The following is a 57,671-nucleotide window of genomic DNA, read 5'->3' as shown; positions in this document are numbered from 1 at the left end:
TACCGCCAGTCGCCCCGGTGAGCTACCACTAAGACTTCTTTGGAATCAGGATTATTAAATTCACGAATAATAGCCTGAGCTGGACGGTGTTGGGCCTGAGCTATAAAAGTTAGACAAATGCTGAAAAGAAAAACAGAGAGACGAAACATAATATTAAGTATTGAATTGAAGTAAAAGCGGTGATAGAGAAGCCTCTATCACCGCAGAAAAGGGGTTAATACCCTTCGTTTTGTTTAATGGCAGGATCAGTATCTACCTGACTCTGCGGAATAGGCATGAGCAGGTTATTACTGGTAAGGGTCGTGAGAATGTTGTTGGCTTTAAACCATTGATTCATCACCGTCAGAGCAGTACCCGTGCGGATCAAATCAAACCAGCGGTGGCCTTCTCCCACGAGTTCCAACTGGCGTTCGAGAGCAATAGCTTCGCGTAATTCCGTCTGAGTGCTGGCCGAAGTAGCAGCCAAACCAGCCCGGGTTCTGATTTGATTCAGATAGGTAAGGGCCGTCGAAATATTACCTAGTTCGTTTTCGATCTCCGATAGCATCAAAATGACATCGGCGTAACGCAGGACGACTATATCACTACCGCCGTCGGTGATAACTGTAGTAGGGGCCGAGAGTTTCTTGCACCAGGGAATACCAGAAGTGGTTATTCCTACGTATACACCTTTGCGTTTGTCGGACGACGAGTAAAGAGCGTAGAGACTTTTTGTAGGCAGATTGTGTCCTTTGGCCCCGGAAACGGTTCCTGACGGAGCGTATTGCTGATACATGGTGCTGCCCTCCGTATTGCCGTTTACACCCGAAGCAAACTGTACGGCAAAAATGATTTCCCGGTTGTTCTCATTACTCAGACTAAACACATCCGCCGGATTTGTTAATAGCTGATGTTGTCCATCATTCACTACCGACTCCAATAAAGTCTTTGCTTCAGTATACCTTTTGGCGGTAAGATATACTTTGGCAAGTAACGTTTGTGCGGCTGATTTCCGCACCCGTCCGGCCTGGGTATTGACTGCTGGCAAAGTAGCAATCGCTTCCGTTAAATCCTTACGAATCTGTTCATAAATCTGAGCAGAAGCCGTACGGCCCTGACCAAAGTATTCATTTGGATTTTCTGTTTCCTTAGTGACTAAAGGAACATCTCCGTAGAGGCGAATCAGGTTGAAGTACATCAGGGCCCGAAGGAATTTCATCTCTCCCGTCCGGGATTGACGCGTGGCTTCGGTAGCATACGGAATCTGCCCAATGCGATTGAGCACAACGTTAGCTCTTTGAATGGTGCGGTAAGATTGCCTCCATACTTCAGTCACAATGGTATTACCCGCAATGGCAGTAAACTGGTCGAGCTGACCATACATCCCGTTATCATTGGCCGGAACTTCATCGTAAGTATTATCCGAAGGAATTTCTATCAAAGCGGGTAAGTAAAGACCGTATAAACCGTCGGACTGAAGGTTGGCGTAAGTGGCGTTTACGTATTCTTCCGTTTCGATTTCGTTCTGAAGGAAATTACCTAATTCTTTGGAAGTAGCCGGATTTTGAAATAATTGCTTCTCGCAGCTACTCATGACCAATAAGCTGGCTAGTACACTGGAAAGGATGACTATCTTTTTCATGAAAACTTAGAACGTAATAGTTAAACCAAAGATGTAGGAACGAGCAACGGGATAATTAGCCTGGGAAAAGCCATTGGTTAATACATCCGTAGTCGAAGTAGCATCTGGATTGAATCCCCGGAACTGGGTGAATGTGAAGAGGTTATTGGCGGTTGCGTACAAACGAACACCCTGAATTTTGGCTTTCTTCACCCAGCTCATGGGCAAGGTATAAGCAATCTGGACGTTACGCAGACGCAGGTAATCGGCATTTTTAAAGAAGTAATTGGAGGAACGCGTCAGGCGGCGGGCACTGGAGAAATTACCCATATTGGGCTGAGCCAGAAAACCATTTGGATTATGAACAGGATGGTAACGGTTGTTGAAATAATAGGTATTCGGGACGCCAAAACCTTCTCCTGATTCTTCCTGATTGGCTAACTGCTGGTCCCAGATTTTGCGTCCGACAATCCCATTCAGTGAGAAGCTGAATTCCAGATTTTTATAGGCAAAGTTGCTGGAAAATCCGTAGGTAAATTTGGGGTTATAGGTACCAAACGTTTTACGGTCGTTGGAGTCAACCACCCCATCGCCGTTTAAGTCAGCGACTTTATAATCCCCCTGAAGCGTTCCGGCCAGGTGAGGGGTTCCGTCAATCTCGGCCTGCGTTTTATACACGCCTATGACTTCATACCCATAGAGTTCGGCAATGGAACCGCCCACTCGCGTAAGAAAATTGCTTTGAGAACCCGACACAATTTGCTGCTGTCCGGGAGCCAGAGCTAATACTTTATTAGAATTAGTAGCAGCATTGGCGTTGAAAGACCAGTTCAATGCTCCCAAGGGCAGGGCATTACCGCTGAATTCCAGCTCCAAACCTTTGTTTTCGATCTTGCCAATGTTCTGGATGGAGGAACTATACCCCGATTGCTCAGGCACCGGAACGTTGAGTAACAAGTCTTTCGTGATGGATCGGTAGTAATCCAGTGCCATCGTGAAAGGCTTGCCAATACCCAGATTAAGGCCCAAATTAACCGCCGTCTTATTTTCCCAGGATAAGTTAGGGTTGGCAGTCGTAGTGGCCGCAAATCCCGAAGCCAGCGTATTTCCAAATACGTAATTGGCAGCGTTCACCAGCGATTTTGAACTATAAGAACCAATCTGGTTATTCCCGGATTTACCCCAGCTACCTCTAATTTTAGCAAAGGTTATAGGACTTGATTTCGGGAAAAAGGATTCATTACTGATGATCCAGCCTCCCGTTAAAGAAGGGAAAACGCCCCATTCCGGTCATCACCGAATCGGGAAGAACCGTCCCGACGCAGGGTTGCTGAAAATAGATACTTGTTATTATACGCATATTGAGCCCGGGCAAGGTACGACAGTTGAGTCCATACGTAACGGTTGGTGCTCGCTACGAAAGCACTGGCTCCAGAAAGGTTAGGCAGGTTATTATCGGCAATATTAGAACCCGTAACGCTGGTTGCTGAGCCGTTTTCCTTTTGAAAGGAATACCCCGCCAGTAAATCAAGGCTATGCTGACCGAATTGATTGGCGTAGGTTAACGTATTTTCCGTGAGGTAATTATAGACAAATTCGCGGTTTTCAATGGCTACCGCGGGCTTGGGAGCTGGCGTGCGGTAACCTCCTACGTCAGACGGGTTATAAAAGTCAAAGAAGTTACTTTGAATATCTCCACCCAGCAGCGTTTTGAAGGTTAACCCTTTCAACAGATCATAAGTAAGATAGACATTGCCAAAATTGCGGAAGAAGTCACGCTTATTTTTGATCTTATAGGCGAGAGCTACCGCATTTTCTCCCAAAGCCCCATCTTCTGGCGTATTGGCCGCAATCTGTTTACTGATCGTTAAACTTCCGTCCGCGTTATAAGGACTGAACATCGGATACATGATGTATAAGTTCGCAATCGGATCATTCGACTGATTCCCGTTGTTATTAAAATAATTTTGGGTATTATAAGATGGAGTCATGCTCACACCCAACGTTGCTTTTTCCGACAAACGACTGTCCAGTTTGAAGGCCGCACTGTAGCGTTTAAGTCCGTTATTAATGACGATTCCGTCCTGATTAAAGAAATTGGTAGAAACGTAATAATTGGTTTTGCCGGAACTCCCCGAAAACGAGAGGTTATAACTACTCATGCGACCTTTTCGAAATACTTCGTCCGTCCATTGGGTATTGGTAAGCCCCGCCTGATGATCCAAATAAGGCTGGATGTAATTCAGGCGAAGTTCGCGAAGGCTGGCCCCTTTACTCAGGCGGGTGGCCCGATCATCGCTTTCGCTGCGGTTGGATGGATTCTTCGATATATAGCCCCAGTCCCGGGCTTCGGTAAAAAATTGAGCCGCCTGATAGGCATCTACGTACGCTACGCGATCAGATCGTTGCTGAAAACCTGTGTAAACATCCAGCAAAACCTGCAAACGATCGGATTTGCCCTTCTTGGTTGTAATTAAAATAACCCCATTGGCCGCTCTGGAGCCATAAATAGCGGCAGAGGAGGGGTCTTTTAATACATCAATCGTTTCAATATCCTGGGGATTAATTGAGTTAAGGGAAGACCCTTCCGACAAAGGATAACCATCCACTACGATCAGGGGATTGCGACCGGCGGTAAGCGTACCGATTCCCCGAATCACAATCTGAGGATCAGAACCCGGTTGAGCGGACGCATCATTAATGACAATTCCAGCGGCTTTTCCGGCTAATTGCTGAGCAAAGTTACTTGCACTATAACGGCTTAATTCCTGTCCTTTAACCTGAGAAATAACGCCTGTTACTTTCGCCTTCGACTGGGCCCCGTACCCAATGACTACCAGATCATTCAGGGACTGGGTTTGGGGCTTCATCCGTACAAGCAGACTATTATTGTCGCCTGCATTAACCAGAAAATGCGGAATGGTGTGTTTTTCAAAGCCAACGTAACTAAACACGAAGGTGTACCGGGCCCCTGCACGTAGGTTCGTAAACGTGAAGATACCCTTGACATCCGTAGTACTAAAGAGGGGTTCGGTTTTACCAATCAGTGTGGTTTGCACCGTTACACCCATGAGCGGTGCTCCGGTATCGTCCAGTACACTTCCCTTGACCAGAGCTGGCGTCTGGGCTGCTGTGTAAAGGGAGCAGCATAAGCCTAGTAAGCTTAAGTTAAACCGCCGTTTTAAAGCAGATAAAATACGTCTCATAAAAGGGGAGTAATGATTTAATTAGGCAAAAAGAAACCTGTCCTTCTGATTTTCAGAAGTGTAGGTATTGAAAATAAGAGATTGATTACTGAGCGATTAGGGTGATTTTCGAATGATCACCTGTTTCGAATCCTTTTGAAATGACAAATTGTTAAGGATGCATAAAGCCGTTAAAATGTTGGACAAAGAATCCGTCGTTGCAATGGTTCCGGTAAAAGATAAACCCGCTAAATCTGCCGGATTGTAATCCATTTTTACCAGATACTTTTTACTCAACGCGTTAAATACATTGGCCAGAGGCTCTTTGTTAAAGATTAGATCTGAGGTAGGCTTGGTGGGCTGAAGGACACCTGCTGGAGTCGTTTTGGGTTTTTCAGGGAATTCGACTACCTGCGTCTGTTTACGGCTTATGTCAACGCTCCATTGCTGACCCGGAATGAGGTATTGATCTTTAATGGGCATGCCGCCTGAGCGGTGATTGATAACTACCTTCCCTTCCAATAACTTCACCCGGATGCGTTGGGCTTGCGTTGCCTGAATGTGGAATTGAGTACCTAGGGCCGTCGTCGTATACCCATTAGCCATGACAATGAAAGGATGAAGCGAATCTTTGGCAACCGTAAACAGAGCTTCTCCAGAAAGGCTGATGTCGCGGGAGGTACTGCCAAAGGGTTCGTAATACTGAACCGAACTACCGGGATGTAACTGAATCTGAGAACCATCGTTCAGTGAAACGTTCATGACCGTTTGGGTAACATTGGTTTTAAGAATCAGTTGCCACGCCGGTTTTGCGGGTTGCTGGCTTGACAACTCCGATTTTTTAGTGGAATGCGGAAGAACCAGTAAGCCCGCAACCAGCAGCAACAGAGCCGCCACGCTACCCGAAAGCCAGCCCATCCAGTTAACTCTCTTAAGCGTACCACTGGGCTTGCTTTGAAGCTGACTATGCAATTGGGCTAACACACGGTCCGACTGCTCCGGCTGCAATAGCGGTTCAGGCTCGCTCAGGCTTTTTTCAAAAGCATCCTGTCTAGCCTGGGTCCATTGCTTCAGGTCTACTTGTCTGGCCAACCACTGGATCTCGGTCTGGCTGGCTTTACCCGCCCAAAATTTTTCGAGTATGTCGTCGATTTCATCCTTCATCATACACTATAAATACTCGGACATCGGAAAAGGGGGATGCCTTCCGATATTATCAAATTGTTAAGCAGAAAAAGAGAGTAGAAAAGGGCTTCCGGGTCTTAGAATTGATCCAGCATCATGATGAGTATAGAAGCCGAAGAAGCATGCATAAGCTTACCCCTTTCCTGAATATGCGTTCTGACCTGCCGGGTGGCCTGCTTGAGGTAGTCCCGGACCGATTGCACGGAAATGCCCAGATTTTCAGCGACTTCTTCCGTGGTTTTACCTTCAAAGCGAAGTTGATGAAAGACCTCTCTTTTGCGATTAGGAAGCTGGTCAACGGCTTCTTTAATCATCGAAAGCTGGAGTGAATACTCTTCTTCGTCAAGGGTTTCTTCGGGGGAGGCCTGCTCGGTAAATTCTTCCGAAGATGACACTACTAAGGCTTCCTTTAGTTTCTTTTTCAGAAAAGATAACGCCTTATTATGGCTGACGACAAATAACCAGCCAGCAACGGGGCGGTCCAGTTGCAGGGAGTGTCGATTCTCCCACAGGGTAATGAAAACCTCCTGAAGGAGATCTTCCGCTAAATCTTCCTGTTTGACGATTTTGAAGATGTTCCCGTAAACAGGCTGCTTATAGAGGTGATAGAGAAAATCAAAGGCTTCTACCTTATCCTGAGAAAGAGCAACCAGCGATTCTAATTCAGTATAAGAAGACTGCATAATGATTGTTTATTTAGCCAAACGAATACTTTTCACCCGTTTTGTTTACAGAACCCAAATTTTCGCAAAAATACTTCATGCTATGATTTCAGTCTAGTTTACTAAATTATGAAATTGTAAAGAATGAAAACGTAGGCTAGTAAACCCCTGATTCACTGGTTATCAGGCAGGTATTATTAGGTAGGTTCATATATTATTCTATCTAACTCTACTGCTGATTCATCTTTTTTATAGATAGAATGGGATCATTTGGAATAGTGCTATTTACAGAAAGCAAGACCTTTTTCGAAAATATAAGTTGAAAAACTGGGACTTGATTGCATCAACAACTGAAGCTTTATAGTTAAATTTGCTGCCGATAACTACTCAATCACAAATATGCGGTATCTCAATGACGCATTAAATGTTCTTCTGGTGGAAGAAGATAGGTATGTTGAATTTTCAACGATAGCTAAGTTGCTTATTCTTCCTTGCGTGTTTTTGATAATGGCCATTCCCTTTTTTCTACTTTAGAATATCCCTCAAAACAAGAAGCAGACTTTTCAAAAGTCTGCTTCTTGTTTTTTATACCGCTTATAAAATCTTTGACCCTATTGGATGTGGTGGCTGGTTAGATCTTGAACTGAGCCCGAAACTCCTGGGGTGTGCAACCATGAATTTGTTTAAACTGACGGGACACGTTTTTAGTATCCGTAAAGCCCAGATCGAGAGCAATTTCAAGAATAGACTGATCCGTTTCCTGTAACTTTTTGGAAAATTTATTCATCCGCAAATTCTGAATGTACTTGTAAATGGGAAAGCCAAGTGTTTCCCGAAAACGAAACTCCAGGGAGCGGCGGGAGAGCGGAACCTGGGCTACGACGTCTTCTACCTGAAGGTTTTTATCGATATTCTGATGAATGAATTTTAAAGCCGTGGTAATGAAATCATCCTGAGTAGCATAAATGTCCGTGGATTGTCGGGTAATAATCTGCGTGGGACGAACCACAATGTCGTAGCATTTGCTCGTTCCTTTTTTATCATTGACTCCAGTAACCGAGCCGCTTCATATCCGCCTTTTTCGGCATCCTGAGCGATACTGGATAGGGGAGGGTCAGAAATTTCACAGAACATTTCGTCGTTGTCCACGCCCAGCACAGCCACGTCTTCAGGAATCCGAATGCCCGAATGGCGGCAGGTCTCGGTAATGTGTAAGCCCAGACGATCATCACAGGCCATGATGGCGATGGGTTTGGGTAATGAGGTTAACCACTGACTTAAGGCACTGGGCTTGTAGTACCATAATTCCTCACTACTTTCTTCCTGATTATCAAAGTAATGAACGGAGTAACCCGCTTTCTGTACCCGTTCCTCAAACCCCTGAGAACGTTCACGCGACCAGACAATATGCTCGAAACCGTAAAAAGCAAAATGACGAAATCCCTTGCGAAGAAAGTAATCGGCCCCCATCGCTCCGGCCTCGCGATGAGCTCCGGTAATGTTAGGAATTTCGGTAAAACGTTCTTTAAAATCCTGGGCAATTGTGGGAATACCAGACTTTACAAGTTGGCTGATGTTGGTATCATTATAAAGCTGACCGATGATGCCATTGGCTTCCCACTCTTTAGCCCAATTAAGAATACCCTCAATCCCCAACGTTTCCCGATTATAAAGGGGCATGCGGCAAAAAATCCAAGGACCTTTCTCCCGGGAATAACGCGTAATGCCTTTGAGTAAGCCTTTGCTGTATTCTTCGGAAAAATCAATCAGCAAAATAATTTTATACATGGCGGTGTTTACCCGAATTAGCTAAAACGAGGAACGGAAAGTGTACCTAACGCGGCGGCTCCAATTACTCCACTGTTCTCATTTTCAGTAGGAAGTATCCGAATGCGGCGAAGGGTTTCCCGATACGAAAAATCGGATAGCTGTGCCCGCATCGAAGGTTCGAAAAAGGAAAATGCCTTGGAAATGGAGCCGCCCATAACAATAATTTCAGGATCATAGGCGTACAGAATCACTTTAATAGCCTCAGCCAGATGTCGGCCAAAGGCTGCCCAGAGAGCCAACGCTTGCCGATCTCCGAGGGTAGCAAGCTCAAACGTTTCTAAAGCCGTTGTTGCGTGGCGACCGGTGAAAAAGTCACCTGAACAATAATACTCCAGCGTTTGATCGAGGTAACTCAGCATTCCAATTTCTCCAGCCCCGCAGTTAGTTCCTGTATATAACGTACCGTTTAGAATCAACCCACAGCCCAAACCCGTTCCAATGCAAAGCCCGAGAGCAGAAGTAGTGTTTTGGGCGAGGCCGTGCTGATGTTCTCCGAGTATGAAACAGTTCACATCATTATTAATCCAGATGGGCAGATTTAGCTCTTTTTCCAGAATATCTTTTAAAGGCACTTCCTCCCACGACGGAATATTAGCGACCTGATAAACCACACCGTTTTGCACATCTACCACCGAAGGCACCCCGATTCCAATACCCTCTACCGGATATTGACATAAAGGACGAATCAGGTCGATGAGTTGAGCTAATGTATCCGTAAGGGAGTCTTTTCGTTTCAGGATGTGACGCCGAAGGGTATGTACCTCGCCCGCCTGCACCACACCTGCCCGAATATTCGTTCCTCCCAAATCAACCCCTATCGTCATGCATACCAGCGATTACTTGTTCTTTTTAAGCTCGGCCTCTTTACGGGCTTTATATTCCTGAAAACGATTGCGATACGCTTCTTTTTGCTGAGGTGTATTTCGTTTCTGATACTCCGCCGGAAGTTCCAGTCGCTCAGCGGGTAATTCAGGATCGTGATCTACCAGCCTGTTTTTTCCTTTGGCATTTTTGATCAATTCGAAAGCATCGTATTTCTCACCCGTTACGGCATAAGACTGGTACTTCAATGTATCCTGGCTCACCTGAATAGTCTGAAAAAGCTGAATATTCGAAGCCGCCCGGTCCATCCAGTTTTGCAAGCCAATTTCGTACATTTTAGGACCGCTCACCGAAACCACATAAATAGGGCCATCGGGTTGTTTACGGCTTTTGCCAAGTGGCATATTTAATCCCCGTCCGTAAGTGTGATCGTGCCCCTGTAAAACCAGGTCTACACCATATTTTCGATACATGGGTTCCATGCGATCTCTCCATTCATCGTTATCCCGACCTTTAGAAGTGGAAAACACGGGATGGTGATGCATGACAATCGTCCAGCGGTTGGGGTTGTTTTTGAGAACGTCCAGCAACCAGTTGGCCTGTTTTTCCAGCACCAGCGAATCCAGTAAAGCTCCCTGAGAATCCAGCGAGATCAATCGGGTTCCCTGGTAATCCAGGTAATAAGCCGTTTCGGTTAATCCCTGGGGACCGTTCTCGGGTAACACAAAAGAGGGCCGCCAGTGGTACGATACCCGACGGTTCCCATTCTCCATTTTGAAATATTCATGATTACCCGGCACCGCAGCGTAGGAATCATCCCATTAATCCAGCCACCTGCTTCAAACCATTCCCCCCATTGCCAGTCGCTGTTGGATGAGTTAATCAAATCCCCGGCGTGTAAGAGGAGCTGGACATTCGGTAATTTGGCATAAGCCCCCCGAATGGCCCGCGACCAGAGCGAACGGATGTCATTCTGAGCATCACCAAAATACAGAAATGAAAACGGTGCAGGCTTGTCCTGAGCTGTGGTAAAGTGAAACCATTCGCTCCAGTGCGTACCATCGCCAACCCGGTAAGCATATTGCGTGGCAGGTTTGAGATTTTTGAAGTGAACCGAATGGTAATGCACGGTTTTTCCATCCAAAACCACCCGCTCGGTTTGAGCCTCAACCATCTGGGCTTTGGCAACCATATCCGGTGAAGCATCTGCTTCGACGATGGCCCCTATTGATTTGGTTACGGTAGAATCCGTCCGCCAGTTTACCGATTGAGAAGTGGCGACGGCTCCCTGATAACCCATAATGAGTCGGTCGGGGAAGGCAGTAGGGGTATAGGGTTTATGTTCCTGTGCCTGAGCCAGTGAGAGGGTCCCGGCCAAAAGGGTAAGCAGACCTGTTTTTTTAAACATAATGATTCATTTTAAGGCATCTGCGTGAGAGCTTGCCGAAGTTCAGTGACGTGATCGGTCTGGATGCAATCCACACCGCAGGCTACGGCCTTGCGATACCAGGCAATGGTATCTTTCTGGTCCAGTAAATCAACAAATGTTCGGATATGATGCTGGTGAAGGGTAGCGATTAACTCAGGAGTGATTACCTCTGCAGGTATGTCAAAAGCGTAAGGTTGCAGACGCTCGGCTTTTTCCTGCCAGTTGCCGTTTGTAGGAAATCCTGGCATGACCTGAAGAGCGGAATCCTCCTGTTTCAACCGACTAAGAAAAGCATCGCTGCCGTAATACACAGCGTCTTTTTGCAGGTGGTATTTGCTTAAAATAGTTACCAAAGCCCGAGGCTCTACGGCCTTACAATCCACGTATAATTTCGCTTTGGAACGATGGGCGGTGTTGCAGTGAGCCACGAGTTGACAGACCTCTTCAAGCCTGGGAATGGGTTGGGTGAAATGATTCCAGCCTTTCCCCGCCGAAACGGATTTTATTTCCTCCCAGGTACGGTCGGAGACTTTCCCGGTAGCCATGGTAGTCCGGTCCAGCGTACCATCGTGCAGAATTACCAGTTGGGAATCGCGGGTCGTTCGAACGTCAATTTCCAGATAATCAGCCCCCTGCTGTAATGCTTCCTGAAAGGTGGCCAGCGTATTTTCGGGAGCCAGGCCGGAAGCTCCGCGATGAGCAGAAATAAGTAAGATTGGACCCTGATCCATGGCAAGTCCTCCCCACAATCCTAAGACTATACTTAAAAATACGGCCGCCCGTAATTGCTTTTGCATGAGAATAAAAGTGAACGCTGGAAGTAATACGGCAAAGGCTGCGAAAAGGACTAGGGGTGGGGCTATTAATTTGAAAATAATAGGGAATGATCCGACGGAGAAGCCTTGATAATCCCGAGGTATCGTCCCAGCCAATAAGGCAATAACCAGGTATCTCCCGCACTGAATTCGCTTTGTCCGTTGCCGTTTTCATCCAGAATAAAGGTGTTGCGATTATGCCGCTGCATGGGTCGCTCGGCGGGAGATAAGACCTGTGAAATCGTTTGTTTACGAAAATTGTCGGGTAGGAAATGTAAGTCCTGCCGATGGCTATTTTGAATACGCCAGTCGATCAGATCCAGTGGATATTGTTGTAAATACCAGATGGATTCAGCCAGATCGAAGGATTTAGTACCTGTTAAGGCCGTAAAGAAATTCCAGGTCGCATCTTTCTCAGGACGTTCCACCTGCCAATGATCAATGATCGCCTGCCGGTATTGAGCTCGCAGCGTATCGTTGAAAGCATAACGGTAAAGTCCCCAATAACCCAGAAAATACATTTCGTCGTCTGAGTGATTCCAGCCTTCTGAAAGTAATTTACTGTGCTCATCGGCGTTATCGGGAGCTTTACCGATTTCGCTCATGGGGCGAGTCAGGTTAGCCAGATACCCGTGTTTCGTCATTAATTCAAACGCTTTTTTTCGGTATTTTTCCTTTTTCGTGAAATGATAAGCCGTTTGCAGCATACCGATGATATTTGAAGAGTTCAGCTTCCGGTCGCCCACGTTCACCGGAAATGAATTCACATAGGCGGGATTCCATCGGCCCCATTTGGTGGGCTTCCCATCGTAATCCATCAGGTATAAATCATTACTTACGATGTGATTCATCAGCGTATCCAACAAGCGAATGGCTTTCTTTTGCAAGCTGGGTTCATTCACCAATTCGGCTACGGTGGCAAAGGCGAAAACGTGCCCAATGGCTTCGTCGCTACTGGTGGTAGCTTTCCAGACCCAGCCCGGTTGGTGAGAAGGTTGCCAAACGTTAGTATCCGATAACTGAGACTTAATACTTTTTCGTTCGAAGGAGCGGGCGGGGAAGCCGGGAATGGACGTAACCGCGTAAAGCCGCTCCATTGCCTCGAGTGATTCCCGACAATTTTCCAGAGCCTGTTTTTCTTTGGTTGCCGCATAGCGAAAAGCCTGACTCCCCAGATACATCGAAGTCCAAAGACCGTCATTATCGGCATCGGAGAGATAACCCGTACCTAGATTTCCTTTTTCCATACCTTCCAGGGAAGCATTGAAACCATTACGAATGTGTCGGGTTCGGACCTGATTTTCGAAGAAATACGCTTTCTCCTGAAGGGTAATCATCCGTTTGCTGAACTGAGATAATCCTTGGGTAGTTAAAACCAGCACACTGTTCGTTGGCCCCGCAGTAATGGAAATGACCTCATCGCCCGGTAACCAACGTTCACCCTGAAAGTAGGCATACGTTCCATCGGGCTTGGGCGTGAAAACACCCTTATTCGTACCCATCCACGGATGCCCGTTGATGAGGGTAACCGTGTTGACGGGTACGCTGGGAAGCTGGGTGTGCTTAAGGGGTAAATGATTCTCTTTCTTCCAGTGATAATAGCCTTTCTCGTACCCTAGATATATACTGGTATCGTTAACGGCTAGACTGGTGAACCCTTCCCCCGAGTAAAACGTCTGTAATTTCTTATTCTGGAGCGTATAAAGATGAGTGGAAGTCAGAACCCAGAATTTTTGCCTTGCGTAGCTAATGGCTTTTACCTGTTCTCCGGTCAGTGTAGTGTGCCAGAGCACCAGCGAATCTTTTAAGTATTCCAGCGAAGTACCATCTGAAATCAGGAAGCTAAAATCGGGGCCACCGGCAAACATTTTTGCTTGAGGCATATGGTGCAGTAACTCCATTCGTCCCGCCCAGGCATGACTCCAGAGGCTTTTCTCATCAAGATACCAGAACTGATGTTGGTAAACCCCCATGTCCCGAAGCGTACGGGATTTCATGGAGCGATACCGTGTATCTGGTACTAACGCACCCGGATGCAGAAAACGCCCGTGAGCCGGGAGAAAGAGCTGACCTCCAGAAATGCCCTGAATAAGATTGTTGCGATCTTTGAAAACCTTACCATCCTTACGGACGGCTCCGTAATAGCGGATGGAGTACCATTGCTCAAAGGGTTGGTCAGGGACTTGCGAAAAGCCGATTCCAGACCCGAGAATAAGTAAAAAGGCCAATCTACAGATAGTCATATCATTCCTTTCTTTTAGCACTAATACGCCTGAACCCCCAAAAAGGACTAGTATTTACTTGAAAAATAGAGTTAATATGAAGCTTAATCGCAAGTAATATTACCACAATATGAAGTTTTTTGGGCTTACGCAAAATGAGGTCAACTTTACGCAAATTGCGTAAGAATGATTGCAAAAGGTCTTCTACTTTTGCGGCATATTAAACAAAATAAGGGCACTTTTTTAATAATTAACCTTAATTTAAGGTAACCATTTCCTCCCACAATTACTCATTGAAATAGTTATTTACTTAAGTTAATAACTCATTGTATTAACCTAACATTTTTATGCGTTTCCATACAGAAGATACGTCCCTACGGGCGGCATCCGGGGAAGCCTTTGTCTTTTCCAGCCTGTATCAACATTATTACCACTCCGCTTTGAAATTCTGTTTGGATCTGATTAAAGATCGGGCGGAAGCTGAGAATATCATTCACGATGTTTTCATGAAGATGTGGATCAAAAGAGCATCACTCAAAGCTGAGTTAAATTTAAAGTCTTACCTATTTACCAGTGTAAAAAACCTCACGCTGGATCGCTTAAAAGAAATTCAGAAGTCGGATTTATTGCAAAAACAATTTCTTTTAGTGGAGGCCATTGAAATGCCGGAGGAGGAAGAAGATGGCTCCATACAAGGATTGAGGGAGGCTTTGGATACGCTTTCCGAGAAGAGAAAGCAAATTCTTTTTCTGAATATCCAGGAGAAAAAGTCATATCAGGAAATTGCTAATGATCTGGGTATTTCAAAAAATACGGTAAAAACCACCTCATTGTTAGTAAAAAAATCATCCGAGATCGAATGGTATGGCCTAAGTAGTCACTAATTCGTACGTTAATTATTTATTTAATAGCTGATGATACACCTGTTCTCTCTATTAACCAAGTATTTATCCTAGAGTAGGAATTTGCTGGTTTCAAGAGGAGAATTAAAGTCTTTATTTTTAATAGTATTTACATTTTCCCCATTGCTTAAATGATTTAAAATTACCGTTAAAATCATGCTTTTTATCAGAAAAATTAGTTCTGTTCAAAAGTCATTGGTATTATTTATACTAATGGCTCCCTGGATCTGCTTTCAATCCTGGGCCAGCAAACCTTTTCAGACCATCACTGGAAAGGTAACGTCAGCAAAAGATGGGTCTCCTCTCTCGGGAGTAAACGTACTACTGAAAGGGACCTCCATCGGAACGACAACGAATCATTCCGGGCAGTATTCCCTCACTACTGCATCGGATCAGGCCGTTCTTGTGTTTTCATTTATTGGTTTTCAGTCTCAGGAAATTTCAGTAGGAAACAAAACGGTTATGGATGTAGCCCTGGTCGAAAGCGACGCTTCTCTTCAGGAGGTGGTGGTAACGGCTCTGGGCATTCAGCGGGACAAACGCTCCCTGGGTTATTCCGTGGGCGAAGTGCAAGGGAAAGACATGACCCGCGTAGCTCAGGAGAATGTTCTGAATTCACTGGCGGGAAAAGTGGCAGGGGTACAGATTAGCCAGACAGGCCCAACAGGTTCTTCGGTAAGCATGGTGATTCGCGGAGCTAAATCCTTAAGCAATGATAACCAGCCTTTATTCGTAGTGGATGGGGTACCGCTGGCAAACACGCTTAACAACATAACCGAAATGGGTTCGAATAATAAAGTCGATTATGGGAATGCCATTTCAGACTTGAATCCTGAAGATATTGAAAGCGTATCGGTATTGAAAGGGCCCAGTGCAGCGGCTTTATACGGCTCGCGGGCTGGTAACGGGGTTGTGCTGATTACAACGAAAAACGGCAGCAAATCCAAGAAAATGACGATTTCGGTGACTACGAATACCGTGCTGGATCGCCCTTTCCGTTTTCTGGATCGTAATAATCGTTTTGCTTCCGGCGTCTTCCCGTACACGCCTGATTTTAACCCTCATCCCGGCGGAGTTTTGGAAATTGAAGAAGGCTCATCGGGGGGGAATGGCCCGGAATTAGACAAAGGATACAAGGCTATTCAATGGAACAGTCCACGCGATGCCAATGGTAATCTGGTGCCGCTGGAGTTGGTTTCTCACCCCAATAACGTCCGTAACTTCTTTCAAACGGGTATTACTTCGACCAATGGTATCTCGATCGCAAACAGTAACGATCTGATGAATTACCGCCTGTCGTATTCAAACATGAGTAATCGCGGAATTATTCCGGGTTCTGATCTCTTCAAAAATACGCTCAGCTTAAACTCCTCAGCCAGACTGCACAAGAATCTGACGTTGAGCAGTACGATTGACATCAGCCGTAGTAATTCCAATAACCGACCTTCGGGAGACCGGGGTACTAACCCTATGCAATGGGCCTACGCCGTTTCGCCGCACATCGACATCCGTGACCTGAAAAATTACTGGGTTTCGGGTAGAGAAGGACTGGAACAGCTTTCGCAGGCTCCAGGGGAATACAACAACCCTTATTTCCTGGCCCATGAAGTAAAAAATAGCTTCGTTCGTGACCGGATGTTCGGTAATCTGAAACTGGATTGGCAACTCACGCCGTCATTCAGTCTGATGGCTCGTTACGCCGTGGATACGTATACTGAACAGCGGGAAACGAAAATCCCCTTTAGTTATACAGACGAACCCAAAGGAGCGTACGGCATTGTGAACATGACCCGTTACGAACGCAATGCGGACTTTTTAGCGACCTATAAAAAAGACTTCAATCAATTCCATTTGTCGGTATCTGCTGGAGGGAATGTGCGTTACCAGAACGGAACGGATCAGATGACCTCCTCTAAAAGCAAAGCAGGTCTGATTTTACCTAATCTGTATACCGTTCAGAACATTGCAGTGGCGAACGTTAATTATTCCAACAGTCGATTTCAGCGGGGGATTAACAGCCTTTATGCCCTGGCTAACTTCGGTTTCAAGGACATGATTTACCTGGATGTGACGGGACGTAATGATTGGTCGAGTACACTTCCTGCGGATAGTCGCTCGTATTTTTATCCTTCCGCTTCCCTGAGCGTGCTGATCAATGAAATGATTAACCTGCCGCAGGCGGTCAATCTTGTGAAGCTCCGGGGCGGGGTTGCTCAGGTAGGTACAGATGCCAGTCCTTACAGTCTTTACAATACGCTGGCTAACGTAGGTGCCTGGAATGGCATCACCCGTCTGGGGACTTCATCTACTTTGCTAATTCCAAATCTGAAACCTGAAATTGCTACTTCAACGGAGGGTGGCCTGGATTTAGCATTGTTGCATAACCGCTTACGCTTCGCCGGAACGTATTATGTTTCTTCCAATAAAAATCAGATCATCAATACTACGCTGCCCTCTTCTTCAGGGTATTCTTCAAAAAATGTGAATGCCGGATTGCTGGAAAGCCGTGGCGTGGAGCTTTCGCTGGGAGGCACACCCGTGGATCGTAATGGCTGGCGTTGGGATGTTACCGCCAATTTTACCAGAAATACAACGACCATCAAGCGTCTTTCGGACGGCCTTCAAAGTTATACCCTCTGGACGGATGCCAAAGGCGGTGCCTGGACTTACGTAGGAGAGAAAATCGGTGACATTTATGATGCGGAGCTAGTAACGGTTACGGATCCTAACTCACCTTATTACGGGTATCCTATTCTTGATAAAGATGGTTCCTGGCAGTCGGTGACAGCTACGAAGACCCGTAATAAAATTGGCAATTTCAACGCTGATTTCATGTTAGGCTTACAGACCTCTCTTTCTTACAAGCGTCTTACCCTAAACATGAGTTTTGACTGGCGTCAGGGAGGAGATTTTATTTCACAGACCTATCGGTACATGGAATCTGATTTCAGAACAAGCCGATTCCTGAAAAACGTCATCAACCCCAATGGTTTGTCAGGGGATGCTCTTCGTAACTATCTGGTAGCGAATGCCGATCAGATGATTCGTGTGAATGGAAATCACTTCCACGTAGTAGGGGGCCCAACAGCGGCAGATGGAAGTTTCCCTTTCGAATCAGGCGGCGTAGTTTATCCCTACGGCGGTGTGTTCAATCCCGGTGTGATTGCTCAGTACGATGCGAAAGGGAACATCACGGGTTATACCGAAAACCTCGGTTCCAGTGGAACAAAATACCTTCCTTATTCCGACAACTATCCCTGGAGTTTTGCCCGGGCAGCTCTGTTCGATGCTTCGTTCTTAAAACTGCGAGAAGTAAGTCTGGCTTACGAACTGCCTTCTGCTTTCGTTCGCTCGCTGGGTTTACAAAACGCCAATTTCTCGGTGTATAGCCGAAACATCATGCTGTGGACGGCTGCTAAAATCGGTATCGATCCTGAAACGGCATTCCAACCTCAATCAGGGTCGCAGGCAGGCACCCAATTCAAGCAGGGTATTGAACGGTATAATGTTACGCCCTGGGTAATCCCCGTGGGCTTTAAACTGGGTCTAACTTTCTAAGTATGAAAAAGTACTATAAATTTTCCTTTCTGCTGGTTTTCAGCTTATTGGTCTCCTGCAAAGATTTAACGGAACTGAACGTTAACCCGAACGGAATTCAGGCGGACGTGGCTAATCCGAACCTGGTTTTATCAACCGTGTTGACCGAAGGCCCCAAGCTGTATTTGAATTTAGGCTTTGGGGATATTTCCGGGGTCATGCAACACACGCAGGGTGATGCCTGGTTTAGTTCCCGTAATGACTACGATTGGTCGGGCAGCCAAAGCTGGACGGCTTATTATGACGTTTTGCGGAACAATCAGATGGTCTATAACCGGGCTGTTGACCTGAAGTATGAGTTTCATCAGGGAGTTACACTCACCATGCGGGCGTTCCTTTTCGGTCTGATCACAGACCTGTGGGGCGATGCTCCATACGCCAATGCCTTGAAAGGGGATTTGGGTGGGAACGAGTACACCATGCCTAAATACGATTCTCAGGAAAGCATTTATGCTGGCGTACTCGCTGATTTGGAGAAAGCCAATACGCTACTGTCTAAGTCATCGGCTGAATACCAAGGAATTGATGCCAGTGCTGATGTGATTTACGGCGGTAACCCCGCCAAATGGCGTAAACTGGCCAACTCTCTGGCCTTACGCTATTACCTTCGTATTTCAGGGAAATTGCCAGAGAAATCAAAGGCTGGTATTGAAAAAATCGTCGCCAATCCTACGCAATACCCCATCATTACCGAAGCCACCGATGATGCCACTTTGGCTTATGTAGGAAATAACGATGGAGATTCATGGCCTTCAAATACGGTATACGATGCGAGTGGAAGTAATTACCGTCGCATTAAAATGTGTGCAACGCTGGTGAATGCGATGCAGGCCATTAATGATCCTCGTCTGGCAATCTGGGCCAAAAAAGTAGAAGTGCCGCTGGTCGTAGACGCTACCTTACCCGCTAAAACAGACGTAATCAAAGATGGCAAGCGTTACCTGTCTCCTGACAAAGTAGGTACTGCTCAGATCAATACCAATGCGGATTATGTAGGGTTACCTCCCAGCGTTTCCTCTTTGCCTTCGTCTTATAACCTGAATCCTACGCCGGGTCAGCTTTCGTATAACCCACACGTTTCGTACCTGAACGAGATATACAAAGCGGCCAAGGGAAGCTTATTGAAAGCCCGTTTGATATCGGCGGCTGAAGTTCATTTTATTCTGGCTGAAGCTTCGCAAAAAGGCTGGGCGGCGGGTAATGCTCAAACGCATTACGAATCAGCAATTAAAGCCTCATTGACTACCTGGGGCGTTTCTTCTTTTGCTGCTACTTACCTCGCCAATGAAGGCGTGAAATATAAGGGAACGCTGGAGCAACTCATGCAACAAAAGTGGATTGCTAGCTGGACTGCCGCCACAGAATCCTGGTTTGACTTCCGTCGTACCGGCTTACCAGCATTAACGCCTGGCCCTGCCGCCAATCGGCGAGTCCTTCCCATTCGTTTTTATTACATGTCCGATGAAATACGGATTAATCAGGCCAATGCGGCCTCGGCCATAGAACAACTGGAAGAATCCGCCTATTCTCAGGCGGATGGCAAGAACAGTGCCTGGTCGAAAAGCTGGCTAATTAAAGGAACCTCTAAACCCTGGTAATAACCCCAGTTCAATCGCTCCAGGAAGCCGTAAGGTTTCCTGGATTTTTCATTACTAACGAACCCTCTTTTACTATGAAACGCTGTTTAGCCGTATTTACTTTACTCGTGTTCAGCCTAGTGACTCAGGCTCAATCTAATTTTAATACTTTACAACGCTATTTTAACAATCCAGCCATTGTATTAGTGGCTTCTCATCGGGCGGTGCATCATACCCTTCCCGAGAACTCCATTCCGGCTTTTCAAAAGGCCATTGATATCGGTGTTGACATTATTGAAACGGACGTGAAAGTAAGTAAAGACGGCATTCCGTTTTTATTACACGATCGAACACTGAATCGAACCACCAATGGGAGAGGTAACGCAGAAGAGTATACGCTGGCCGAGCTGAACACCTTATACCTGAAAGACTCCCAAGGTAAATTAACCTCCGAACGAATACCTACACTGGAAGAGTTACTGCGGTTAGCTAAAGGAAAAATTTATATCGATCTGGACCTGAAAACCGACCGTCTTAGCCCCGTTGTTGAGATGATCAGAAAAATGGACATGAGTGCTCAGGTGTTTTTATTTGATGATGATACGACCGCACTAGCTCAGGTCAAGCAGGTAAACGCCGCCCATCAATTGATGCCAAGAGCCCATTCCAAAACTCAGGCAGAAGAGCTACTTTCCTCATTTAAACCTAAGCTGATTCATATTGACCATAGTTTTTATGAAGCCCCGGTTTCAGAATTAATTAAAAAGCAGGGAGCCAGAGTATGGATTAATGCTTTAGGCGAGCCGGATGCCTTAGTAAGAAAAGGCCAAATCGAGAAAGGCTTAAGTATGGTACTTGATCACGGAGCAAATGTTATTCAAACCGATGAGCCGGAATTACTTTTAAAACTTCTGAAAGAAAGAAAACTACATCCTTGAGAATTTAAGGTATTACGGTTAGTACTTATTTTTAGGTTTGACTTAATCAAGCTATGCTTCCCGGAACAAATCTTTAGCTTTTCAATAAAACTTACTTCTTATTTAGGGGTATACATATTGTTTCATAATTACCCTTATGTTAAATAAAAATCTCTAAAATTACCTTTTTTAAAATAAAAATATGCCCATCTCCTACTCTGAAAAGAACCTCTCTCTGCTTTTCATCCCCCTCCCCTCGTATTCAAAATCATGAATGGAAATTTTTTTGTCATGAGAAGAATAGATTTCCGATTTTTGTATTTTACTTTGCATTACAAAGTACTTTTAATAAAATAAACACGTGAAATGCCATAGCTTCATGATCCATCAAAATTCACTCAGACTCTTTTCCGTTCCTATTGCCTCTCTTAGGAAAGGCATGGCTATTGGAGGATTGATTGCCCTGTTTATCATTAGTTTGTTCCTCTTCAGTGCCCATAACCCCAACCCTGCCTGGGGTAAATTCTGGATGATTAAGCCGCTCCTCATCGTTCCGTTGGCTGGGGCGGCGGGCGGTGCCTTTTTCTCCTTTATTAATCCCTTTCATTATCGAAGCAACTGGAGAAAAGCTCTCGCTCTGGTGGTAGGTGTACTGGTGTTTATGATTGGCTTATGGCTGGGTACGGTATTGGGATTAAATGGTACTTACTGGAATTAATATCGTGTTTGGTGGCTGAAGTACGTCACATGTAAAGCATCCCGGATGGTAGTAGCTATTCGGGATTTCTCGTATATGGCGGGTGTAAAGCCTAGATTAATGATTGAAATTCAAGAACGAATCAGTCGGGTTTGAATCCGATTCGGGGGCATTTTTAGTCGGATGAGTCACAAAAACATCAGTAACTAATAGTAGAGGATCTATTTTTGAAGTAATCAAAAGATAGAATCCCGTGAAACACTTCCCCTCTCTTAAAAATTATACCCTTACGACCCTGTTATTTCTCACCTGGATTGGTCTGGCAGGCTGTACCACTTCTGCCGAAAATCAGACCGAACAAACTGCCGCTGCTCCGCAGAAACGCAGCGTGATTACTTTAAAAGAGAATTCAGTTACCCTTCATAAAGAATACCCTGCCCGCATTGAAGGAAAAGTTAACGTCGATATTCGCCCGCAGGCGGAAGGCTACCTGGAGAGAATATACGTCGAGGAGGGAGCCTATGTAAAAGCGGGACAACCGCTGTTTAAAATTGCCGATGCCCCTTACCGGGAAGCTTTACATACGGCTCAGGCTAACCTCGGGGCAGCTCAGGCGGATTTGAAAAAGCTTCGCTGGAAGTAGATAAATTCCGGGAGTTGAGCCAAAGCCGCGTTACCTCCGAGTTTCAGCTTAAAACGGCAAAGGCAGCCTATGAAACGGCGAAAGCAAACGTAGCTCTTCAGGAAGCCGCCGTAGCAACCGCTCGCATTAATCTTGGCTTTACCTTAGTGAAAGCTCCCGTGAGTGGGTTCATCGGTCGAATTCCGAAGCGAATCGGTAACCTGGCTTCCAAAACGGATACGGAGCCGATGACTACGCTTTCGGACATTAGTCAGGTCTACGCTTACTTTTCCATGACCGAACAGGATTTTCTTCGACTCAGTCGCCAATCCGATCAGTCATTAACGCAGACGCTAAAGCAGCTTCCGGCGGTTCAGCTAATTCTGGCTGATGGTAAACCTTTCGAACATTCCGGTAAGGTGCAGATGGTAGACGGCAAGTTTGATACCGGCACGGGTAGTATTAGCGTGCGGGCCGCCTTTACCAACCCCCGGCATTTGCTTCGCTCGGGTAACACGGGCCGCATTGTATTACCTGAAACCCACGAAAGCGTGATGCTGATTCCAGTGCAGGCTGTGTCCGACATTCAGGATAAGCTTTACGTTTTCCGTCTTACGAAAGATAACCGTGCAGAGCGTATAGCTATTATCGTCAATGGTAAAAGTGGAGATAATTACGTGCTGGTGAAGGGCTTAAATCCCGGTGATCGCATCATTGCGAAAGACGCGGCACTGGTGACGGAAGGTGAGCAGGTAGCTCAATAAATAAAGATCTTTAGGTAATTACAGCCCGTGTTGCGGTCTATTTCCCGGTTGTTATGCTAAAAAATATTATACATAGGCCCGTTCTGGCCACGGTTATTTCCATTGTACTAGTGCTGCTGGGGCTCATCTCCCTGAGTCGTTTACCCGTCATGCAATTCCCCGATATTGCTCCGCCTACCATTTATGTAGCCGGACTTTATCCCGGGGGTAATAGCGAGAGTGTTACGCGTTCGGTAATCACGCCCCTTGAAGAATCGATTAATGGCGTGGAGAATATGCAGTACATTAAATCCACAGCCGGAAGCGATGGTTCTTTCTCAATTCAGGTAATCTTTAATCAGGGCACTAACCCGGATCAGGCAGCGGTGAACGTTCAGAACCGGGTGGCTCAGGTCAACAGCCAGATTCCGGCGGAAGTTATTCGGGCGGGTATCACGACCACCAAGCAACAGAACAGTAACATCATGTTCTTTAATTTGCTGAGTCGCGATTCTTCTAAATTTGATGAACTCTTCTTGCAGAACTACGCCAAAATCAACCTGGTTCCGGCCCTGAAACGGATTAAGGGTATCGGTAACGTTCAGCTCTTCGGAAGTAAAGATTACGCCATGCGGATTTGGCTGAATCCCCAGAAACTCACGGTCAATAATCTGGTCCCGCAGGACATTGAAACCGCCATTGCCAATAGCAGTCTGGAAGCTTCGCCGGGAAAACTGGGCGAAGAATCCAAGGCTCCGCTTCAGTACATCGTAAAGTACAAAGGTAAGCTCAATCAGCCCGAGCAGTTTGAACAGATTATCCTGAAAGCCAAACCCGACGGTTCACTTTTACGCTTACGTGATGTGGCTCGTATTGAATTTGGTTCAGCCTTTTACGACAGTGACAACTACGAAAATGGAAAGCCCGCCGTAACGCTGGCTATCCAGCAAGTGAGCGGATCGAATGCCAATGAAATTGAAATTGCCGTTCGCAAATCGCTGGAAGAAAGCCGTAAGAATTTTCCGAAAGGCGTTGACTATGACATCATTCAAAGCGTAAAAGAACGACTGGATCAGTCCATCGATCAGGTAAAAAGTACGCTGATGGAAGCGTTCATTCTGGTGTTTATCGTCGTATTCCTGTTCTTGCAAGACTGGCGTTCCACGCTTATTCCAGCCATCGCCGTTCCGGTGGCCATTGTCGGTACCTTTTTCTTTCTTCAGATTATCGGGTTTTCCATTAACGTATTAACCCTTTTCGCTCTGGTATTAGCCATTGGTATTGTGGTGGATGATGCCATTGTGGTAGTGGAAGCGGTACACGCCAAGATGGAGAACGAAAACATGGAACCGGAGGAAGCGACCGTTTCAGCCATGCAGGAAATCACCGGAGCGATTCTGTCTATTACCCTCGTCATGGCGGCAGTATTCCTTCCCGTAGGTTTCATGAGTGGCCCGGCGGGCGTGTTTTACAAGCAATTTGCCTTTACGCTGGCCAGTGCCATTTTGATTTCGGCGGTAAACGCCCTGACGCTGAGTCCGGCCTTGTGTGCCTTATTTTTGAAGAATACGCACGGAGAAAAACCAGGTCAGGGATTCAAACAACGTTTTGTGACGGCCTTCAATACGGGTTTTGATAACCTTACTTCCAAGTATGTGCGGAGTATTCGTTTCCTGATTCATCAGAAATGGATAGGTATCGGAGCGTTAGCCCTCGTGGCAGGTTTTGCCTTTTTCCTGATGAATCGGGCCCCGAAAGACTTTGTACCGAATGAAGATGACCGCTTTGTGATTTACTCCCTGGCTCTGGCTCCGGGGAATAACCTGAAGTTTACGACCAACGCCATTCGTCGCATTGATCAGGCCTTAGAGAAGATGCCAGAAGTCGAGTCGGTTACCAGTATCTCAGGCTTTAACCTGCTCAGTAACAGTGCCGGCCCTTCCTATGGCGTAGGCTTTATCCGACTAAAAGCCATTGGGGATCGGGGTGAGATCAATGATATGGACGAGATTATTGAAGCCATGACCGGGCGATTGGCTTCCGTAAAAGAAGGGGAATTAAGCTTATTCCGTTCGCCCCCGGTGGAAGGCTTCGGTAGTGTGAATGGTTCGGAACTGGTTTTGCAGGATAAAACGGGCGGCAGTCTGGAGTCTTTCAATGCCAGAGCCCAGCAGATCATCGGAGCCCTAAATCAGGACCCTGCCATTGGCATGGCCTTCACGACGTTCCGCAGCGATTTCCCCCAATTTGAAGTGGAAGTAGATGAGGATAAAGCCTTTCAACTAGGCACCACGCCCCGCGACGTTCTGACGACTTTGCAATTATTCTACGGCGGAGCCCAGTCGAGTGACTTCGTACGTTTTGGTAAATTTTACCGCGTCAATGTAAAAGCCGAAGGGCTCTACCGGATGGACGAAGAATCATTAAATCAAGTCTTTGTGAAAAATGCGAATGCTGAAATGATTCCGATTGGTACCCTCGTCAAACTACGTAAAGTATACGGCCCGGAGGTCATTAATCGCTACAACCTTTTCAGCAGTATCACGGTCAACATCATGGCGAAAGACGGGTATAGTAACAGCCAAAGCATGGATGCCACCGAGAAAATTCTGAGCGAAAAGCTACCTTCGGGCTATGGCTACGAATGGAGTGGATTAAGCCGGGAGGAGAAAGAGTCAAGCGGACAGATGGTACTTATTTTCGGCATGTGCGTGGTTTTTACCTATTTCCTGCTGGCGGCTCAGTACGAAAGTTATTTATTACCGCTGGCCGTTATCCTTTCTATTCCTACCGGACTTTTAGGCGTCTATCTCGCCATTGGCATGGCAGGGATTACCAACAATATTTACGTACAGATTGGCCTTATTATGCTGATTGGTTTGCTGGCAAAAAATGCGATTCTGATTGTTGAATTTGCGTTGAAAGCCCGGCAATCCGGTATGGAGATTGTGGAAGCGGCCCTGGAAGGAGCCCAACAACGCTTCCGCCCAATCCTGATGACCTCGCTGGCTTTTGTGGCGGGTCTGGTGCCTCTGATGTTTGCTACGGGTGCTTCGGCGGTAGGTAACCGTTCGATCAGTACCAGTGCCGCCGGGGGTATGATTACCGGCGTGTTACTGGGTTTGTTAATTATCCCGCTGCTATTCGTGATTTTTCAGTCTATTCAGGAAAAAGTGAGCCGCAAACGCAGAAAACCCAGTTATTCCTAAAGCCGGGACAACTCCATAGGCAGGAAAAGCTGGTTAGCTTCCCCAGTGAAACAGCTTCCCTCAAAAACCATGATTAATAAGAAAATGAAAGCTATTTATTCCGTCCTGGTGATTCTTTGCCTGCTTACGGCCTGCAAAGTAACCCGGGATTATAAACGTCCTGATTTACAACAACCGGAGCAGTTTCGTAACGCTCAGGTAAGGGATACGACGCTCCGAACGTTACCCAACGTTCAGGACTTCTTTGCCAATGCCACCCTTCGCAGTCTTATTGATACGGCTCTGGCGTATAACAATGATTTACGCATAGCCATCAAGAACATTGAATATGCTCAAACTACGTTGAAGCAGGTGAAGCTCAACTACCTCCCCGATCTGAACGCTCAGTTGCAGGTCAGTCGCAACCGGACGGCCCGTAACAGTTTTGCGGGGTTGGGGAATGAAGCTTTCATCGGAACATTGAACGTCAATGATTTTAATGTAAATCTGGGCCTGAATTGGGAAGTAGACATCTGGGGCCGGGTAAAGCGGCAGAAAGAAGAAGCTCTGGCGGGTATCTTACAAAATGAAGCATTGAAACGCGGGGTACAAACCCGATTGGTAGCCGACGTAGCCAATGGTTATTACAACTTGTTAATGCTGGACGAGCAACTGAGCATTGCTCGGCACAGTGAGGAACTCAGTGACAGCACGGTTATGATAACGAATGCTCAGTACCGGGTTGGGGAAGCGACTCAATTGGCTATTCAACAGGCGAAAGCCCAGTTGGAAGAAACCAGACAGCTCATTCCTCAGATTGAACAAAGCATCATTCAGCAGGAAAATGCTTTAAGTCTGCTGTGCGGGTCCTACGCGAAGGGAATTACCCGTCGGGCCCAGCTGGGGCAGGAATTTAACCTCAACCATCAGCAGGGTTATTCAGTAGAGTTGCTGGCGGCCCGCCCGGACATTCATGCTGCCGAATACGAGCTGAGAGCAAACAACGCCCGGCTAGGCATCGCAGAAATTGCCTTGTATCCGAGATTGGTTATTACGGGACAAAGTGGATTAACTTCCTTTCAGGTTTCCAACTGGCTGAACGTTCCCGGTTCGTTCTTCTGGAATATTGCGGGAGGCCTAACTCAACCCGTTTTTCAGCGGCGGCAGTTAAAAACCCAGATTGAACAAGCCCGAATCAATCAGGAAAAAGCGGCGATTAATTTTCAACAGGCCGTCCTCACGGGTTATACCGAAGTGTCTAATGCCCTGGTGGCAAATCAGAAAATCGAAGAGCAGATTCAACATGCGACCAAGCGTCGGCAGGCTCTGGAAGAGGGCATTGGTTCAACCGAATTGTTATTCAAAAATGGAATGGCTAATTACCTGGAAATCATTACCGCTCAAAGTAACTTCCTGCAATCCCGGTTGAATGTTACTCAATTGGAACGGGAAAAGGCAAATGCAACCATCGAACTCTACCGGGCTTTAGGCGGCGGCTGGCGTTAAACATCTCTCCAAATCATGTATGCCCGCATTTCACGTGAATCTTGATCGTAAATCATACCGGCGGTACATCCGGCTGGCCATGACGCCCCTGGTCGTATTAGCCATTCATTTGCTGTATTACCTCATCAATCCCGATAATCGACTCTGGACGTTGGGAGGTCTTCTAACCTGCAAAGAATGGGTAACTGATTTGACCATTACCTTCATTTTCAGTTGGTTCATCATTGAAGTCAGTATCGGTATTGCTAGCGGACTCGAACGTTGGCTCCCCTGGGTTAATTCTCCGTTGGCCCGGTTTGTGAGTCAAACAGTACTAACGCTGGGGGCGAGTATTGGCCTGTTAATGATTCAGGATCAGATTTATACCTGGTTGTATCCCGGAACGCCTACGCCTCAGGAAGAACTGGAATCCTGGCAATTTCTGATCGTTAACCTCATTGTTTCGTTAATGATTAGCACTTTTCATACGGGGTATTTCCTCCTGAGTCGTATCAAACAAAGTCTGGAAGAGGCCGCCGAGCTGAAAGTTAAAACGCTGGAATTAAAAGGCGTGGCTCTTCAGGCCGAGCTGCAATCGTTAAAGCTACAACTAGACCCTCATTTTCTCTTCAATAATTTCAGCACTTTATCTGAACTGATTCAGGAAGATACCCATAAGGCAAGTTTGTTTTTGGATAAATTATCGAAGGTATATCGGTACATGATTCAGAACACTCGGCAGGATCTGGTGCCTTTGAAAGATGAAATTGCCTTCGTTAAAGCCTACCAGTATTTAATTCAGATTCGGCACGGCGAGCAGGTGCAGATTTGCTTTGATATTAACCCCGATTTACTAACCAAACGGGTCCCTCCCATTGCCATTCAGTTGTTAATTGAAAACGCCATCAAACACAATCGGGCGACGTATGCGAAACCGCTAAAAATTCAGATTTACGATCTGGGTAATCGGCTTTGTGTTTCCAATAATTTGCAGCCTTTCCCAACGCCATTGCCTTCAACCGGATTAGGGCTGGAGAATATTAAAAATCGGTATCGCCTTTTGTCCTACGAAATTCCCGTTCAGGGTTCTGACGCTGAATTATTCTGGGTGGAGTTACCTTTATTTGATTACTCCAAGCCCTAATTTTCTGAGAGTGCCTTAATCGTTATCGCATGAATTCCTTATCCTTACTCATCATTGAAGACGAACAGCCCAATGCCAATCGTCTCTTGCGATTGCTACAAATGATTCGGCCCAATCATGAAGTTCTGGCAGTATTAGGAACGGTCAGCGAAAGTATTGAATGGCTGAAAACCCATCCACAACCCCAGCTCATTTTCATGGATATCCGGCTGGCAGATGGCATTTGTTTTGATATTTTTTCTCAACTATCCGTTAGTAGCCCGATCATCTTTACAACGGCTTATGACGAGTATATGATGTCGGCTTTTAAGGTAAACAGTATTGATTACCTTCTGAAACCAATCGATACCGACGAGTTAACGCAGGCTCTGGATAAATTTGATCGCCTACATCATGCATCACCAGCCAGAGAAGCATCGGTTTTATATACTGAATTACTTGATTTATATCGAAAACAGACGAAACCCTACCGTCAACGATTTCTGCTTCCGTATCGGGATGGTTATACGACGGTGAATGTTCAGGATATTGAATACTTCTTTTCGGAATCCAAAATCACCTTTGCTTGCTTAAAAACAGGCGAACAATCCATGATTCCCTACACGCTGGAAGAGCTAGAAGTTGAACTCGATCCGGTACGGTTTTTCCGGGCCAATCGTCAGTATATCATTCAGGTTTATTGCATCCAGAGTATTCATAATTACTTCAACGGAAAACTTAAAGTAATAGCCGGAAAGCAGGAGCCGATTGAAATCATCATCAGTAAAGAAAAAGCTCCTTCGTTTAAGCAGTGGCTGAACCAGTAATAGAAAAGGCTTACGCAAAAAAGGTTGCTCGCTGTACTGACGAGCAACCTTTTTTATTCATTGATACCCGAGTTAGTTACCAATTTTTCCCGTAAACTCTGCTCTCGAATAAGATCCAAAACAGCCCAGACCACCCTGAATATTAGATGGAATAAGCACCGGTTCAGTAAAGGGATTGTCATTATTCCATTCTTCCACGGCCTTTTGATACTTGTAATAGTTTGAATCCAGATGTAAGAGGTAAGCAGTTATTAAAATAGGTCGCAGTAGTCGCGGCGAGCTCCCGTAGTAAGAGGGATACATAGTAAACTCCTGACGTGGGCTTGCCATCGGTTGGCCATCAAAACCCTGATCCGTCAGGAACGGTTCATCAAAACGCAAGCGTTGGGAAGCATGGATGAGGGTATCTTTCAAAACCCCAGCCCCGGTCCGCACAGAGGTGATCATATCGTAATTTACTTTTGCATCTACGCTATAATAATTGGCTTGCTTTGCTACATCATTCCAATACATTCTTATTTTTCCATTCACAAAAGAAGTAGCAGCAAGGGTATCTATTTCCAGCCGTTGCAGAGGTACGGCATAGGGAACCGTCGTCTGTCCCAGAACTGCCGTTCCGCCCGTTCTGCCTACTTTAAGTGTGTAGGTTTTCCCTTCCTGAATAGGAAAAAGTTTTGCGTTAATTTTATAATACCCTCCTGATGGGAGATCGTAAGTAAGATTAACGGAATGGGTTCCATCGGAAAGCTCTACGTTCGCATCCATTACATCCAGCCGATAAAAGGGCACACTTTCTCCCAGTACATTTCTGGACATGCTGACTTTAACCAATAATGCAGTATCCTGCGGTGAGATGAAACTATGCACCACCAATTTAGACCCTGTTTGCGGGATACGATCTGGATTAACCTCTTTATACAAAGGCTTACACCCCACTAGAATTAAGGCCATTACTGGTACTAAAAAAAGATATTTCATAACAAAGAAGAAGGTCTGATTAAAACTTAAACATGTAACTGAATGAGGGGATAATCGGGAAAATGGAATATTGATTAAGCACCGTTTTTGATCGGGTAGATCCGGGGGAAGAAGGGTTAGGAATATCCTTTTCACTCAACATATAAAAGAAGGGGTTCCGCCGATCGTAGAGATTATAAACGCTAAACTCCCAGGTGCGTTCGTGGCGTTTCATCTTTTTGTGGAACTGAATCCCAACGTCAAAACGATGATAAGCGGCGGCCCGGAAGGCATTTTTCTGTCCGTAATCTTCTACTTCCCGATTTCCTTCTGAATAAGAATTGGGCGTCAGACGGGTATAGGCCATATACTTTCCGGTGGGAATTGTTAAAGCATTGCCTGTACCATACACCCAGGTTCCTGAAAGTGTGATTCGGGGGCTAAGCTCATACACCCCCACCAGCGAAATGTCATGGCGGCGGTCGTAACGGGGAAAGAACTTTTTACCATCGTTTAATTCCGGGAATTGCCACTGCGTCCAGGAAAGGGTATAACCAGCCCAACCCGAAAACGACCTACTTCTTTTGTAATAAGGCTTCCACTCCATACGACCAGCCCTTCCCCGAGGTTACGTTTTGCTGCCAGTCAACCTGTCCAGCGGTTTCAGGGTCGTCGATGACAGAAACTGGCTCCTTCTTTATAACTAATGATGTTGTTCATCCGCTTGTAATAACCCTCCAGTGTAAACGTCAGGCCGCTTTTAGTAAGGTCTTTCGCAAAGCCCGCCGCGATTTGCTCTGACTGCTGAGGTTTAACGCGATTAGTAGTAGGTACCCATAAGTCCGTTGGAAGCCCGATGCCCGTATTGGATAGCATATGAACATATTGATTCATCAGGGCGTAGGAGACTTTGAACGATAAATCAGGCTGGAGAATATAAGCGGCTGACAACCGAGGTTCTGGCCGTAAGTATTGGATTTCCCGATGCAAAAAATGACTTACCCGCATCCCGGCATTGATCCGTAAACGCTGAACGGGTGTCCAGTGGTCTTCGGCATAAAGGCCCGTTTCAACCACATCGATGTTCTGAATGTCTTTTTTATTCCGATTAAGGTCCGTATCCTGTAATACCGTAGCACTGGGTGTAAAGCGGTGAGCCAGCGACTGAAGCCCAAACCGAATGGAATGCTGAGGATTAGGATAATAATCAAAGTCGGTTTTAAAGGAAAAATCCCGAATGCCTGAATTATACCGCAAGGCATAGATGCTTTCCTTTTGGTTATCATTATCAAAACTCCGGTCTTGCAGATAAACAGAAAAGCGGTAATTACTGAAAATCAGGGATGTATTAGCAAAAAGCTTGTCGGAAAACAAATGATTCCAGCGTACTGTACCCGTGGCATTACCCCAGTCAAGCCCCGCCTTACTACTGGAATTCCCGTATTTACTCCTGGCAAAAAACCTATCCTGCCCAAAATAACCACTCAGGTATACTTTGTTTTTCGGTCCAAAATCATAATTCAACTTGGCATTCAGATCATAAAAATGATAGCCTGCCATTTCATCCCCTTCCGTGGACAGAGCAATGAGGGGCCGGGCAATCAAATCCAGATACGTCCGCCGACCAGAAATCAGGAAAGAGGATCGTGCCGTACTGTCTTTCTTGCGTTTGATGGGCCCTTCCAGGGTTACCCGCGAAGCGATTAACCCAATACTTCCTTCGCCATGCAGTTTCTCCTTATTGCCATCCTTCATGTTCAGTTCAATAACCGAAGATAAACGACCGCCGTACCGGGCTGGAAAACCGCCTTTGGTAAGTTCCACACTTTTAAGAGCATCGCCGTTGAAGACCGAAAAAAAGCCGAAGAGGTGATTCGCATTATAGACGGTGGCATCATCGAGGATAATCAGGTTTTGATCGGGACCACCACCGCGAACATAAATGCCCGTACTGCCTTCACTGCCCTTCTGAACACCGGGCATGAGTTGTAACACCTTGAGGACATCCTTTTCGCCCAGCAAAGCCGGAATCTTCTTTATCTGCGAAATCGGTACTTCGATTTTACTCATTTGTGGCGTTTCGCTCACCTTATCCTGCTGCGTCTTTCCGCGAACGGTTACTTCATTCAGCATACGTCCAGGAGTTAATTCGAGGGAGAGACTGGTATTGTTCTTCAGGTCAATCGTTCGGGTTTCGGTTTGGTAACCCACGAAGGAAAAACGCAGCGAAAGGTGCTCCTGTACCGGTAAGGTTAATGAATAAAAGCCGTACGCATTCGTAGCGGTTCCCAAAGAAGTTCCTTCGACGAGCACCGAAACGCCGAGCAAAGCTTCCTGACTTCCTTTTTCCCGAACGTACCCACTAATCGTAGCAACGGATTGTTGTTTAATAGTGGAAGAGGTTTGAGAAAAGGATAAAACTGAATCAAAAAATAAATTAAAAAATAAAGAAGGCAGGTAAAATACGTATCATGAAGATGGAATGAAGGATGTATTAATTTACGAATTAATAAAATAATGCGTAAATCAAGGCTTCCGTTGCATCAACATATATGTTAAATTTTGTTAGAATTGATTTAAGTAAAGATCAGATGTGCATGTATTACCTATAAACTAATTAAGGCAATTACTTTATTTTAAAAATCTGTCTATTAAGAGGTTGAATGTAGGAAAAATGATTTCCTACGTTCAAGAGGGCCCTGGGATAAGTTGGTTTGCACCTCGAGTCTGTTATTCAGACCAAAGCGAAGGAACTTCTTACTTTTTTCAAATACACTTACCCATTAATTATTGTTAACTATCTAAAATACAATCAATTACATAGAAATATATCTACGTTCGAGATAAGGGATAGAAGAAGTTATTTACTCCTCGATCATTCGCATGAAGATCCAACTATTGTAAACTTTACACAGTCTATAACCTATTACATAATTAAATTATTTATTTTTTACATGAATAATTCATTAGCTTTAATTACTTAACTTATATTTTATAAATACCTATCATCAAGATAGTAAACTATAAGTTTTGATTTTACATTAGTGAATAATTATATTTTCATCACTCATTAACTTCTTTTATACCAAAAATTATAAACAACGATTCTCATTGATTTTCATAACACCGGAGCCAGGTAATAACTGGTACTTCTACCGCCAGGACCGTCTTGGTTCAGGATGCCTTGTTCCATTAAATTCTGGATATCCCGAAGAGCAGTATCCTGTGAACATTTAGCAATTTTTGCCCATTTGGAAGTAGTTAATTTTCCTTCAAATCCATCCATTAATTTATTGAGCATTAACTTTTGTCGCTCGCTGATGGATTTGCTTTTGAACCATTCCCAGTATTTTGCTTTCGTCAGTACACTCGATAATACTTCATCGGTTGCCACGATGGCCCGGTCCAGACACTGCATAAACCACTCCAGCCATTCCGTTACGTTCAGGTCTCCTTTCTGCGTTTTTTCGAGAATTTCGTAGTATCGGTTTCGTTCTTTCCGAATCTGAGCCGACATGCTATAAAACCGCTGAACGCTTTCATCCGCCCGGGATAACTGTAAATCCGCGATCGTTCGGGCAATCCGCCCGTTGCCGTCGTCAAACGGGTGAATGGTTACAAACCATAAATGGGCAATGGCCGCTTTTATAACTGGATCGATGGGTTCTTCGCGATTGAACCAATCCAGAAACTGCTCCATTTCCTGGTCAATCACCGCATAGTCCGGTGCTTCGTAATGCACGTGTTCCCGTCCCAGTGGGCCCGAAACCACCTGCATGGGACCGTCGCCTTCCCCCCGCCAGTCGCCAACCGTAATTTTATACATGCCGCTCCTCCCCGTAGGAAACAGAGCCGAGTGCCAGCCGAAAAGCCGATCCTTCGTTAAAGGCTCGGTATACTTTTGAGTGGCATCCAGCAACATTTCTACGACTCCCTCTACGTCGCGATCGGCCTTCACCAGGCCGAAGCTCTCTATACCTAGTCGCCGGGCAATGGACGACCGAACCTGATCTGAATCTAAAATCTCCCCTTCAATCTCACTGGTCTTTAATACTTCCAACGTCAAAGTCCGTAGCATGGCTTCTTCCTGAAGCGTAAAACCCAGGGTTGACATTTTCCCAATTAATCGGCCCTGTTTGTGTCGAAGAGCAGCCAGAGTATTAAGGATTTGAGATTCATCCCAATAAAAGTGAGGCCAGTTTCTTTGTTGATAGATATACATTCTCCGCTAATTTTGCGGTGAATATACTACACAATCTCCGCAAGCTTAACTAATATCCGCAAATAATGCGGATATTAAGCCCATTATTCGCCGCATGGTTATCATAATTGGGTTTGAGCTTTGATTTCGTTTGAATATTGGGTGAAGCTGATACGCTATCATCTCAAACGAATAAGGATTTTGAAAAGGCCCGTTGTTCCTAAGACTCGCATCAACCTCAGAGGTGTTCAGCACAAATAGCCCCGACATCGGATTACAAATCCTTAACAAACAGCTTTAGGATTGTAGCATTAGATTCACATCAACCCCAGCGGAGTTTAACATGAATAGCCCCGGATGCAATCCGGGGAACATCAATTTATAAATTACAAAACCCAAAAACAACCCAGAAAAGAATCCTAAAAACCCCTCGCTTTAACCTCGATTAGAATATCATTAAAACCGTCTCCATGAATAGGATTTTAGGGAATCGTTCTAAGAATATGTCGATTTCTCTTCCATAACCATTAAATTCTGCCTACTTTCGTCATGGTTTAGCTCTATCCCATGAAGAAAAGAAACCGTAGTTGGATCCTTTATCAATTGTTTTGTTTGTTGATGGCACTGCATGTCATCAACCTCAGCATTGATACGCCCGATCGCAACGTGTGTTATTCAGAGGATGGAGAAACGCATGAAGACCCAACCATTAATGACATGGAAAGTCTGATTGAGTTCGTGCTGGAAGAAGGCTTTGGCCTGGATAACGTGGTCCCCGAGCACGATGAACCCGATGAGGATAGTGATCTGACCAAACTCAATCAGGATTACTTTTTCACGCCTACCTTTCGGCTTCTTCCTCCCGTCGAAACGGTTATTGTATTACCTACACTTTTCATTCCAGACCGCACCGACGAGTTACTAAGTCGGATGCTGGAAATTTCTTCGCCTCCGCCCCAACGCAAGGCGTAATTTCTTTTCCATAATTCTGAGGAGTTAAGGTCGAATCGGTGTATCCATACCGATCCGTTATTCATTGTATTTCCAAATTTCTTTCTTCATCATCTTATCAGCTGATAATCAACACGATTCAATCAGCTAATAAGTCCATTCACCACTTGTATTCATGAAAAAAAGCATAGGCGTTTCCGCCTTGCTGATCGGCGTTTGGCTCTCTGGTTGCCAGAGTAAAGAAGCCCAGACCAATCAGCCCAAAGAAAAATTAACCCTTCCCGTCGTAGAAATCAGTCGCCGCCCTACCCAACTGCAACGCGAATATGTCAGCACACTCGAAGCCGTTCGAAACGTTGAAATCAGAGCTCGGGTAACGGGTTTTCTGGAAAAAATTCACGTCGATGAAGGCCAGCGGGTGCATAAGGGGCAGATCCTTTTCAGCCTGAACGCCGCCGAATATCAGGTAGAAGCCGACAAGGCCAAAGCAGCCCTGAAGATTGCTCAGGCTGAAGCAAAAACGGCGGAAGTTGAAGTAGGGCGGGTAAAATTGTTGTTAGACAACAAAGTCGTTTCGCCTTCAGAAATGGAACTGGCTAAAGCTAAACTCGAAGGGGCCCGGGCCCAGATCGACGAAGCCCGTGCCGCCCATGAAGCCGCGGCTTTACGACTGACCCAGGCAAACATCCGTGCCCCCTTCGATGGAGTTATTAACCGGATTCCTTTCAAAATGGGAAGTCTGATTGAGTCCGGTGCTTTGTTAACCACCGTTTCCGACATTCAGGAAGTATTTGCCTATTTTGATGTATCGGAACGAGAATACCTGAGTTTCATCAAGAACAATCGCAACCTGCTGGGTAAAGGTGGTCAGGAAGTAGAAATGCTACTGGCCGATGAATCGCTTTACCCCATTCGGGGCCATATTGAAGTCATGGAAAGCACCTTTGAAGGGGGGTCAGGAACGATTGCCTTCCGGGCTCGTTTTGCCAATCCCAAGCAGTTGCTTAAGCACGGGTCTTCGGGTAAAATTCGTCTCAGTACGCAGGTTGCCGATGCTCTACTCGTACCCCAGAAAGCGGTATTTGAGGTGCAGGACAAAAATTACGTATACGTTGTTGACAAGTCGGGTAAAGTCAAATCTCGCAGCTTCATTCCCCGCGGTCGCGTCGGTAAAAACTACATTGTTAATTCTGGCCTACAGCCTGGCGAACGGGTTGTTTTCGAAGGAATTCAGAACGTTCGTGATGGGGACGAAATCACACCCCAGCCCATTTCCAGCGATAGCCTGACGGTTACGCAGCAATCTGCTCATGTGCTGTAATCTAAACCCCACTTTATGTTTGATATATTCATTAAACGGCCCCTGTTGTCGTCGGTCATTTCTGTAGTCATTACACTGCTGGGAGTACTGGCCCTGACGGGATTACCCGTTACTCAATTCCCTGATATTGTTCCTCCATCGGTTACCGTAACCACCAAATATACGGGAGCCAACGCCGAAGTGTGTACCAAAGCGGTGGCGACTCCACTCGAACGGGCCATTAACGGTGTACCCGGCATGGTGTACATGAACTCCGTTTCGGGTAACGATGGAACCACGCTGATTCAAATCTTTTTTGAAGTAGGAACCGACCCCGATCTGGCGGCCATGAACGTGCAGAACCGGGTAACGGCGGTGCTCGATGAGTTACCCGAAGAGGTCATCAAGGCCGGGGTTATTACGGAAAAGGAAGTCAACAGTATGTTATTGTATCTGAATATTTTCAGTGATGATTCTACCGTCGATGAGAAGTTCATTTACAATTTTGCGGATATTAATATTCTGGCTGAACTCAAACGAATTGACGGCGTAGGGTTTGCCGACATCATGGGTTCCCGTGAATATTCGATGCGGGTATGGTTAAAGCCGGATCGTTTGACGGCCTATAATCTTTCTCCCGAAGAAGTCATTAACGCCATTCGTCAGCAAAACGTGGAGGCCGCTCCGGGAAAAGCCGGGGAAAGTGCAGACCGGGCTCCGCAGGTGTTACAATACGTTTTGAAATATACGGGTAAGTTTTTCGAGCCCGATCAATACCGCAATATTGTACTCAGGGCCGATCCCAGTGGTTCGATTTTACGCCTGAAAGACGTAGCCGATGTAGAGTTTGGCTCGCTGGATTACGATGTATTATCCAAAACGGATGGTCGTCCTTCGGCGGCTATTATGCTGAAACAGCGACCCGGTTCCAACGCCCGTGAGATCATCGAGAACGTAAAAACCCGGATGGCGGAACTGAAGCAAGAGACCTTCCCGCCGGGCATGACTTATAACTTTGCCTACGACGTTTCCCGATTCCTGGATGCGTCTATTCACGAAGTTGTTCGGACGCTCTTTGAGGCTTTCGTACTGGTATTTATTGTCGTATTCCTCTTCTTACAGGACTGGCGATCCACCCTGATTTGTGCCCTAGTGGTACCGGTAGCCCTGGTTGGAGCCTTTGCTTTTATGAGCATGATTGGATTCTCCATTAACCTGTTAACGCTGTTCGCTCTGGTATTAGCCATCGGGATTGTGGTGGATGATGGGATTGTCGTCGTGGAAGCCGTTCACGCAAAAATGGCCGAAGAGCATTTATCGCCCCGGCAGGCAACGTTTGCAGCCATGCGGGAAATCAGCGGGGCTTTGATTGCCATCACATTGGTCATGTCGGCGGTATTCGTGCCCGTGGCTTTTCTCTCCGGTCCCGTCGGGATTTTCTACCGCCAGTTTTCCTTAACCCTTGCCGTAGCCATTCTGATTTCGGGTCTGAACGCTCTTACCTTAACCCCTGCTTTGTGTGCCCTATTACTAAAACCGCATACGTCAGCGGAAAGCCGTAAAAACTGGTTAGGTCGATTTTTTGCCAGCTTCAACCGGGGCTTTGACCGTCTGACGGGTCGTTATCAGGGATTACTCAAACGCATCATCAGTCGTCGCGTCGTGACCGTGGGTTTACTCGCCCTTTTCGTGGCCGGAACCTGGGGTATTAATACGATTCTTCCGAGTGGATTTATTCCTACCGAAGATCAGGGCATGATTTACGTAAACGTAACCACCCCCGCAGGAGCTACCGTAAAGCGTACCGAAGAAGTATTGGATCAGATTCAGCAGGTTGCTTCTAAAATGTCCGCCGTTGAAAACGTTTCAACCCTTGCTGGTTTTAGCTTGATGACGGATGGATCTGGTTCTTCCTATGGCATGGCGATGGTTAACCTCAAAGCTGGGAAGAACGAAAGGAAACCGTGGATGACGTGATTGCGAATCTGCAAAAACAGACCCGACATATTCAGGGAGCCAGTGTTCAGTACTTCCCACCCCCAACCGTTCCCGGCTTTGGTAACTCCAGCGGGTTTGAATTACGATTACTAGATCGTACGGGTAAGGGAGATTTACAGGCCACTAAAAAAGTAGCCGAAGACTTTATGGCGGAAGTCAATAAGCGTCCAGAAATCGGTCAGGTGTTTACGAGCTTCGATCCTAGCTTCCCCCAGTACATGTTGCACGTCGATTACGACAAAGCCGCTCAGAAAGGCATCTCGGTAGACAATGCCATGAGCACGCTGCAAACCCTGATGGGAAGTTTTTACGCCTCAAATTTCATCCGCTTCGGACAAATGTACAAGGTCATGGTGCAGGCTTCGCCTGAGTATCGTACCAAGCCCGAAGATGTGCTCAACATGCACGTGAAAAATGCCAAGGGCGAAATGGTGCCTTACTCCAACTTCATCCGGCTGGAACGGGTATATGGCCCTGAGCAGTTGACTCGCTACAACATGTATACCTCGGCCCTGATCAACGGCGATGCCGCTCCCGGATACAGCAGTGGTGATGCCCTGAAAGCCGTGGAAGAAGTAGCGGCCAAGTTACCAAGAGGATACTCCTTTGCCTGGTCGGGGATGTCGCGTGAGGAGGTACTTTCGGGGAATCAGGCGATTTACATTTTCATGCTATGTCTGCTGTTTGTGTACTTGTTACTGGTCGCTCAATACGAAAGTCTGTTACTGCCCTTGCCCGTTTTATTATCCTTACCCACCGGGATTTTCGGCTCATTCCTGTGCCTGCAACTAGCGGGTTTACAGAATAACATTTACGCCCAGGTCGCCCTGGTGATGCTTATTGGTTTATTGGGTAAAAATGCCATTCTGATCGTAGAATTTGCCAGCCAGCGGCAGCGGGAAGGGCTGAGTATTGTGAAGGCCGCCATGGAAGGTGCCGTAACCCGTCTTCGACCCATTCTGATGACTTCCTTCGCCTTCATTGCCGGTCTGATTCCCTTGTGTATTGCTACGGGTGCGGGTGCTGGTACCGTTCGATTCGTGACGCAGCGGCGGGCGGTGATGCTAGTGGGTACCGTGTTTGGACTGGTAATCGTCCCCGGTCTGTATGTCATCTTCGCCAAAATGGGCGAACGCATGGGCTCCAAATCAGACGTTGTTTCTTCCCCCACTGAAAGTACGTATGTTCATGAATCTTAAAAGTCAGTTTATCGCTCTTTTCGTTGGCAGTTCCGTTTTGTTGGGTGTGAGTGCCTGCCGGGTGGCCCATACCCCGGCAGCCATTCCCTCGTTGGCCCTGCCCGACTCTTACGCGGGTAGTTTGAGTGAAGCCAGCTCCGATTCCGCCAGTATTGCCAATGACCCTTATCGTCGCCTGTTTACGGATGCCAATCTGGTTTCGCTGATTGACACCGCCTTGGCGAATAATCCAGACCTTAGGATTGCCCTGCAACGCATCGAAGGCACGCGAGCTCAGTATGGCATTAGCAATGCCGCTTTGTTGCCCAGAGTTGACGCAGTAGCCTCTGTCGGGGTGGATCGCTTTGGTCGTTATACCCTCAATGGCGTGGGTAACTACGATACCAATTTCTCGGAGTATATAACGGGTTCCAGCCGTATTCCCAACCCAACGCCCGATTACTTCATTGGCTTGCGTAGCTCCTGGGAAATCGACATCTGGGGGAAATTACGGAACCGTCGCCGGGCAGCTTACAATCGCGTGCTGGCGAGCGAAGAAGGACGTAATTACATCGTTACAGCTCTGGTATCCGACGTAGCCCGACTTTATTTTACCCTGCTCTCACTGGATGCCGAACTGGAAATCATTGAGGATAACATCGAATTGCAGGAGCAGGCTCTCAAGCTGGTGGAAGTTCAAAAAGCAGCCGGACGCGTAACTGAACTTGCGGTTCAGCAATTCAGAGCCCAGCTACTCAACACGAAAGGGTTGGAAGGCGGTGTGCGTCAGCAGATTCAGGAAGCTGAAAACCAGATTAATGTTCTACTGGGACGTTATCCGCAGCCCATTGTTCGAGGGATTTCGATTCGGGAACAGCAGTTACCATCAACGGTAGTAGCGGGGATTCCGAGCCAGCTCATCAGCCGTCGTCCCGACATCCGGCAGGCCGAACGTGAACTGGAAGCTTCTAACATTGATGTCGCAGTAGCCCGAGCCGAATTTTTACCTTCCCTGAATCTGACTCCCTACCTGGGACTGAATGCCTTTCGGTTAGGAGTACTGGCCAATCCGCAATCCGTTGCCGCAGGGCTGGTAGGTGGCTTGTCGGCTCCCATCTTTAACCGCCGTTTGCTGAAAGGAAACCTACGCGTGGAAGAAGCCGAGAGCAAGGAAGCATTCATTACGTACCAACGAACGGTTTTGACGGGTGTTTCGGAAGTAGTGAATAGCCTGAAAGGATTGGAAAACTACCGCAACGTAGCGGATTTCAAAACCGAAGAAGTGGCAGTATTACGTCAGGCGGCCAGGACTTCCGATAATCTGTTTGCGACGGGATATGCGACGTATCTGGAAGTTATTACTTCGCAACGTTCCGTGCTGGAATCGGAATTATCGCTCATTAATACCAAACGGGCCCAGTTCCTGTCGCTCGTAGATCTCTACCGGGCACTCGGCGGAGGCTGGCGTTAGTTGATGCGTTTGATTCGTGGTTTGAGGGTTTGATTTATAGTTTGAGAGTTTGAATTAAGGTTTGATATGGACAGGACAGGGTTCATACATGTTACCTTTTTAAACCACATGATTTCAAAACTTAATTAAACGCATTCTCAAATCTTCAGCTAACATCAGCCAATAGATTCAAACGCTCAAACCACGAATCAAACCTTTTCAAACAGAATCAAACTTTAGCCCATGTTTAAACGTCTGATTGTTTACGGATTGATTATCCTGTTGGGTCTGGGACTTACTTCCTGTGACTTATTTTGGGAAGATCGTCATTACAGTCAGGTAGATTACCGACTGTTTAAAAATACGGCGGTCTGGCCGCTGGCGAAGCTATTGGATGCGGAAGAAATGGACGAGATCCGGGATTTCATTCGAAAAAATACCTTTGATCTGGAAACCATCGAACGCCGCTACGGACAAACGCTTTTAATGATTAGCGTACAAAAAGGGCAGGTTAAAGCAACGCAGGCTTTGCTGGAAGCGGGTGCCAATCCTAATGCCCACACGGCTTACAATGGCTCGTCTCCTATGCTCGAAGCGGCCCGACTTCAAAACCCGGAAGCCGATAATACAGTTATTCTTAAATTGCTACTGGCCCATAAAGGAAATCCGAATGATGAAACCCTAGTTTCCATTCAGGATGGAACCATTGAAAAGGAAACGCCGCTGTTGATTGCCTGTGGAGATGTTACCCAGACTTTACATCCCGTTGAAAAGGCTAAGGTTTTGGTGGAAGCCGGAGCCGAAATCAACTATGTAAACCCGAATTCTAAGACGCCATTGTTGCGGGCCATTGAATTTAACCATTTTGATACAGCCTTGTATTTACTGGAACACGGAGCGGATTACAAACGCCTCGTAGCCGACCGTAGCCAATATATGGAAAGTGGTCAAAAAGTATATCTGGTACATATTTTAAGAGAAAAAATAGTCCCGATGGAGTCGATACAATACCGACAGAAGATGCAGGTTGTCGATTTTTTATCGCAAAAGGGCATTCATTATCGAAACGAGCCGGTTCCTCCGGCCATTCAGGAAAAAATTAAGTTACTTTATCCCGCACATTATCAAGATTATCTCAACCGATATTAATTCAACCCATCCATGTTACTCAATTTTTTAATTACCCTGGTGCTGGTGCTACTCAATGGTTTTTTTGTAGCCGCCGAGTTTGCGATTGTCAAAGTCCGGGCTTCGCAACTGGAACTCAAAGCCCAGGCCGGAAATGCGGCTGCCCGTCTTTCCACGCGTATTCTTTCCAATCTGGACGGTTACCTGGCCGCTACGCAGCTGGGGATTACCTTAGCCAGTTTGGGTTTAGGATGGATTGGTGAACCGGTCGTTTCTAAAATTCTGATTGCGTTTATGCACAGCATTGGGCTGCAACTTGATGAAACGCTGGCTCATCAAATTGCCCTGCCCGTTGCCTTTGCAGTCATTACCATTCTGCACATTGTTTTCGGTGAACTGGCTCCAAAGTCGCTGGCGATTCAGCAGGCGGAAAAGACAACGATGGCCGTTTCGTACCCGCTTCAATTTTTCTTTATCATTTTCCGTCCAGTAATCTGGCTTCTCAATGGCATTGCGGCTGTCGTGCTCAAGACCTTTGGTATCACTGTAAGCCATAGCTCAGAAGTGCATAGTGCCGACGAGTTAAAGTACCTCGTTCACCAAAGCCAGCAGGATTATGAATCGAAGGAAGACCATACCGAAGGTTCTGATTTAACGCTGGTTGAAAAAGCTTTTCAGTTTTCCGAACGTAGCGTCCGTCAGATCATGACCCCCCGCACGCAGATCTTCGGAATTGATGTCAATGAATTTTCCGCCGAGACTTTACAGGAAGTAATCAGTGAAAATTATTCCCGCATTCCCTGTTACGAAGAAAACCTCGACCACGTTCTGGGAGTTGTGTATCTGAAAGAGATCTTACTCAAACTTCAGGATGATAAGGAACTGGATATTCGTTCGCTGATCAAACCAACATTTTTCGTGCCTTCTACCAAGCGAATTCGTCCGTTACTACGTGAATTTCAGCAAAGCCGGCAACAGATGGCGGTCGTCATCAATGAATACGGCGGTACCGAAGGGTTGATTACGATGGAGGACATTTTGGAAGAACTGGTGGGTGAGATTCAGGATGAATCGGATGAAGAACGTCCGCTGGTAGAAAAGCTGACGGAGGATACGTATCAGCTTAAAGCCACCACTTCCCTATTGGATGTCAATCCTCTGCTGCCCCGGCCTATTCAGAAACGAGCGGGATATGAAACGTTGGCGGGTATATTAGTGGAGCGTTTTGGAAGACTACCCGCCGTAGGTCAAACCACCGTGGTCAATCGGTATGAAGTATTGATCAGCACGATTGAAAACAATGCAATTGGTTTGGTGCAGTTACGCGATTTAGGTGACGAACCTTCCGAAGATGAAGAATAGAAACTTATGATGTTTGTTCACCAATTTGGCACGGCTCTGTGCATTTTTATATTTCTGTTCATTCAGGGATTACTACTGGTTTACATCGTCAATAAATATCACCAGAATAAAAAAATCACGATCCCGGCGTTTTTAATGCTGGGATTTTGCTTCTCCGTTACCCTGGGGTTATATTATTTCCTGGATGTTATCAATGAGTTCTACCTCATTCCATTGATTGTAATCTATGGTCTGGAAATGGTAATTCTGCTGGTATTTTACTTGTTAAAGCGGGTATAATTTTTTAAAACATCAGCCTTTCGAAACCGTCTGCCAAAAACTTGCAGACGGTTTTTTAGTAGTAAAAGCTATGAGCCAATCTTTATTCGAAACAAAGCCTCGCTTCCTCGGAATGAAGTTCGTTTACCACCCTTATAATCAGGCCGAATATTTAATTTAGCCAGGCGATTATTTGCTGGGAAACATTAGCTTTTTCAAGCTAACTTTAGCATTTTACTACTAATCAGGCTTTTAAAACTTACGTATTGCTGTCGTAGAAGAACTTTAAATAACGCTATTAGCTATTCCTGTTTTATTAGTTATAAATGCGAATTTCTTACGCAAAGCAGGTAGATGAAAACACTAGAAAAGAACAGGGACTACAGCTCTACTATTAATTATTAACAATATCTACAATTTCGGGTTTACTTCATTACAAATCTGATTTAACGTACCCATGTCAAGCTCCTTGAATGCTGCGGATGAATTAAAGCGAGTGGAAACGTTGAAAAGCTATGCCATTCTTGATACTTTACCCGAGCAGGACTATGAAGATATTACTCAGCTAGCCGCCGAAATCTGCCAGACTCCCATCGCCTTAATCAGTCTGGTAGATGAACATCGACAGTGGTTCAAATCCAATCGGGGATTGGACGTTCGTGAAACCCCTCGAGAGCAGTCCTTTTGTGCTCACGCGATCCACCAGCCTTCGGAAACGTTGATTGTAGAAGATGCCCGAACGGATCACCGTTTCGCAGAAAATCCATTAGTAGTAAGCGACCCTCACATTGTTTTCTACGCCGGAGCCCCCCTGGTTGACGAAAATGGGATGGTATTGGGCTCTTTATGCGTGATTGATCGCCAAACGAAAACGTTATTACCCACCCAGATTTCTGCCTTAAAAACGCTTTCCAAACAGGTAATGAGGCTTCTGGAACTTCGCAAGAAAACCCTTGATCTGGAAGAAAGCGAGCGAAGATTAAAGGAAGAAAATGCCGCTTTATTAACGAGCCAGAAACGTTTTGAAACCGTTCTGCGGCATGCTCCTATTGGCCTGGGCTTATTGAGTGGCGAAGATTATGTGTTTGAACTAGTTAATGACCGGATTGCTGAAATGGGTGGTCACACAGCCCTTGAGATCCAGGGACAATCCTGTCTGAAAACGTTGCCAGAGTTAACGCGTCAGGGTTTAAAGGAAATTCTTGATACCGTCATTCAAACCAAACAACGGTTTGCTACCCCGGATCTTTCCGTTCAACTCCTGAAAGATGGAAAACCCGAGACAGCCCATTATTATGTAAGTTTTGAGCCTGTCTGCGAGGCCGATGGCAAAGTCAGTATTGTGAACTTTTGCATGAACATTACGGAGCAGCTTCGGTCTCAACGGGCTTTAGAGGCCAGTGAAAGTCGCTTTCGAGCCTTACTGGAACAATCTCCCATTGCTCTCGGCCTATATACCGGAAGGGAGATGAAAATTGAGATTGCCAATGAGCTCATGATTCAGTTTTGGGGCAAGGGGAAGGCAGTGCAAGGCAAGCGGATTGAAGAGTTATTACCCGAATTAAAAAATCAGGCTTTCTTACAGTTACTTGACCAAGTCTATACCACGGGTAAGGCTTATTCGGCCAAGGGCATGCGAGCTGACCTGGTGATATACGGAGAGCTAAAAACGTTTTACTTCGACTTTACCTACCAGCCCATTCGTGATCTGAATGGTGAAGTATATGCCATTCTGAATGTGGCCATCGATGTAACCGAGGAGGTAATTTTACGACAGAACTACGAACAAACGCGTCAGGCTCTTCAAAACGCCATTGATTTATCACAACTGGGGATCTGGAAGGTGGACATAGCTACTCAGACTTCCGATTTTTCGCAACGGATAACGGATTGGGTAGGCAGCCCTGACCCGTTGACACTCAGCGATACCATTGCCGCTATCGTACCCGAAGACTTACCTGCTTTTGAAGCAGCCTATAGCAGAGCATTTGACGTCTCGTTGGGGGGTGGACTTGAAGTGGAGTACCGATTAAAAAATAAGCATTCGGGTCAGGTTTATATACTTCACTCCAAAGGCCAGATGCAATTTGATGAAAAGGGTAACGCCGTGTCGCTGTTCGGGTTCAGTCAGGATGTTACCCAGATTAGGTCGGCTCAGCTTGCTCTGGAAAACCTGGTGCAGGAACGTACGTTGGAGCTTACCCAATCCAATCATGAACTAAAACGATCTAATGATAATCTGCAACAGTTTGCTTACGTAGCCAGTCACGATTTACAGGAGCCCCTACGTAAAATTCAAACCTTCAGCTCATTACTGTCAGATCGAACGGAGGGTCAGTTAAATTCGGATACGCAGCATCTCATTGACCGGATTAATGTAGCCGCCCAAAACATGTCCCGTCTGATTAATGATCTATTAAATTATTCCCGAGTTACTACCCGCCAACAGGAGTTTTATTCGGTTCCACTTAATACCGTCATGGCAAGCGTACTTGATTCGCTTTCACTGGCGATTCAGGAAAAAAATGCTCAAATCAGGTTAGACGATTTACCCACAGTCAAAGGAGATGAAAACCAATTATATCAACTCTTTTTGAACTTGCTTTCCAACGCCCTTAAGTTTAGTCCTGAGGGAGAACAGGTAACGATTGCTGTGAACCATCGACTGGTCGAACGAAGTATGCTGCCGTCAACCTATAAAATTATGAGTCCGGCCAGCATTTTCCACGAAATCACGGTTGTGGATCAGGGAATTGGCTTTGATGAAAAATACGCCGACCGAATTTTTCTGGTTTTTCAACGGCTTCATACGAAAGATACCTTCCCAGGAACCGGAATTGGGCTGGCGATTTGCCAGCAGGTAATAGAGAACCACGGTGGGTACATCACGGCAAGCAGCAAGGTGAATCAAGGATCAACATTTACGGTGTATTTACCCGAGGCATAACTTGTCATAGCTTTTACTACCCAAGAAGCCCTTTCACGAAAAGGGCTTCTTGGCTTGAAGGGCAGGTTACACCGGAAAATAAACATGGAAACTGGCTCCTCTGCCGGGTGCACTTTCAGCGGTAATGGCCCCTCCATGATTTTCAATAACCCGTTGACAAATCGCCAGCCCAATTCCGGTTCCTACGTATTGTTTTTTATCGTGTAACCGTTGGAAAACTTCGAAAATTCGATCTAAAAACTGCTCATCGAAACCGATTCCCTCATCAATAACGCTAATCTGGTAATACCGATCTGCTTTAGTAATAGGCACCACTACTGGAGGTAACTCGGGCCGATGGACAATTTTCGTAGTGATATGAATGTGAGGAGAGCTGGCAGGTTTAGCAAATTTTATTGCGTTCGAAATCAGGTTTTGAAAAAGCTGACTTAGTTGCGACTCATCGCCAATAATGGCTGGTAAGGGGTCAATTTTAATTTGAGCCTGTGTTTGTTCAATGCTCAAATCCAGCGTTTCCAAGACCTGCTCTATCACCTGATTTAGCGAGACTACATGAAAATGATCTTCCTGATTGATCATTTTAGAGTAGTTAAGCAGATCCTGAATAAGTGTGGACATTTGCTCGCCTGCCTTACTGATGCGGTTCAGATACGACAGGCCCTCATTACCTAACTGAGAACCGTATTTATGACTGAGCAATGAGCCGAACGTCTGAATCTTTCGAAGAGGTTCCTGTAGGTCATGACTGGCGACGTAAGCAAATCGCTGCAAACGGTCGTTGGACAGGGACAACTGCTGGTTGGATTCTCCTAGCTCTTCACTCGATACCTGCAATTCTTCGTTACTAGCAGCCAGCTCATAGCCTCTTTCTTCCAGCTCCTCGTTCAAGGCCTGTAATTCTTCGTTACTGGCGGCAAGCTCTTCGGTGCGTTCCTGTAGGGCTTCATTGGCGGCCCGGAGTTCTTCCAGACTGGCTTCCAGTTCTTCGGTACGCTGTTGCACTAGATATTCCAGACGGCTCAGTAAGGTCTTTTGTTCGTGAATGTCCGTAGCCCGGCATACCCAGCCGGTAAGCTTCTGATTTTCGCCAAAAAGCGGCACAAATTCAATTTCATGCCAGCAATAAGTACCGTCATGGCGACGTAACTGACTTTCGCAGATGAAGCTTTTTTCTGTTTGGAAGCTTCTCAGAACCAGCTTTTCGAAAGCCTCAAAGTGTTCCGCTTTAAACAGTCGCTGCCAGCCATCCTTGCGACTTTCTTCCAGGGTTAAGCCCGTATATTCCTGGTAACGCTGATTTTGAAACGTAATGGTTCCTTTGGTATCGAGCAGGCATTTCAACAACAAGCTCCCTTCCATCATGGCCTGAAACTGTTGCTTCTGTACTTCCAGATCACGTCGGGCCTGCACCTGCCGGGTAATGTCGGTAGCAGTGTGAATAATGCCGTAAATTTCTCCCGATTCTCTCCTCAACGGAGCGTAGGAGTAGTTAAACCAGAATTCCTGTAAGCGACCATCAATCATAAGCGTAGCCGCTCCCTCGGAGTTATGGTGGGCAATACCTGTGTCAAATACCTCCTGTAGCAAATGGAGAAAAGGCTGGTCTTCAAGTTCAGGCAGGGCTTCTGAAAACGTTTTCCCGTTGACAGACGCATCCTTCCCCCAAATCGTTAACATAGCATCATTAACCGCCTCAATTATCATGTCCCGGCCTCTGTAAATGGCCGTTGCGGTGGCTGAACTGGACACTATATTACGCCAGTGGTGTTCACTGGTTTCCAGTTGATGACGGGTATCCGTTTCCCTGCTTATATCCTGGGCGACACCAGAAAACCGAGAGGCTTTACCCGATTCGTCAAAAAATGCCTGTCCTCTGCAGTGCAACCAGCGGAGCCGTCCGTCTTTTGCTCCCAGCGTCCGGAAAGTGACATCATACTTTCCTGATGACTCAGGATTTAGAGCCCACACAATAGCCTCTCGAACCATTGAACAATCCTCAGGATGAATGAGGTTCAATACCTGTTCATACGAGACGACATCCGCCCCCGAAAATCCATACAACGACTGGCATCGTTTATCCCACCAAACGAGCTGTTGATCAATGTCTAAATCCCAGGTACCCACCCGAGCGGCTTCTAAGGCTGAGGTTAACCTTTCTATATTAGAAATTTTCTCTGCAAACGAGAGAGATGGGTTACTATTCATGAATAATACTTTCTAGACCAAAGCGAAAGATACTATATAAAATCCTTGAATATGTATTTTCAAGATGGATTCCCCAAGCATTTGTCAATGCTAGCATGCCCTCCACCCTTCATACGTTTCTTTATTAACTCTATTCTAAAAACAGTGTTATGGTTTGGTGGCGGATTTTTTCCAGAATTTTTCGGTGAATAGACTGGCTTCGTTTGGGGTTACCCCAGATAAGGGTTATCATTCTTTAATTACCCTGGCCGGAATACCCGCCACTATGGTTACGTCCTAGGCGATTCCTGCGTTCATGATATTGCCGGAGCCATGCCTTACATAACAGAGCTTTCAACCCTTACACCGAACGATCTTATAAATCAGTAAATCCGGTTACGCTCAGCTTTGTTAAAGATAATACTAGCACGATTTCACGTTAACGAATCATCCCAGTTATAGAGCTTCCTGGGATACGGTTTCTACTTTTCTTATCACGAATTACTAGAAAGGGTTGCTGATGCCAGCGTGGCCCGGCCAGCGTGGCCCGGCCAGCTTTTTCGCTGGCAGCACTAATTAATTAACTACACCACCAGAGTAAGCAGTACTACCAACAACTGTTAGTCACCTACTACATCTCATCAAAATGGTTTGCTTCCATTATCTTTGAATTTCGCAAACGGCACTGACAATGAAAACCCTGAAAGCTACTACTCTGCACGAATTCTATGAACATACTTCCGACTTCTCTGGCAAAGAAATCAGTTCGCTTCTGCCTCCCGGCATCGACAAGGAAATTGGGCACTTCAATATATTTGACATTGCTGATACGATTGAGAAATTCAAACGAAAAACCACTATGCCCTATAACCGTCGGGCTTATTATAAAATCAGTTTGATTCAGGGAGCAAGCCGGGCAGAATATGCCGATAAGGTCATTGAAATTGAAAAAAACGCCCTGTTGTTTGCAACCCCTAAAGTGCCCTACACTGGGTGCCTACTGGAGAGGGTCTGTCGGGTAACTTCTGCATTTTTACAGATGCCTTTCTAATCAAGTCCAAAAGCGGGGTAGAGTTAGACGAGTTACCCATTTTTCAGGCGGGTGGCTTTCCTGTATTTCAGCTTGAAGACGATCAAGCTAAAGACATTCTTCTGATCTTCAATAAAATGAAGCAGGAAATCGTCTCGAACTATGCCTTCAAATATGATCTGCTCCGTACTTACGTCATCGAACTCATTCATTACGGTCAAAAGCTGCAACCCGCTACTGTTTCTCAGCCCGCTCAGACGGCAACTACCCGAGTAAGTTCTTTGTTTGTGGAATTACTGGAGCGTCAGTTTCCCATCGAATCACCGAATCAGAAGCTGAGTCTTCGTTCGGCCAAAGATTACGCAGAACGACTTTCAATTCACATCAACCACCTGAATAAAGCATTGAAAGAAAGTACCGGAAAAACAACGACCGACATGATCAGCAACCGGATTATTCAGGAAGCTAAATTATTGCTGAAGCAAACCGACTGGAACATTTCAGAAATTGCCTACAGCCTGGGTTTTGAAGAAGTGGCACACTTTTCTAATTTCTTCAAGAAGCAAACGTCATTTACTCCTGTGGCTTTTCGTTCGTAGCTTTCCATGATTGAATTTCGCAAACATTGGATTGATCCTTACAAACACCGCCCTCGGTAAATCGCCCAATTTTGCAGAAACAAAATCAAGAACATGGCATCAGTAAATAAAATTGCATTAGTAACCGGCGGTAGCCGTGGGTTAGGTCGTAACATGGCTATTCGTCTTGCCGAAAAAGGCATTGACGTAGTGCTAACCTATAATAGTAATGAAGCAGCCGCTAATGAAGTAGTCGCTGAAGTTCAGTCGCTTGGTCAGAAAGCCATTGCCTTTCAACTAGACACCAGTAATACACAGTTATTCAGTAATTTCTACGAGCAGGTCAGTGCTTATTTACAGGAAACGTACGGAAAACCAAACTTCGATTTCCTGATTAACAATGCCGGAACGGCTCTCTATGCTCCTTTCGCCGAAACAACGGAAGAGCAATTTGATGAGATGTATAACATCCATTTGAAAGGCGTTTATTTCTTTACTCAAAAAGCATTACCTCTGCTGAACGATGGGGGCCGCATCATTAATATTTCGTCCGGTCTGGCTCGCTTCTCTTTTCCTGGCTCTTCGGCTTATGGTTCCATGAAAGGAGCCATTGAAGTTTTTACAAGGTATCTGGCGAAAGAATTAGGCTCTCGCGGCATTGCTGCCAATGTGGTGGCTCCTGGTGCCATCGAAACTGATTTTGGTGGAGGCCGCGTTCGAGATAACAAAGAATATAACCAGACCGTGGCCAGTTTGACTGCTCTGGGTCGGGTGGGTTTACCCGATGATATTGGCGGCGTAGTAGCATTCCTTTGTACTGAAGAAGCCCGTTGGATTAACGCTCAGCGAATCGAGGTTTCCGGTGGAATGAATTTCTAACACGGGTTTTATACCTTTTTCGAAGGCTGTTCCGCAATGGACAGCCTTTTTTGTTGACAGGCTATCTCGAACGAACGAGATGGCTCACGATTCTGGGGAAAGGCATTAATGTAGCTTTGTTACCAGTTAGACTATTTTTATCCCCCGGCCAGTCGTTACCTGCTAAAAGCCCCAATTCTTTTATTTGATCGACGTTAGAGCCTTTTCGAAGTGGGTTAGTAACCCAACGTTTCTTTACTTCGGATGAAAGATTCGGAGGTATAACGGCAGGTGGAACCTGCCTTAGGATAGGAACGAGATGAAATCTCATACCAGTGGTCTTATACTATGAGAAGCTGTGAATTAGTAGTCAAATTCACAGCTTCTCATTCCTTTATTTTCTACTACTTAACCGTTGAATAACGGCAATGAAGCGGTCTACATCTTCATGCGTATTATAAAAAGCCAGGGATGGCCGGACCGTTGTTTCAACACCCAACCTGCGTAAAATAGGTTGAGCACAATGGTGTCCTGTACGAACAGCGATGCCTTCTTCATTCAAAGCTTTTCCAACTTCGTCGTTAGTGTATCCTTGAAGGGTGAATGACAGCACACTTGCTTTTTGTCTAGCCGTGCCAATCAACCTTACCCCTTTGATGGGTTTCAGGTAGTGTGTCGCGTATTCTAGTAAAGCGTGTTCGTACTGCCCAATTACTTCCATACCGATTTTGGTAACGTAATCAATCGCAGCTCCTAAACCTACGGCGTCAGCTATGTTACCAGTACCCGCTTCAAAACGGTTGGGGGCATTATGATACTTGATGTGTTCGAATGTAACGTCCTGAATCATATTACCACCGCCTTGCCACGGCTCGGTTGCGTTCAGAATTTCTTCTTTCCCATACAACACGCCAATCCCGGTAGGGCCAAAAACCTTATGTCCTGAGAAAACAAAGAAGTCCGCATTGATAGCCTGAACATTAATAGGCATGTGGGAAACCGACTGAGCTCCATCGACCAATGTTTTCGCCCCAACCGCCTGAGCCATTGCTACGATTTGTTGTACGGGGGTGACCGTCCCCAGAGCATTGGAAACCTGCGTAACCGCCACCAGTTTTGTCTTTGGGGTAAGCAATTTGGCATATTCCTCTAAAAGTAATTCGCCGTCGTCATTAACAGGTATTACTTTCAGTTTCAATCCTTTCCGATCCGACAATCGCTTCCAAGGAACAATATTGGCGTGGTGTTCTAGATTACTAACAATGATTTCGTCACCTGCCTGGAGATTTTGATCTCCCCAGCTTTGAGCTACCAAATTAATTGCTTCGGTTGCACCGCGAACAAAAATGATTTCGTTCGTAGACTTAGCCCCTAAAAATGCCCTTACTTTTTCCCGAGCGGCTTCATAAGCATCCGTCGCCCGAGCGGCTAATTCGTGAGCGGCCCGGTGGATATTTGAATTTTCGTGTTGATAGAAATACGAGATTCGATCAATGACCGCTTGCGGTTTCTGAGTAGTAGCCGCGTTGTCAAACCAAATCAGTCGTCTGCCATTCACACGTTCTTCCAGAATCGGAAAATCTTTTCTGACTAACTCACCCAAACTTCCTCCAAAAGAAGAATAGTTCACTTTTTCATGAAATGCATCTTCAGGCAAAAAGTAATAGCTATTCGGAATAAAACGATCTGAAAAGGAAGGAATCTGTGGAGCAGGTTCAGATGTTCTGATCTGTTGCAAAACCTCATTTATATTCAAAAAGTCAGAAACGTTTTCAAAAAAAGGAATCTGAACGTTGGGATATAAAAGTGGGTCCGCACGAACATCTTGCTGCTGCTTTGAGCTAGCAATGTTTTCATCCGGGAAACTGGTTTCGGGCTTATTGATATTAAAACTATCGCCCTGTTTCGCATACGAAGGCGACGCTCCACTTCCTGCTACTGAATTCGGAATACCACTGGTATACGGCGGATTAACGGCAGAAGGAGACGCAACGTTTTCTATAACAGGAACGAAACCAGTTAGGGACGAAACACCTGTCGACGAACCCCCAAAGCCCCCAAATGCAGGTGGTGTCTGAACTGCCGAAACTGGATTTACTGCTGGTATTTCAATTTTTGAAGGAATATTGCCCCCCAAGACATGTTCAACAACTCCCCACGCTTTAGGATGCGTAGCGGGATCGAGCGAAAAATCTTTAGGCACTTCTTCGGGCAATGTCTTGAACAATTGATTAGCAATATCCTGTAAAACAGCAGCATCGGGAATTTCGGATGGCTGGCTAGTATTTATACTCATGATAGTTCGTTAAATCTACATCGTCGAGTACGGCAATGGCATCATCTACCAAAACAGCTAATGAGCAATAGAGTGAGACCAGATACGAAGCAATGGCTCTATCGTTAATACCCATGAAACGCACGGATAAACCTGGCGTTTGCTCTCCCTGTAAACCAGGCTGAAATAACCCAACCACTCCCTGACGGCTTTCGCCCGTGCGAAGCAGAATAATCTTAGATTTACCGTTTTGGATAGGTAATTTATCTGAAGGAATCAGCGGTATGCCTCTCCAGGTAAGGAATTGTGAGCCAAATAGCGAAACGGTTGGTGGTGGAACGCCACGACGCGTACACTCTCGACCAAAAGCAGCAATTGCTTGGGGATGCAGCAGAAAAAAGCCAGGTTCTTTCCAGACTTTGGCAATGAGTTCATCAAAATCATCTGGCGTAGGCGGGCCTATCCGAGTTTTGATACGCTGCGAAGGCACGACACTATGCAACAAGCCGTATTCCTTGTTATTAATCAACTCGCTTTCCTGACGTTCCTTAATGGTTTCAATCGCTAAGCGTAATTGTTCAGAAATTTGATTATAGGGGCGGCTATACAAATCGGAAACCCGCGTGTGAACATCAACAATGGTTTGTACCGCCGCTAAATTGTATTCCCTCGGGTTATCAATGTAGTCAACGAAGGTCTGCGGAAGTACTCTTTCGTCCCTTGCCGAGCAGTCTACTTCGATCTGAGAAGCGTCTTTTACCCTGTTCAATCGGTAAACCCCTGATTCGACCGGAACCCAGTTCAATAGTTTGGTAAGCCAACGGGGTGAAATCGTCACCATCTGCGGCACGGTACGCGTGGCGATGGCTAACTGCCTGGCGGCGGCATCACCTAGTGATGTCTGTTGTTTCAACGATTCTGCCATAATTAATTGTTGTTAGGTTGTTACGAACGGATTAGATATTATACTTTTTCTGACGGGGTAATTCTTAATTGGTGAGTATTAAAAACGTTTGAGTACGGCTCGACACTTTTGGTCAGAAATACGCTGCCTCCGATGATCGAATTCCGGCCAATAACTGTTCTCCCTCCAAGAATGGTTGTTCGGGCATAAATGATGACATTATCTTCTACAGTAGGATGCCGTTTGGTTTCGGCCAATTCTTTAGCTACTTGTAGAGCCCCAAGCGTAACACCCTGATAAATAGACACATTATTACCAATAATGGCCGTAGCTCCAATCACGATGCCCGTACTATGGTCAATCATGAAAGGCACCCCGATGGTGGCCGCGGGATGAATATCCGTACCCGTATTACGGTGAGCGTATTCGCTGAGTATACGGGGCAGCACCGGCACGTTCAGACGAACCAGTTTATTAGCAATCCGATAAACAGCAATGGAGTAAAATCCTGGATATGAAACAATTACTTCGTTGATACTGGTAGCCGCGGGATCAAATTCATAAATTTTTTAGCGTCCAGTCTTAAGTTAGAATAGATCTCCTCAATTGAATTATAAAACTCCCTGCCAATATTTTCGATGTCAAATTGAGTGGGGTTAAGGTAGCTTAATAAAATGTTCTCAAGGTCAATCTGATTTTTCTTTAATAACCCTTTATAAGATGTCACTTTAGGCAAATGGGTGCCGGGAAAAAGGAAGTGAATTAAATCGGTCAGCCAGCTAATGGCCTCTTGTGCGGATGGCGTTGCCTCCCATTCAGCTAGGTGTATTTTTCTCAGGTTTTCAATAAACAGGCTCATCCTCTACGTCATTCTGAAGGTTAATTCACTATCTACATGCTTTGCAAGTATAGACAAAAAATAATAAGTCTATAGAGTTAGTAGATTTATATCTTTTAAAATTTTGAAATGCTGCTTACTCTGTAATAGGTAAGCTAATAAATCCACGAATATGAAGTGTAGCCTGTAATAGAAAAGTATACTATCATTAAACTTCGTCACCGGTCTTTTCAATACCTTAGCTGCCCCCCTTCCGGCTGTCAAATAAAGTTTAGTTTCCTGTTTTTCAAGTAAATCTAAAAAAAGGCACTTTATAGGTAATGTTTTAAGAGATATCCTATGTGGAATGGACTAGTGTTAATCACTAGTGAAGTTTCTCGAGTTCAAATAAAATCGCAAACCTGTTAAAATATCCTTCGATTTACGCTGAACGGCAGGTTCCCACCTGCCGTATGAGTAGGAATTAGACAGAATCTCACACCAGTGGTGCACGACTTCTCTCTTTTATCTAACTCATCATTTTTAAAGAGCTTTTAACAATAATTCTAAAATAATGATATATTTGAATAAGCACTTATATAATTACTAATATGAATTTCTTCCAGCGAACCGGTCCAATGGCCTTAGGAAGCCGATTAAGACAAATGAGCGAACGCATGACCCAGGAAGCCGCCAGAATTTATGGCATGTACGACCTGGAAATGGAACCACGCTGGTTTCCCGTGCTGTATAGTTTGGGCCAAAACGATGGACAGTCGGTTGCTCAACTGGCTGAAGATATTGGTCATTCGCAAGCTTCGGTCAGTCAGATTATCAAGGAAATGGCGAAGCAGGATTACATCACCATAACCAAAGGGACAACAGATGCCCGGAAAACAATTGTTACGCTTTCGGATAAATCCCGGCAGCAATTACCGGCTCTGGATACCCAGATGAAAGATGTAGCTATGGCCGTTGAAACCATGCTGGCTCAAACCCAGCATAACCTCTGGAAGGCCCTCGATGAGCTGGATTATTACCTGGATCAGCAGGGTTTGTTTGATCGCGTTAATCAGCAACGCAAACAGCGGGAGAGTCAGCAGGTGGTGATCGTCCCTTACTCGGAGGAATACCATGATGCTTTTCGGAGTTTGAATGTGGAGTGGATTACGACCTATTTTAAAATGGAAGCAGCCGATTATCAAGCTCTTGATCGTCCAAATGAAAAAATCCTGGATCGTGGTGGGTTCATCTACATCGCCCTGTACGAAGGCGAGCCTTTAGGTTGTTGTGCCTTAATTAAAATGGATGATTACACTTACGAACTTGCCAAGATGGCCGTATCGCCCAAAGCTCAGGGCAAACACATGGGTTATTTACTCGGGAAATCCATTTTACAAAAGGCCAAAGAGCTTGGAGCCGAAAAAGTTTATCTGGAAAGCAATACGCTGTTAAAACCCGCTATTCGCCTGTATCATAAATTAGGTTTTCAGCAGGTACAGGGGTATCAGTCGCCCTATGAGCGTTGCAATATTCAGATGGAGGTGAAACTTTGATAGATGTAAAAGCTGTCTAAAATTTGGAATTGAAAGCCTGAATGCGATCCTTCGCTTGGTTAGGACTGACAGGATTGGGATAACGGCAGGTAGAACCTGCCTAATCGTAGGAACGAGAGGGAATCTCGCACCAGTTGGTTTTAGTTCGTCTCTACGTTTTAAACCAAAATTCTTAGAAGCCGACTACACTACAAGTTCCTAGGTAGAGACGCGACTTTATCGCGTCTGGGTAAGAGGCGGTTTTACCCTTACGCCGTGGTTGGTGTCTCCACCAACCACTCTTTGCGTACAAATGGCTGGAGAGACACCAG

40 protein-coding genes and 3 pseudogenes (1 of these 43 running past the window's edge) are annotated in these 57,671 nt (G+C 45.9%); 23 read left to right on the top strand and 20 right to left on the bottom strand.

Annotation, left to right across the window (positions count from 1 at the left end):
- The 12 genes and pseudogenes from BWI96_RS22020 to BWI96_RS19160 all read right to left on the bottom strand — a co-directional run.
- Window positions 1–149 carry the 5' portion of a glycerophosphodiester phosphodiesterase family protein gene (locus BWI96_RS22020; RefSeq protein ID WP_198555310.1) on the bottom strand. 340 nt of this gene lie to the left of the window's left edge, so only the first 149 of its 489 coding nucleotides appear in the window; its start codon is at window positions 147–149; its stop codon lies beyond the left edge, outside the window.
- A 65-nt stretch (window positions 150–214) separates the two neighbouring features.
- On the bottom strand, window positions 215–1,621 hold the full coding sequence (locus BWI96_RS19205) for a RagB/SusD family nutrient uptake outer membrane protein (protein ID WP_106638140.1): 1,407 nt from the start codon (window positions 1,619–1,621) through the stop codon (window positions 215–217).
- A gap of 6 nt (window positions 1,622–1,627) precedes the next feature.
- The gene (locus BWI96_RS19200; protein WP_369804227.1) at window positions 1,628–2,797 is read right to left on the bottom strand and encodes a TonB-dependent receptor domain-containing protein; all 1,170 of its coding nucleotides are present in this window, start codon (window positions 2,795–2,797) and stop codon (window positions 1,628–1,630) included.
- A gap of 65 nt (window positions 2,798–2,862) precedes the next feature.
- The gene (locus BWI96_RS19195; RefSeq protein ID WP_106638138.1) at window positions 2,863–4,806 is read right to left on the bottom strand and encodes a SusC/RagA family TonB-linked outer membrane protein; all 1,944 of its coding nucleotides are present in this window, start codon (window positions 4,804–4,806) and stop codon (window positions 2,863–2,865) included.
- Window positions 4,807–4,902: 96 nt separating this feature from the next.
- Entirely contained in the window at window positions 4,903–5,952 is a 1,050-nt protein-coding gene (locus tag BWI96_RS19190) for a FecR family protein (protein WP_106638137.1), read from the bottom strand.
- A gap of 95 nt (window positions 5,953–6,047) precedes the next feature.
- A complete protein-coding gene (locus tag BWI96_RS19185) occupies window positions 6,048–6,653 on the bottom strand; it encodes an RNA polymerase sigma factor (protein ID WP_106638136.1) in 606 nt (201 codons plus the stop codon).
- A gap of 610 nt (window positions 6,654–7,263) precedes the next feature.
- Window positions 7,264–8,420, bottom strand: a pseudogene (locus tag BWI96_RS19180) (substrate-binding domain-containing protein).
- Between the two features lie 17 nt (window positions 8,421–8,437).
- Window positions 8,438–9,286: an ROK family protein gene (locus BWI96_RS19175; RefSeq protein ID WP_106638135.1), complete on the bottom strand. Its 849-nt coding sequence runs from the start codon at window positions 9,284–9,286 to the stop codon at window positions 8,438–8,440.
- 12 nt (window positions 9,287–9,298) lie between these two features.
- Window positions 9,299–10,057, bottom strand: a complete 759-nt coding sequence (locus BWI96_RS22615) for a metallophosphoesterase (RefSeq protein WP_232793814.1) — start codon at window positions 10,055–10,057, stop codon at window positions 9,299–9,301.
- The gene (locus tag BWI96_RS22610; protein WP_232793813.1) at window positions 9,979–10,692 is read right to left on the bottom strand and encodes a fibronectin type III domain-containing protein; all 714 of its coding nucleotides are present in this window, start codon (window positions 10,690–10,692) and stop codon (window positions 9,979–9,981) included. Before BWI96_RS22610 ends, BWI96_RS22615 begins: the two co-directional genes overlap by 79 nt.
- Before the next feature lie 11 nt (window positions 10,693–10,703).
- Entirely contained in the window at window positions 10,704–11,510 is an 807-nt protein-coding gene (locus BWI96_RS19165) for a glycerophosphodiester phosphodiesterase family protein (RefSeq protein WP_106638134.1), read from the bottom strand.
- A gap of 65 nt (window positions 11,511–11,575) precedes the next feature.
- A complete protein-coding gene (locus BWI96_RS19160; protein ID WP_157830450.1) occupies window positions 11,576–13,771 on the bottom strand; it encodes a hypothetical protein in 2,196 nt (731 codons plus the stop codon).
- Between the two features lie 326 nt (window positions 13,772–14,097).
- On the opposite strand from BWI96_RS19160, the gene BWI96_RS19155 reads away from it, so the two are divergent.
- The 11 genes from BWI96_RS19155 to BWI96_RS19105 all read left to right on the top strand — a co-directional run bounded on the left by BWI96_RS19155 (window position 14,098) and on the right by BWI96_RS19105 (window position 29,428).
- A complete protein-coding gene (locus BWI96_RS19155) occupies window positions 14,098–14,634 on the top strand; it encodes a sigma-70 family RNA polymerase sigma factor (protein WP_106638132.1) in 537 nt (178 codons plus the stop codon).
- A 231-nt stretch (window positions 14,635–14,865) separates the two neighbouring features.
- A complete protein-coding gene (locus BWI96_RS19150) occupies window positions 14,866–18,210 on the top strand; it encodes a SusC/RagA family TonB-linked outer membrane protein (RefSeq protein ID WP_106638131.1) in 3,345 nt (1,114 codons plus the stop codon).
- Window positions 18,211–18,212: 2 nt separating this feature from the next.
- Window positions 18,213–19,847, top strand: a complete 1,635-nt coding sequence (locus BWI96_RS19145) for a SusD/RagB family nutrient-binding outer membrane lipoprotein (RefSeq protein ID WP_106638130.1) — start codon at window positions 18,213–18,215, stop codon at window positions 19,845–19,847.
- Between the two features lie 74 nt (window positions 19,848–19,921).
- Window positions 19,922–20,764, top strand: a complete 843-nt coding sequence (locus tag BWI96_RS19140) for a glycerophosphodiester phosphodiesterase family protein (protein ID WP_106638129.1) — start codon at window positions 19,922–19,924, stop codon at window positions 20,762–20,764.
- Window positions 20,765–21,122: 358 nt separating this feature from the next.
- On the top strand, window positions 21,123–21,461 hold the full coding sequence (locus BWI96_RS19135) for a potassium transporter KefB (protein WP_232793812.1): 339 nt from the start codon (window positions 21,123–21,125) through the stop codon (window positions 21,459–21,461).
- Between the two features lie 232 nt (window positions 21,462–21,693).
- Window positions 21,694–22,083, top strand: a complete 390-nt coding sequence (locus BWI96_RS19130) for an efflux RND transporter periplasmic adaptor subunit (RefSeq protein WP_106638127.1) — start codon at window positions 21,694–21,696, stop codon at window positions 22,081–22,083.
- 14 nt (window positions 22,084–22,097) lie between these two features.
- Window positions 22,098–22,826, top strand: coding sequence for an efflux RND transporter periplasmic adaptor subunit (locus tag BWI96_RS19125; RefSeq protein WP_157830449.1), 729 nt, complete (start codon window positions 22,098–22,100; stop codon window positions 22,824–22,826).
- Window positions 22,827–22,879: 53 nt separating this feature from the next.
- Window positions 22,880–26,014, top strand: coding sequence for an efflux RND transporter permease subunit (locus BWI96_RS19120; protein ID WP_106638125.1), 3,135 nt, complete (start codon window positions 22,880–22,882; stop codon window positions 26,012–26,014).
- Between the two features lie 69 nt (window positions 26,015–26,083).
- Complete coding sequence (locus BWI96_RS19115) at window positions 26,084–27,499, top strand: efflux transporter outer membrane subunit (RefSeq protein WP_198555309.1); 1,416 nt, start codon at window positions 26,084–26,086, stop codon at window positions 27,497–27,499.
- A 19-nt stretch (window positions 27,500–27,518) separates the two neighbouring features.
- Window positions 27,519–28,622, top strand: a complete 1,104-nt coding sequence (locus BWI96_RS19110) for a sensor histidine kinase (RefSeq protein ID WP_106638124.1) — start codon at window positions 27,519–27,521, stop codon at window positions 28,620–28,622.
- A 29-nt stretch (window positions 28,623–28,651) separates the two neighbouring features.
- Window positions 28,652–29,428, top strand: a complete 777-nt coding sequence (locus BWI96_RS19105) for a LytTR family DNA-binding domain-containing protein (RefSeq protein ID WP_106638123.1) — start codon at window positions 28,652–28,654, stop codon at window positions 29,426–29,428.
- Between the two features lie 72 nt (window positions 29,429–29,500).
- On the opposite strand, the gene BWI96_RS19100 is transcribed toward BWI96_RS19105, so the two are convergent.
- The 3 genes and pseudogenes from BWI96_RS19100 to BWI96_RS19090 form a co-directional block, all read right to left on the bottom strand.
- Window positions 29,501–30,406: a DUF4249 domain-containing protein gene (locus tag BWI96_RS19100; protein WP_106638122.1), complete on the bottom strand. Its 906-nt coding sequence runs from the start codon at window positions 30,404–30,406 to the stop codon at window positions 29,501–29,503.
- Window positions 30,407–30,425: 19 nt separating this feature from the next.
- Window positions 30,426–32,776 (bottom strand): annotated as a pseudogene (locus BWI96_RS19095) (TonB-dependent receptor domain-containing protein).
- 727 nt (window positions 32,777–33,503) lie between these two features.
- The gene (locus BWI96_RS19090; protein ID WP_106638121.1) at window positions 33,504–34,607 is read right to left on the bottom strand and encodes a Fic family protein; all 1,104 of its coding nucleotides are present in this window, start codon (window positions 34,605–34,607) and stop codon (window positions 33,504–33,506) included.
- Between the two features lie 546 nt (window positions 34,608–35,153).
- On the opposite strand from BWI96_RS19090, the gene BWI96_RS19085 reads away from it, so the two are divergent.
- The 8 genes and pseudogenes from BWI96_RS19085 to BWI96_RS19050 all read left to right on the top strand — a co-directional run bounded on the left by BWI96_RS19085 (window position 35,154) and on the right by BWI96_RS19050 (window position 47,158).
- Window positions 35,154–35,558 (top strand): hypothetical protein, encoded by a 405-nt coding sequence (locus BWI96_RS19085; RefSeq protein WP_232793811.1) that lies wholly within the window; start codon window positions 35,154–35,156, stop codon window positions 35,556–35,558.
- Between the two features lie 154 nt (window positions 35,559–35,712).
- Window positions 35,713–36,858: an efflux RND transporter periplasmic adaptor subunit gene (locus BWI96_RS19080; protein WP_106638119.1), complete on the top strand. Its 1,146-nt coding sequence runs from the start codon at window positions 35,713–35,715 to the stop codon at window positions 36,856–36,858.
- Window positions 36,859–36,873: 15 nt separating this feature from the next.
- Window positions 36,874–40,034, top strand: a pseudogene (locus tag BWI96_RS19075) (efflux RND transporter permease subunit).
- Complete coding sequence (locus tag BWI96_RS19070; RefSeq protein WP_369804224.1) at window positions 40,018–41,484, top strand: efflux transporter outer membrane subunit; 1,467 nt, start codon at window positions 40,018–40,020, stop codon at window positions 41,482–41,484. Before BWI96_RS19075 ends, BWI96_RS19070 begins: the two are co-directional and overlap by 17 nt.
- Before the next feature lie 222 nt (window positions 41,485–41,706).
- Window positions 41,707–42,612, top strand: coding sequence for an ankyrin repeat domain-containing protein (locus BWI96_RS19065; RefSeq protein ID WP_106638118.1), 906 nt, complete (start codon window positions 41,707–41,709; stop codon window positions 42,610–42,612).
- 12 nt (window positions 42,613–42,624) lie between these two features.
- Entirely contained in the window at window positions 42,625–43,953 is a 1,329-nt protein-coding gene (locus BWI96_RS19060; RefSeq protein ID WP_106638117.1) for a hemolysin family protein, read from the top strand.
- 6 nt (window positions 43,954–43,959) lie between these two features.
- Window positions 43,960–44,232 carry a hypothetical protein gene (locus BWI96_RS19055; protein WP_157830447.1) on the top strand — a complete coding sequence of 91 codons (273 nt, stop codon included), beginning with the start codon at window positions 43,960–43,962 and terminating at the stop codon, window positions 44,230–44,232.
- Between the two features lie 436 nt (window positions 44,233–44,668).
- A complete protein-coding gene (locus tag BWI96_RS19050) occupies window positions 44,669–47,158 on the top strand; it encodes an ATP-binding protein (RefSeq protein WP_106638115.1) in 2,490 nt (829 codons plus the stop codon).
- Between the two features lie 66 nt (window positions 47,159–47,224).
- Here the strand turns inward: BWI96_RS19050 and BWI96_RS19045 are convergent, their stop codons facing one another.
- Complete coding sequence (locus BWI96_RS19045; RefSeq protein WP_106638114.1) at window positions 47,225–49,363, bottom strand: PAS domain S-box protein; 2,139 nt, start codon at window positions 49,361–49,363, stop codon at window positions 47,225–47,227.
- A gap of 670 nt (window positions 49,364–50,033) precedes the next feature.
- Between BWI96_RS19045 and BWI96_RS23475 the strand changes: the two genes are divergently transcribed.
- The 3 genes from BWI96_RS23475 (at window position 50,034) to BWI96_RS19035 (ending at window position 51,829) form a co-directional block, all read left to right on the top strand.
- Entirely contained in the window at window positions 50,034–50,393 is a 360-nt protein-coding gene (locus BWI96_RS23475) for a hypothetical protein (RefSeq protein ID WP_369804223.1), read from the top strand.
- Window positions 50,336–50,971, top strand: coding sequence for a helix-turn-helix domain-containing protein (locus BWI96_RS19040; RefSeq protein WP_369804222.1), 636 nt, complete (start codon window positions 50,336–50,338; stop codon window positions 50,969–50,971). Before BWI96_RS23475 ends, BWI96_RS19040 begins: the two co-directional genes overlap by 58 nt.
- A gap of 93 nt (window positions 50,972–51,064) precedes the next feature.
- Complete coding sequence (locus tag BWI96_RS19035) at window positions 51,065–51,829, top strand: SDR family oxidoreductase (protein ID WP_106638113.1); 765 nt, start codon at window positions 51,065–51,067, stop codon at window positions 51,827–51,829.
- A 373-nt stretch (window positions 51,830–52,202) separates the two neighbouring features.
- Here BWI96_RS19035 and BWI96_RS19030 read toward each other — a convergent pair whose 3' ends face one another.
- The 4 genes from BWI96_RS19030 to BWI96_RS23465 all read right to left on the bottom strand — a co-directional run bounded on the left by BWI96_RS19030 (window position 52,203) and on the right by BWI96_RS23465 (window position 55,846).
- Complete coding sequence (locus tag BWI96_RS19030; RefSeq protein WP_106638112.1) at window positions 52,203–54,104, bottom strand: family 2A encapsulin nanocompartment cargo protein cysteine desulfurase; 1,902 nt, start codon at window positions 54,102–54,104, stop codon at window positions 52,203–52,205.
- Window positions 54,088–55,008 carry a family 2A encapsulin nanocompartment shell protein gene (locus BWI96_RS19025; protein ID WP_106638111.1) on the bottom strand — a complete coding sequence of 307 codons (921 nt, stop codon included), beginning with the start codon at window positions 55,006–55,008 and terminating at the stop codon, window positions 54,088–54,090. Before BWI96_RS19025 ends, BWI96_RS19030 begins: the two co-directional genes overlap by 17 nt.
- A gap of 38 nt (window positions 55,009–55,046) precedes the next feature.
- On the bottom strand, window positions 55,047–55,442 hold the full coding sequence (locus BWI96_RS23470) for a serine O-acetyltransferase (protein ID WP_369804221.1): 396 nt from the start codon (window positions 55,440–55,442) through the stop codon (window positions 55,047–55,049).
- Window positions 55,443–55,510: 68 nt separating this feature from the next.
- Window positions 55,511–55,846 carry a hypothetical protein gene (locus tag BWI96_RS23465; RefSeq protein ID WP_106638109.1) on the bottom strand — a complete coding sequence of 112 codons (336 nt, stop codon included), beginning with the start codon at window positions 55,844–55,846 and terminating at the stop codon, window positions 55,511–55,513.
- A gap of 569 nt (window positions 55,847–56,415) precedes the next feature.
- On the opposite strand from BWI96_RS23465, the gene BWI96_RS19010 reads away from it, so the two are divergent.
- A complete protein-coding gene (locus BWI96_RS19010; RefSeq protein WP_106638108.1) occupies window positions 56,416–57,360 on the top strand; it encodes a bifunctional helix-turn-helix transcriptional regulator/GNAT family N-acetyltransferase in 945 nt (314 codons plus the stop codon).
- Window positions 57,361–57,671 lie beyond the last annotated feature (311 nt).

Source organism: Siphonobacter sp. SORGH_AS_0500 (assembly GCF_002838835.1).
Taxonomy (GTDB): domain Bacteria; phylum Bacteroidota; class Bacteroidia; order Cytophagales; family Spirosomataceae; genus Siphonobacter.
This window is presented reverse-complemented; position numbering and strand designations above follow the sequence as displayed.

Coding starts and splice junctions, on each gene's coding strand:
- BWI96_RS19115 (WP_198555309.1), top strand. CDS start 26,084: ATGATTAATAAGAAAATGAAAGCTATTTATTCCGTCCTGGTGATTCTT.
- BWI96_RS19145 (WP_106638130.1), top strand. CDS start 18,213: ATGAAAAAGTACTATAAATTTTCCTTTCTGCTGGTTTTCAGCTTATTG.
- BWI96_RS19045 (WP_106638114.1), bottom strand. CDS start 49,363: ATGAATAGTAACCCATCTCTCTCGTTTGCAGAGAAAATTTCTAATATA.
- BWI96_RS22615 (WP_232793814.1), bottom strand. CDS start 10,057: ATGGAGAATGGGAACCGTCGGGTATCGTACCACTGGCGGCCCTCTTTT.
- BWI96_RS19175 (WP_106638135.1), bottom strand. CDS start 9,286: ATGACGATAGGGGTTGATTTGGGAGGAACGAATATTCGGGCAGGTGTG.
- BWI96_RS19090 (WP_106638121.1), bottom strand. CDS start 34,607: ATGTATATCTATCAACAAAGAAACTGGCCTCACTTTTATTGGGATGAA.
- BWI96_RS19060 (WP_106638117.1), top strand. CDS start 42,625: ATGTTACTCAATTTTTTAATTACCCTGGTGCTGGTGCTACTCAATGGT.
- BWI96_RS19010 (WP_106638108.1), top strand. CDS start 56,416: ATGAATTTCTTCCAGCGAACCGGTCCAATGGCCTTAGGAAGCCGATTA.
- BWI96_RS19050 (WP_106638115.1), top strand. CDS start 44,669: ATGTCAAGCTCCTTGAATGCTGCGGATGAATTAAAGCGAGTGGAAACG.
- BWI96_RS19105 (WP_106638123.1), top strand. CDS start 28,652: ATGAATTCCTTATCCTTACTCATCATTGAAGACGAACAGCCCAATGCC.
- BWI96_RS19135 (WP_232793812.1), top strand. CDS start 21,123: ATGATCCATCAAAATTCACTCAGACTCTTTTCCGTTCCTATTGCCTCT.
- BWI96_RS19120 (WP_106638125.1), top strand. CDS start 22,880: ATGCTAAAAAATATTATACATAGGCCCGTTCTGGCCACGGTTATTTCC.
- BWI96_RS19070 (WP_369804224.1), top strand. CDS start 40,018: ATGTTCATGAATCTTAAAAGTCAGTTTATCGCTCTTTTCGTTGGCAGT.
- BWI96_RS19035 (WP_106638113.1), top strand. CDS start 51,065: ATGGCATCAGTAAATAAAATTGCATTAGTAACCGGCGGTAGCCGTGGG.
- BWI96_RS19185 (WP_106638136.1), bottom strand. CDS start 6,653: ATGCAGTCTTCTTATACTGAATTAGAATCGCTGGTTGCTCTTTCTCAG.
- BWI96_RS19140 (WP_106638129.1), top strand. CDS start 19,922: ATGAAACGCTGTTTAGCCGTATTTACTTTACTCGTGTTCAGCCTAGTG.
- BWI96_RS19165 (WP_106638134.1), bottom strand. CDS start 11,510: ATGCAAAAGCAATTACGGGCGGCCGTATTTTTAAGTATAGTCTTAGGA.
- BWI96_RS19065 (WP_106638118.1), top strand. CDS start 41,707: ATGTTTAAACGTCTGATTGTTTACGGATTGATTATCCTGTTGGGTCTG.
- BWI96_RS22610 (WP_232793813.1), bottom strand. CDS start 10,692: ATGTTTAAAAAAACAGGTCTGCTTACCCTTTTGGCCGGGACCCTCTCA.
- BWI96_RS19195 (WP_106638138.1), bottom strand. CDS start 4,806: ATGAGACGTATTTTATCTGCTTTAAAACGGCGGTTTAACTTAAGCTTA.
- BWI96_RS19085 (WP_232793811.1), top strand. CDS start 35,154: ATGAAGAAAAGAAACCGTAGTTGGATCCTTTATCAATTGTTTTGTTTG.
- BWI96_RS19055 (WP_157830447.1), top strand. CDS start 43,960: ATGATGTTTGTTCACCAATTTGGCACGGCTCTGTGCATTTTTATATTT.
- BWI96_RS19080 (WP_106638119.1), top strand. CDS start 35,713: ATGAAAAAAAGCATAGGCGTTTCCGCCTTGCTGATCGGCGTTTGGCTC.
- BWI96_RS19030 (WP_106638112.1), bottom strand. CDS start 54,104: ATGAGTATAAATACTAGCCAGCCATCCGAAATTCCCGATGCTGCTGTT.
- BWI96_RS19190 (WP_106638137.1), bottom strand. CDS start 5,952: ATGATGAAGGATGAAATCGACGACATACTCGAAAAATTTTGGGCGGGT.
- BWI96_RS19110 (WP_106638124.1), top strand. CDS start 27,519: ATGCCCGCATTTCACGTGAATCTTGATCGTAAATCATACCGGCGGTAC.
- BWI96_RS23475 (WP_369804223.1), top strand. CDS start 50,034: ATGAAAACCCTGAAAGCTACTACTCTGCACGAATTCTATGAACATACT.
- BWI96_RS19150 (WP_106638131.1), top strand. CDS start 14,866: ATGGCTCCCTGGATCTGCTTTCAATCCTGGGCCAGCAAACCTTTTCAG.
- BWI96_RS23465 (WP_106638109.1), bottom strand. CDS start 55,846: ATGAGCCTGTTTATTGAAAACCTGAGAAAAATACACCTAGCTGAATGG.
- BWI96_RS19160 (WP_157830450.1), bottom strand. CDS start 13,771: ATGACTATCTGTAGATTGGCCTTTTTACTTATTCTCGGGTCTGGAATC.
- BWI96_RS19205 (WP_106638140.1), bottom strand. CDS start 1,621: ATGAAAAAGATAGTCATCCTTTCCAGTGTACTAGCCAGCTTATTGGTC.
- BWI96_RS19025 (WP_106638111.1), bottom strand. CDS start 55,008: ATGGCAGAATCGTTGAAACAACAGACATCACTAGGTGATGCCGCCGCC.
- BWI96_RS19155 (WP_106638132.1), top strand. CDS start 14,098: ATGCGTTTCCATACAGAAGATACGTCCCTACGGGCGGCATCCGGGGAA.
- BWI96_RS19100 (WP_106638122.1), bottom strand. CDS start 30,406: ATGAAATATCTTTTTTTAGTACCAGTAATGGCCTTAATTCTAGTGGGG.